This is a genomic window from Bosea sp. F3-2 (assembly GCF_008253865.1).
Classification (GTDB): domain Bacteria; phylum Pseudomonadota; class Alphaproteobacteria; order Rhizobiales; family Beijerinckiaceae; genus Allobosea.
The window spans coordinates 1,747,371-1,805,041 of the sequence record NZ_CP042331.1; the positions used below are offsets into that span (position 1 = coordinate 1,747,371).

General features: G+C 64.1%; 50 protein-coding genes and 1 tRNA gene (2 of these 51 cut by a window edge). 16 read left to right on the top strand and 35 right to left on the bottom strand.

The features are described 5' to 3' along the window. The 11 genes from rfbG to FQV39_RS08150 form a co-directional block, all read right to left on the bottom strand. On the bottom strand, positions 1-546 hold the start of the coding sequence (gene rfbG / locus FQV39_RS08100) for a CDP-glucose 4,6-dehydratase (RefSeq protein WP_149133732.1). 609 nt of this gene lie to the left of the window's left edge; the window shows 546 of its 1,155 coding nt (coding positions 1-546); its start codon is at positions 544-546; its stop codon lies off the left edge, out of view. A 387-nt stretch (positions 547-933) separates the two neighbouring features. Further along, positions 934-1,503, bottom strand: coding sequence for a dTDP-4-dehydrorhamnose 3,5-epimerase (gene rfbC / locus FQV39_RS08105; protein WP_149129822.1), 570 nt, complete (start codon positions 1,501-1,503; stop codon positions 934-936). 184 nt (positions 1,504-1,687) lie between these two features. Beyond that, positions 1,688-3,142, bottom strand: coding sequence for a lipopolysaccharide biosynthesis protein (locus FQV39_RS08110; RefSeq protein ID WP_149129823.1), 1,455 nt, complete (start codon positions 3,140-3,142; stop codon positions 1,688-1,690). A gap of 18 nt (positions 3,143-3,160) precedes the next feature. Continuing rightward, positions 3,161-3,898 (bottom strand): PIG-L deacetylase family protein, encoded by a 738-nt coding sequence (locus FQV39_RS08115; protein WP_349238584.1) that lies wholly within the window; start codon positions 3,896-3,898, stop codon positions 3,161-3,163. Then, on the bottom strand, positions 3,817-4,650 hold the full coding sequence (locus FQV39_RS08120; protein WP_149129824.1) for a sugar phosphate nucleotidyltransferase: 834 nt from the start codon (positions 4,648-4,650) through the stop codon (positions 3,817-3,819). The genes FQV39_RS08115 and FQV39_RS08120 overlap by 82 nt, the downstream gene beginning before the upstream one ends. Positions 4,651-4,700: 50 nt before the next feature. Continuing rightward, positions 4,701-6,272, bottom strand: coding sequence for a tyrosine-protein kinase domain-containing protein (locus FQV39_RS08125; RefSeq protein WP_149129825.1), 1,572 nt, complete (start codon positions 6,270-6,272; stop codon positions 4,701-4,703). A 398-nt stretch (positions 6,273-6,670) separates the two neighbouring features. Then, positions 6,671-7,425 (bottom strand): IS5 family transposase gene (locus FQV39_RS08130; RefSeq protein ID WP_149129826.1). Its coding sequence is split into 2 segments (ribosomal slippage): positions 6,671-7,092 and positions 7,092-7,425, totalling 756 coding nucleotides; the frame shifts between segments, so codons are not numbered across the junction. A 161-nt stretch (positions 7,426-7,586) separates the two neighbouring features. Next, positions 7,587-8,942: an O-antigen ligase family protein gene (locus FQV39_RS08135; protein WP_187640207.1), complete on the bottom strand. Its 1,356-nt coding sequence runs from the start codon at positions 8,940-8,942 to the stop codon at positions 7,587-7,589. Then, positions 8,939-9,952, bottom strand: coding sequence for a glycosyltransferase family 2 protein (locus FQV39_RS08140; protein ID WP_149129828.1), 1,014 nt, complete (start codon positions 9,950-9,952; stop codon positions 8,939-8,941). Before FQV39_RS08140 ends, FQV39_RS08135 begins: the two co-directional genes overlap by 4 nt. Before the next feature lie 42 nt (positions 9,953-9,994). After that, entirely contained in the window at positions 9,995-11,323 is a 1,329-nt protein-coding gene (locus tag FQV39_RS08145; RefSeq protein ID WP_248313290.1) for a glycosyltransferase, read from the bottom strand. Positions 11,324-11,359: 36 nt separating this feature from the next. Continuing rightward, a complete protein-coding gene (locus FQV39_RS08150) occupies positions 11,360-12,727 on the bottom strand; it encodes an exopolysaccharide biosynthesis polyprenyl glycosylphosphotransferase (protein ID WP_187640208.1) in 1,368 nt (455 codons plus the stop codon). A 450-nt stretch (positions 12,728-13,177) separates the two neighbouring features. On the opposite strand from FQV39_RS08150, the gene FQV39_RS08155 reads away from it, so the two are divergent. From FQV39_RS08155 to FQV39_RS08195, 7 genes are all read left to right on the top strand, one after another. After that, the gene (locus tag FQV39_RS08155; protein WP_149129831.1) at positions 13,178-14,008 is read left to right on the top strand and encodes a WecB/TagA/CpsF family glycosyltransferase; all 831 of its coding nucleotides are present in this window, start codon (positions 13,178-13,180) and stop codon (positions 14,006-14,008) included. 12 nt (positions 14,009-14,020) lie between these two features. Further along, on the top strand, positions 14,021-15,277 hold the full coding sequence (gene wecB, locus FQV39_RS08160; RefSeq protein ID WP_149129832.1) for a non-hydrolyzing UDP-N-acetylglucosamine 2-epimerase: 1,257 nt from the start codon (positions 14,021-14,023) through the stop codon (positions 15,275-15,277). A gap of 155 nt (positions 15,278-15,432) precedes the next feature. Beyond that, entirely contained in the window at positions 15,433-16,467 is a 1,035-nt protein-coding gene (locus FQV39_RS08165) for a glycosyltransferase family 2 protein (protein WP_187640209.1), read from the top strand. Positions 16,468-16,516: 49 nt separating this feature from the next. Next, positions 16,517-17,506 (top strand): hypothetical protein, encoded by a 990-nt coding sequence (locus FQV39_RS08170; protein WP_149129834.1) that lies wholly within the window; start codon positions 16,517-16,519, stop codon positions 17,504-17,506. A 438-nt stretch (positions 17,507-17,944) separates the two neighbouring features. Further along, a complete protein-coding gene (locus tag FQV39_RS33085) occupies positions 17,945-20,431 on the top strand; it encodes an autotransporter outer membrane beta-barrel domain-containing protein (RefSeq protein WP_187640210.1) in 2,487 nt (828 codons plus the stop codon). 265 nt (positions 20,432-20,696) lie between these two features. Continuing rightward, positions 20,697-22,913 carry a type I secretion system permease/ATPase gene (locus tag FQV39_RS08190; RefSeq protein ID WP_149129838.1) on the top strand — a complete coding sequence of 739 codons (2,217 nt, stop codon included), beginning with the start codon at positions 20,697-20,699 and terminating at the stop codon, positions 22,911-22,913. Next, a complete protein-coding gene (locus tag FQV39_RS08195; RefSeq protein ID WP_149129839.1) occupies positions 22,900-24,873 on the top strand; it encodes an HlyD family type I secretion periplasmic adaptor subunit in 1,974 nt (657 codons plus the stop codon). The genes FQV39_RS08190 and FQV39_RS08195 overlap by 14 nt, the downstream gene beginning before the upstream one ends. Positions 24,874-25,054: 181 nt before the next feature. Here the strand turns inward: FQV39_RS08195 and FQV39_RS08200 are convergent, their stop codons facing one another. From FQV39_RS08200 to recJ, 6 genes are all read right to left on the bottom strand, one after another. Then, positions 25,055-25,663, bottom strand: a complete 609-nt coding sequence (locus FQV39_RS08200; protein ID WP_149129840.1) for a sigma-70 family RNA polymerase sigma factor — start codon at positions 25,661-25,663, stop codon at positions 25,055-25,057. A gap of 98 nt (positions 25,664-25,761) precedes the next feature. After that, positions 25,762-27,006 (bottom strand): polysaccharide biosynthesis/export family protein, encoded by a 1,245-nt coding sequence (locus FQV39_RS08205; protein ID WP_187640211.1) that lies wholly within the window; start codon positions 27,004-27,006, stop codon positions 25,762-25,764. Positions 27,007-27,074: 68 nt separating this feature from the next. After that, positions 27,075-28,652 carry a Wzz/FepE/Etk N-terminal domain-containing protein gene (locus FQV39_RS08210; RefSeq protein ID WP_149129842.1) on the bottom strand — a complete coding sequence of 526 codons (1,578 nt, stop codon included), beginning with the start codon at positions 28,650-28,652 and terminating at the stop codon, positions 27,075-27,077. 131 nt (positions 28,653-28,783) lie between these two features. Beyond that, the gene (locus tag FQV39_RS08215; RefSeq protein ID WP_187640212.1) at positions 28,784-29,497 is read right to left on the bottom strand and encodes a DUF3102 domain-containing protein; all 714 of its coding nucleotides are present in this window, start codon (positions 29,495-29,497) and stop codon (positions 28,784-28,786) included. A 410-nt stretch (positions 29,498-29,907) separates the two neighbouring features. Beyond that, a tRNA-Glu gene (locus FQV39_RS08220) sits at positions 29,908-29,982 on the bottom strand. A 117-nt stretch (positions 29,983-30,099) separates the two neighbouring features. Next, the gene (gene recJ / locus FQV39_RS08225; RefSeq protein WP_248313291.1) at positions 30,100-31,896 is read right to left on the bottom strand and encodes a single-stranded-DNA-specific exonuclease RecJ; all 1,797 of its coding nucleotides are present in this window, start codon (positions 31,894-31,896) and stop codon (positions 30,100-30,102) included. 128 nt (positions 31,897-32,024) lie between these two features. Here recJ and FQV39_RS08230 point away from each other — a divergent pair, with 128 nt between their 5' ends. Further along, positions 32,025-33,680, top strand: coding sequence for an FAD-binding dehydrogenase (locus FQV39_RS08230; protein ID WP_149129845.1), 1,656 nt, complete (start codon positions 32,025-32,027; stop codon positions 33,678-33,680). 184 nt (positions 33,681-33,864) lie between these two features. Here FQV39_RS08230 and glpX read toward each other — a convergent pair whose 3' ends face one another. The 6 genes from glpX to FQV39_RS08260 all read right to left on the bottom strand — a co-directional run bounded on the left by glpX (position 33,865) and on the right by FQV39_RS08260 (position 39,686). Beyond that, complete coding sequence (glpX, locus tag FQV39_RS08235; protein ID WP_149129846.1) at positions 33,865-34,863, bottom strand: class II fructose-bisphosphatase; 999 nt, start codon at positions 34,861-34,863, stop codon at positions 33,865-33,867. Between the two features lie 49 nt (positions 34,864-34,912). Continuing rightward, complete coding sequence (locus FQV39_RS08240) at positions 34,913-36,259, bottom strand: homoserine dehydrogenase (protein WP_149129847.1); 1,347 nt, start codon at positions 36,257-36,259, stop codon at positions 34,913-34,915. Between the two features lie 75 nt (positions 36,260-36,334). Next, entirely contained in the window at positions 36,335-37,147 is an 813-nt protein-coding gene (locus tag FQV39_RS08245) for a class I SAM-dependent methyltransferase (protein ID WP_149129848.1), read from the bottom strand. Between the two features lie 135 nt (positions 37,148-37,282). Further along, positions 37,283-37,714, bottom strand: a complete 432-nt coding sequence (locus FQV39_RS08250; RefSeq protein WP_149129849.1) for a hypothetical protein — start codon at positions 37,712-37,714, stop codon at positions 37,283-37,285. A 111-nt stretch (positions 37,715-37,825) separates the two neighbouring features. Then, on the bottom strand, positions 37,826-39,046 hold the full coding sequence (locus FQV39_RS08255; protein WP_149129850.1) for an LL-diaminopimelate aminotransferase: 1,221 nt from the start codon (positions 39,044-39,046) through the stop codon (positions 37,826-37,828). Between the two features lie 184 nt (positions 39,047-39,230). Further along, entirely contained in the window at positions 39,231-39,686 is a 456-nt protein-coding gene (locus FQV39_RS08260) for a hypothetical protein (protein ID WP_149129851.1), read from the bottom strand. A gap of 116 nt (positions 39,687-39,802) precedes the next feature. On the opposite strand from FQV39_RS08260, the gene phaC reads away from it, so the two are divergent. Continuing rightward, positions 39,803-41,626, top strand: coding sequence for a class I poly(R)-hydroxyalkanoic acid synthase (gene phaC / locus FQV39_RS08265; protein ID WP_149129852.1), 1,824 nt, complete (start codon positions 39,803-39,805; stop codon positions 41,624-41,626). Between the two features lie 215 nt (positions 41,627-41,841). Here the strand turns inward: phaC and FQV39_RS08270 are convergent, their stop codons facing one another. Then, the gene (locus FQV39_RS08270; RefSeq protein WP_149129853.1) at positions 41,842-43,161 is read right to left on the bottom strand and encodes an OmpP1/FadL family transporter; all 1,320 of its coding nucleotides are present in this window, start codon (positions 43,159-43,161) and stop codon (positions 41,842-41,844) included. Positions 43,162-43,217: 56 nt separating this feature from the next. On the opposite strand from FQV39_RS08270, the gene FQV39_RS08275 reads away from it, so the two are divergent. Beyond that, a complete protein-coding gene (locus tag FQV39_RS08275; RefSeq protein ID WP_149129854.1) occupies positions 43,218-43,565 on the top strand; it encodes a hypothetical protein in 348 nt (115 codons plus the stop codon). Between the two features lie 24 nt (positions 43,566-43,589). Beyond that, positions 43,590-44,438, top strand: a complete 849-nt coding sequence (locus tag FQV39_RS08280) for a fumarylacetoacetate hydrolase family protein (protein ID WP_149129855.1) — start codon at positions 43,590-43,592, stop codon at positions 44,436-44,438. 144 nt (positions 44,439-44,582) lie between these two features. Here the strand turns inward: FQV39_RS08280 and FQV39_RS33090 are convergent, their stop codons facing one another. The 8 genes from FQV39_RS33090 to rplM all read right to left on the bottom strand — a co-directional run bounded on the left by FQV39_RS33090 (position 44,583) and on the right by rplM (position 50,563). Continuing rightward, on the bottom strand, positions 44,583-44,750 hold the full coding sequence (locus FQV39_RS33090) for a hypothetical protein (RefSeq protein ID WP_187640213.1): 168 nt from the start codon (positions 44,748-44,750) through the stop codon (positions 44,583-44,585). 82 nt (positions 44,751-44,832) lie between these two features. Beyond that, positions 44,833-45,933, bottom strand: coding sequence for a helix-turn-helix transcriptional regulator (locus tag FQV39_RS08285; protein WP_149129856.1), 1,101 nt, complete (start codon positions 45,931-45,933; stop codon positions 44,833-44,835). Positions 45,934-46,043: 110 nt separating this feature from the next. Further along, positions 46,044-46,979, bottom strand: coding sequence for an N-acetyl-gamma-glutamyl-phosphate reductase (argC, locus tag FQV39_RS08290; protein WP_149129857.1), 936 nt, complete (start codon positions 46,977-46,979; stop codon positions 46,044-46,046). Positions 46,980-47,326: 347 nt separating this feature from the next. Then, positions 47,327-48,283, bottom strand: coding sequence for an agmatinase (gene speB / locus FQV39_RS08295; protein WP_149129858.1), 957 nt, complete (start codon positions 48,281-48,283; stop codon positions 47,327-47,329). Between the two features lie 14 nt (positions 48,284-48,297). Next, the gene (locus FQV39_RS08300; protein WP_149129859.1) at positions 48,298-48,576 is read right to left on the bottom strand and encodes a hypothetical protein; all 279 of its coding nucleotides are present in this window, start codon (positions 48,574-48,576) and stop codon (positions 48,298-48,300) included. A 192-nt stretch (positions 48,577-48,768) separates the two neighbouring features. Then, complete coding sequence (locus FQV39_RS08305) at positions 48,769-49,521, bottom strand: SDR family oxidoreductase (RefSeq protein WP_149129860.1); 753 nt, start codon at positions 49,519-49,521, stop codon at positions 48,769-48,771. A gap of 98 nt (positions 49,522-49,619) precedes the next feature. Then, positions 49,620-50,099 (bottom strand): 30S ribosomal protein S9, encoded by a 480-nt coding sequence (rpsI, locus tag FQV39_RS08310; protein WP_149129861.1) that lies wholly within the window; start codon positions 50,097-50,099, stop codon positions 49,620-49,622. Positions 50,100-50,101: 2 nt separating this feature from the next. Continuing rightward, a complete protein-coding gene (rplM, locus tag FQV39_RS08315; protein ID WP_149129862.1) occupies positions 50,102-50,563 on the bottom strand; it encodes a 50S ribosomal protein L13 in 462 nt (153 codons plus the stop codon). A gap of 227 nt (positions 50,564-50,790) precedes the next feature. On the opposite strand from rplM, the gene FQV39_RS08320 reads away from it, so the two are divergent. Continuing rightward, positions 50,791-51,564: a substrate-binding domain-containing protein gene (locus tag FQV39_RS08320; protein ID WP_149129863.1), complete on the top strand. Its 774-nt coding sequence runs from the start codon at positions 50,791-50,793 to the stop codon at positions 51,562-51,564. A 63-nt stretch (positions 51,565-51,627) separates the two neighbouring features. Here the strand turns inward: FQV39_RS08320 and FQV39_RS08325 are convergent, their stop codons facing one another. Further along, positions 51,628-52,053, bottom strand: coding sequence for a PaaI family thioesterase (locus tag FQV39_RS08325; protein ID WP_248313292.1), 426 nt, complete (start codon positions 52,051-52,053; stop codon positions 51,628-51,630). A gap of 123 nt (positions 52,054-52,176) precedes the next feature. Here FQV39_RS08325 and FQV39_RS08330 point away from each other — a divergent pair, with 123 nt between their 5' ends. Next, positions 52,177-52,986 (top strand): enoyl-CoA hydratase, encoded by an 810-nt coding sequence (locus FQV39_RS08330; protein ID WP_149129864.1) that lies wholly within the window; start codon positions 52,177-52,179, stop codon positions 52,984-52,986. Positions 52,987-53,027: 41 nt separating this feature from the next. Here the strand turns inward: FQV39_RS08330 and FQV39_RS08335 are convergent, their stop codons facing one another. After that, on the bottom strand, positions 53,028-53,456 hold the full coding sequence (locus tag FQV39_RS08335; protein ID WP_149129865.1) for a hypothetical protein: 429 nt from the start codon (positions 53,454-53,456) through the stop codon (positions 53,028-53,030). Positions 53,457-53,603: 147 nt separating this feature from the next. On the opposite strand from FQV39_RS08335, the gene FQV39_RS08340 reads away from it, so the two are divergent. From FQV39_RS08340 to FQV39_RS08350, 3 genes are all read left to right on the top strand, one after another. Next, complete coding sequence (locus FQV39_RS08340) at positions 53,604-54,134, top strand: CoA-binding protein (protein WP_149129866.1); 531 nt, start codon at positions 53,604-53,606, stop codon at positions 54,132-54,134. 185 nt (positions 54,135-54,319) lie between these two features. Further along, complete coding sequence (locus FQV39_RS08345; protein WP_149129867.1) at positions 54,320-55,543, top strand: FAD-dependent oxidoreductase; 1,224 nt, start codon at positions 54,320-54,322, stop codon at positions 55,541-55,543. A 68-nt stretch (positions 55,544-55,611) separates the two neighbouring features. Next, complete coding sequence (locus FQV39_RS08350) at positions 55,612-56,889, top strand: O-acetylhomoserine aminocarboxypropyltransferase (protein WP_149129868.1); 1,278 nt, start codon at positions 55,612-55,614, stop codon at positions 56,887-56,889. A 158-nt stretch (positions 56,890-57,047) separates the two neighbouring features. Here FQV39_RS08350 and FQV39_RS08355 read toward each other — a convergent pair whose 3' ends face one another. Further along, positions 57,048-57,671: the 3' portion of a COX15/CtaA family protein gene (locus tag FQV39_RS08355; RefSeq protein WP_149129869.1), read on the bottom strand. 504 nt of this gene lie beyond the right edge of the window; 624 of the gene's 1,128 nt are visible here — the last part of the coding sequence; the start codon falls outside the window, past its right edge — the gene reads right to left on this strand; the stop codon is at positions 57,048-57,050.

Here is a 57,671-nt window from a genome sequence, read left to right on the forward strand (position 1 = left end):
GGACAGGGTATCCGGCGAGAAGTAGGAGTCGCGATAGGCGCTGTTCACCAGTTCCGCGCAGGCCCTGGAATTGGAATACGGGTCGTGACCACCCATCGGGTCACTCTCGCGATAACCCCAGACCCATTCCTGGTTCTCGTAGCACTTGTCGCTGGTGACATTGACCACGACACAGGGACGTTCGAGCTGGCGCACCGCCTCCAGCAAATGGACCGTGCCCATGACGTTCGTTGCATAGGTCTCGACCGGTTCTCCGTAGCCGTAGCGAACCACGGACTGGGCCGCCATGTGGATGACGACATCGGGTTTGCATTCGGCGAGCGCGGATTTGAGATGGTCGAAGTCCCGAACGTCGCCAGGGATCGAGCGCACGCAGTCGCCGACCCTCGCCTGCTCGAAGAGGCTCGGCTCGGACGGTGGCTCGAGCGCATAGCCCGTCACGTCGGCCCCCAGAGCATCCAGCCATAGCGAGAGCCAACTGCCCTTGAAGCCAGTGTGTCCGGTGACGAACACTTTGCGGCTCTGCCAAAAAGAACGCTTCAGCATGGCTGATCTAGCCCCGCACTGATGAAATGATCGGCTATCCAGGAGCGCATCCGGCGCCCAGACACGAACTCGATTGCGCAACAGTTCCTTGCGTTACGAGACCGCCTCGACGAGGACACGATGCGGCGAAGCTTCCACCGCCCGCATCGGCCTCGACCGTCCCGGGGACCTCGACGATGACGTCGATGGCCTTGCGCGCGGTCAGCGCGCTCGGATCGTCCGTCAGAACCGGCGTTCCGCCGGCGACGGCCCGTTCAGCTTCCAGCGCCGACGAGACCGCTCCGACCATTCCGACATGGATCGGATGCCTCGCAGCCTCGCGCTCCCGCAAAACGGCCTCGACAGCCACGGCCTTGGCTCCCCATCCGATCGCGCCAGCAAAAGCAATCACACAGCTAAATGCGGGGCAGACGCGACATGGCCGGGCACGCATGTTGCCGGCGGCCAGTTGCTGTCCTGCTCTGAAATTTCGGTCACGGCCAAAGGCCACACGATGCCGAAAGCCGGATCGTCGAAGCGTACGCCCCGGACGGTGGTCGGCGTGTAGAAGGCCGAGGTCATGTAGTGCATCTCGGTATCCGCCTCGAGCGTCTGGTACCCATGCGCGCAGCCCTCGGGCAAGTAGAGCATCCGTCCATTGTCGCCGCTCAGCACCACGCCGTGCCAAGCGCCATAGCTCGGCGACTCCAGCCGCAGATCCAGGACCACGTCGAACATCGCGCCTCGCGTGCAGCGCACCAGCTTCGCCTCGCTGGCAGGCGCTTCCTGGAAGTGCATGCCCCGGACCGTCCCGCGCCTCGTGCTGAGCCCCATATTCGCCTGGACAGGCTCGAACGCTATCCCCTGATCGGCGAATTCCTTGAGGCACCAGGCCCGCATGAAACGCCCGCGGGTATCGGCATGCGGAGCGGGGTCGATTACCATCGCCCCATCGACGCTCGTCTTCGCGAAGTGCATCCGCCACCTCTAGAATTCAGGCTCATATACCTGAACAATGCCGGCCATATTGCCGGAGTTCCGACGCAAGACTTTACGGGAACATGGATTTGCTTTGGAGGTCGGAGAATTCCGTGACCACGCCTGCCCGGCATGCCGGCCCCCGTCGTGACGGGCGGCGGGTCAGGCGAATTTCGCAGTCGCGTCAGATGGAGGACGCGGCTCTCACATCGCGAAAGAGATCAAGATACAGCGCCTTCTCGCCCGCGATGAGAAGCAGGGCCGCGACATAAGTTGCGCCAAACGCGCCGACATCCAGCATGAGACGCAACACCGGCGACAGCGCCGGCGCAGCGAGCGCATGCGCCCCATAAGCGATCGCTCCCGCGATCAAGCTCGCGGCCAGCGGGCTCGCCAGTGCCCCGAAAACCTCGCGGTATCGAACTCCGGTGCCGCGCAGCGCCCACATGGTGACCGGGATCACCTTGAGCACCATGACGGTGGAATAGGCCATTGCGACACCGCGCGGACCGTAAGGAAGTCCGATCAGCACGCCCGCGATCATGAGCGGGGCAGAGAACAACCCGATATACACACCGCGCCTGACCATGCCGAGCGCATTGAGCAGCCAGCCGAGCGGGCTGGAAATCGCGAACACCTGGAGCGTCGGAGCGAGAATCCGGAATATCTCAGCGGCACTTGTCCATTTCGGCCCGAGGACGACCATGATCAGATCATCGGCGAAGAGCGTGCAGACGACCGTCAGAGGCAACGTCAATGTCGCCACCAACGAATAGCCTTTCAGGAAGTAGCGCCGGAAGCGATCGAGATCGCCCTTGGTCCGCGACAGCGCCGCAAACGCGACCTCTCCGATGGTGGAGTTTAGATTCTCGGTCGGGAAATTGATCAGATAGGAGCTCCGGCTGTAGAGGCCGGTCGCCTCCGTGCCCCAGACGCGGCCGAGCAGAAGCTTGTCGATATTGTTCGTGACATAGGTAAGGAAGCCGATCAGCGTTGTGCCGACGCCGAACTGCAGCATGGAGCGGAGCCCGGCAGCAATCCGCGGCCGACCCGGGATCCAGCCGGTCGACAACCACAGGCCGGCTGTCGTAGCCAGCGGCAGGGTGATGGTCATCGACACGATCGCCCAATAGCCATAGCCCATCATCGCCATCCTGATCGACACAGCTGTTGCAATCAGGAGCGAGCAGATCTCGATCTTCGCCGAGGTGCCGAACGACATGCGCCGCTGAAGCAGCACGCCATGTTGAACGCCTGCCGCCGTAATGATGAAGGTGAAGGCAATCACGTCCATGATCGCCAGCAAGCGCGGCTCGCGATAAAACGCGCTGACCATGGGCGCAGCCACGATGGCCGTCAGCGTGAGCAATGCGCCGAATGTCAGGTTCAGCCAGAACAGCAATGATGACTCATCTTCGCTCAGCTTGTCGCGCTGGATGGCGGCCTGAAACAGACCGAAGCAGCCAAACATGTTCAGCACGCCCGTGAAGGCCGTCACCATCGTGACCAGCCCGTAATCTTCGGGAGTCAGCAATCGCCCGAGGACCATGAGCGCCGCGATCCGAACCGTGAAGCCAAGCCCGCGCGAGCCGACATTGATGATTCCGGCGCGAACGGTCTTGTTCTTCAAATCGTGCATAACGTTCTCGATTGCCGTTCAGAGCATCAGCTTCCGGGCATAGAATGCCTCGGCATATCCGCTGGGCGCGTTGCATTCCATTCCACGCAGCCGCATCAGTGCCATGAAGGTCGAGCGATCGAACCAATGCTTGTTGCTTTGGGACTTGAAGGTATTGAGGATCAGATCGACCTTCTTTTCGCAGACATCGTCTGAAAGAGCATTGAAGACGATCGGCTGCCCGAGATCTCCATCGTATTTCGGAATCTCGTATTCCAGGATCAGGTGGCTGCGAAACGTGTTCCACGTCAGTTCGGCGATCAGCCGGTGATCCTGATGTGAATCGTGACGACTATGGGTGAAGATGATGTCGGGCGACACCTCTCGCTTCAGCTCTTCGAAGACGTTCTTGATGTCGGCTCCGACGAAAGGCATGTAGCCATCCTGAAAATCCTTCAGGATGACCCGTTTCATGCGGGCGGGGTCGACGAACTGTCGCGCCCCGCTTTCCGCTTCCGACGCGCGAACCCCGTTCGCGCTGAAGACAACCCAATGGAACACCGCGTCCGGGCGCTCCGCTGCGAGCTGCAGCACCGTTCCGCCGCAACCGATCTCGATGTCGTCGGAGTGGCAGCCCAAGCACAGGATCTGCAGCGGAGACGCGCCGCCGCCATCGGGCTTCAGACGAAGCATGATCACGCCACCTGCGTGATCGAGGGAGCCACCGTCGTCATCGCAGGGTATGAGACGGTGGCGCAGTCCTTCCACACCTTCCACGGCGGATCGGTGTCGTTGAGTTCCTCGAGGCGCTGCTTGTCCTTGAACGTGTCCATGCACTGCCAGAAGCCGGTGCATTTATGCGCCAGCAAGGCCTGACGCTGGATCAGCCGCGCGAACGGCTCCCGCACCAGCTCGTCGCCGGGATTGATGTAGTCGAAGATCTCGTTTCGGAAGACGAAGAAGCCGCCATTGATCCAGATGTCCGACTGGCTCAAGGCCGCAACCTCGGCGATCTTGCCCTCGGGCGTCGTCCGGACGATGTCGAAGCTCGCCGTTGGCTGCACCAGAAGCAGCGAGGCGACGGCGTCGCTGTGCTGCAATTCCTCGATCATCGTCGGCAGATGCTGGTCGCTGAGACCATCGCCGTAATTCGCGAGGAAGTACTCCTCGCCGCGCAGATAGGGCTGCACGGCCTTCAGGCGTTCACCGATCGTCGCGTGCAGACCGGTTTCCACGAAGGTGATCGTCCAGTCATCGCTATCGCGGCTGATGAAGTCGATCTTCTGGCCGCCGCGTGACCAGACGAAGTCGTTCGAGATCGACTCGTCGTATTTCAGGAAATAGTCCTTGATGGCATAACCCTTGTGGCCCAGGCAGAGAATGAAGTCCTTGTGGCCGAAATGGGCATAGTACTTCATCAGATGCCAGAGAATCGGGCGCGAACCGATCTTCACCATTGGCTTCGGGACATCATCCACATAGCCCCGGAGCCGCATGCCGGCACCACCGCAAAAGAGTACGACCTTCATGATACTCTCCTTCCGCAAATGCCGCGGCCCAGCGCCGGCTTTCGTCTAACTCAGGAAGCGGTCACAAGCTTCATTTCTTCAGGACGCTTGTATCCATAACGTTTCATCATCGCTTCATCGGCCATGTTGAGCAGCGTGCCGACAAATTTAGGCCGGGCCTGACCGGCGGATTGAAAAGCCTGCCGGACAAGCTCGGACTCGGTCGCTCCCCATTTCACGACGAGCAGGAAGCCATCCAGTGACTGAGCAGCGGCCCGTACTTCGGGACCCGCCACGAGCGATGGCATGTCGACGATCACCAGGTCATAGGAGCCTTCCGCGGCTCGCAGGATTTCGTCCAGCAAGTCGCGCCGCATCGGATGGAGCCGTCCTTCTGGCCTTTCAGCCAGCGGGAGGACATGCAGCCCGGCCTGCGCCTTGACGATGCAGTCGCGCACCTCGATTTCCGGATCTGCGCCAGAACCGAGCGGAGAGCGCGAAAGGCTCGCAACCCAGCGCGAAATCGAGGGATTTTCCGGTACGGCATCGATCAGCAGGACATTTTTTCCTGAGGCCGCCGCCATCTTCGCCAGGCCGATGGCAAGCGTCGTCGCCCCCTCCCCCGGCAAGGTCGACGTCACGCCGATCGTCCGCAGTCCATGCAGGGAGGTGCCCTGCAATGTGGCGGCCACGCGTCGCAGCACCTGGGCTTCCGATACGAGCAGATGTCGGGCGGCGGTGTCCTCACCCGAAGAACCGATGCCCTGGAAGCGAGGCACGACGCCCAGGCACTCCAGGCCGAGGACGTATTCCATCTGCTGCGCGCTGCGGATCGTATCGTTGACAACGTCGAGCAGGATGGCGGCCGCGGCAGCAGCGCTCAGGCCAAACACCGCAGCGCCGAGGAGGATCAATATGGCCGGCGGTCCGTCTGCCTTGACCGGCGGCTCAGCTTCCGAAACCACCTGAGCGCTCGGGCCGAGACTTTGATAGAGCTCACGTAGCGTTGGCGCTTTCGACGAGGCCGCATCCGATGCCCGCCCGCGCTCCTGCAAATAGACACGGATCACGCTGTTGACGATGCGGGCGGCCTTCTCAGGATCCGAGGCCTTGAAACTCACCGTGATCATATGGCTCGTTCCGACCTGGCGAACGCTGAGCTTGCTGTTCATCGCTTTCAGCGCCGCACCATAACCGGAGATGTTCTGGCCGGCTTCCGAGGAAGACTGCGCGGTATCGCCCTTTTGCGGCTCGGACGGAGAGCGGCCAGCGCCGGCGAATTCAGGGTCCTTGCTCAGTTGCAGCGCGTCGATGACCTTGACCAGCACGTTGCCGGACCGAAGGAGTTCCATCTGGTTCTGCACCATCGGGAGATCGGCGCGGCCTGGCAGGACCGCCATGTCGGAGCCAGTCAGCACCTGCCTGATGTAAACAAGCACTTGACTGGAGGCGGTGTATGTCGTCGAGCGGAAGCCGACATAGAAGCCGGCGATCGCCAGACATAGGAAGGCACCGATACCCAGCAATCGTTTGCGGCTCCGGAGACTTCCCAGGCCAAACGACGGCCGCGGCCGCGTGTTGATCCGGTCGTCGGACGGCTCTGTGCTATGGATGACCGATGGATGGCTGCTCTTGTCCAGCATGGGGCTCAATCAAAAAGAGGGCCTCGGTTCCTACGCCGGTGCGGCTTGACAGACTTGCGGATGAGGAGAGGCATCCTGCCGGCGCGGTCGCGTCGTGATGAGACCGGAACTCTAGCCCCGCCCTTCCCCCCACCCGGCGCCTTCCGCCTGCAGTGGCATTCACAGAGCAAACGCTGGACGATCAGCCCCCGTTCCTGCGGCGCATACTTCAAAACCGCATTGAGATCGCCGGACGGACAGGCGGAGATGAGAGGAAGCTACCGGGCCAGTCGATCATGCTCGGGCGGGCTGGCGCGGCCAAGGCGAGATCATTCGGCGGTGAAATCGGCTGGCAGCTTTCGTCCGATCATCTTCGGCCGCAGCAGTGCTTTCCAGCCGCTAGGCTCAGGACTCGTTGATCAGAGCCAGAAGATGACGGTAGCGGCGATACAGATTGCCGAGAAGAAGGTGTGGGCGCATCGGTCGTAGCGTGTGGCGATGCGCCGCCAGTCTTTGAGCTTGGCGAAGAGGTTCTCGACCTTGTGGCGCTGGCGATAGAGCGTCTTGTCGTAGGGATAAGGGGTTTTCCGGCTTCTGCTCGATGGAATGCAGGGTTCGATGCCTTTGGCGACCAGCGCCTGGCGGAACGCGGCGCTGTCGTAGCCGCGATCGGCGATGAGGGTTTTGGCTGGCGGCAGGGCCACGAGCACGAGGCTTGCGCCCTTGTGGTCGCTCATCTGGCCTTCCGAGAGCAGCATGATGATCGGGCGGCCGGTATCGTCGCAGACGGTGTGGAGCTTGGAGTTCAGCCCGCCCTTGGTGCGCCCGATACGACGGGGAAGAGCCCCTTTTTGAGCAGGCTCGCCGCCGTGCGGTGCGCCTTCAGATGCGTCGCGTCGATCATGATCCGCTCCGGCTTCGGCCCTTCGCCGGCAAGACCGGCGAAGATGCGGTCGAAGACGCCGAGCCGGCTCCAGCGGATGAAGCGGTTATAGAGCGTCTTGTGCGGGCCATAGTTCTTGGGCGCGTCCTTCCACTGCAGGCCGTTGCGGATGACGTAGACGATGCCGCTCACCACGCGACGATCGTCGACCCGCGGCACGCCATGCGAGAGCGGAAAATGCGGCGATATCCTCGCCATCTGGCGCTCGCTCAGCAAAAACAAATCACCCATCACGGCATCCTCCCAGACACCGTGAATCACAGATCAAACCAATTTAATAGGTCCTGAGCCTAGAGCATTTCCGCGATTCTCCGAATCGCGAAAATGCTCCAAATCTTTGTTTTGTCGCACTTTCTTCACGCGAACCGGTATCCACTTCGCTCGAAAATGCTCTAGACGATCTTCCGGCGATTTCTATTGGGCGCCGAAAGAATGTCTTCGCGGCGGATCCACGCATAGATCGTGCCCATGACAAACCAGAAGTACCAATTGAATGACAGATAGAAGTGCATGTTGTCCGAATAGGACTCGAGCACATAGGTCATCAGAATACACAACATGACCAGAAGTCCGGGCGGATCGCGCGGCAGCCCCCTCACCATGCGATAGCCCACCCAACCAAGCAGCCAAGCGAACGCAAGAAGGCCAAGAAGCCCGATTTCGAAGCTCATCTGCAGATAGAAGTTATGGCCGTCGATGCCTTGGGGGCCGATCAGCGGAAAGAAGCTCGGTGTCGACGGCTTGAACGACTCCAGGCCATGGCCGAGGAGCGGACGCTCCATCGCCTGCGGAATGGCGGATTCCCACAGCGCCTGCCGCCAGACGTAGGAGTTCAGCCGGTTGCTGTCGTTGAGTTGCCTGAAGTTATCGACCTCTGTTGCTGCGATGACGTCCGTCAACCGATCCATCAGGCTCGGATTTGCAATGAACAGCACCGGCACCAGCAGAAAGCCTGCGAGAAACCGGCGGTCGATCTTGAGCGCATACACCAGAAACATGAGCCCGCACGCTGCCCAGGCGCTGCGCGTTTTGGTGAGCATCAGGAATGCGGTCAGGAGCGGGATGTAGAGCGCCATCAGCATATGGATTCGCGGCGTCACGCGAATGATCCGCGATGCTCTGACGTAAAGCGCCAGCCCCAGCACCAGCACGAGATAGAACGCATAAATGTTCGGATGCGAGAATGTGCTCTGCAAGCGGAATTCAGAGAAATCGGACAATCCGCGCGCGATGTCGACGAAGGCGTAAAGCGTAGGCGGAATGGACGATCCGATCATCACAAGGACGAACAGGGTGACATCGCGGGAAGACCGCAGGATGAAGAACGGAATCGCGAAGAACGCCCAATAGGATAGCAGAACGAAAGCAAGTCGCGCCGCGGCCGTGAAATCGGGCGCATAAAGTGTCGAACCAAAGGCGATCAGCAGGAACGGCCCCCATAGCGCCACGACAGGAAATGGCGCCCGCAACGGCTCCCGCGCGAGAAAGAGGAATGCAACCGCGATCACGAGCACGTTGAAAAGGGCCCCCACGCCCATTGACGAGGCGCCCGCGTCTCCTGCCAGCAGGTTGAAGACCGGGTCGGAAGACGCCCGAACCAGGAGAACGCCGAACACGACGGCACGCAGCAACCTCCAGATCGCCTCGCTATTGGCTGCTCGCACAGAAGTTGTCTGCCAGGCGCGCTCCGTGTCGCGCCGAAGCAGGCCGCTCTGAATGGCGTCGACCGGGCCGGATGCTGATTTCATGCTTCCCGCTCCCTGGCTCCGAGCCATGCTTGAGGGCGCTCCACGGATGCCTGGCTCGCATCACGGATCGGCCGCAGCCAGAGCTCGACCTCCTGACGCCACGGCGCGGGTACTGCAGCGGCGGCTCGAGCCTGTCCGACCCGATCCGTCATCTGCGGCGCGATCAGCGCGGCGGCGACGCGCGGCAGCTCCCGCCATCGGCCATGCCTGAACGCCAGCGCCATGAAAATGGACGCGGCCTGCCAGCGCGCGCCCCCGCGCAGGAGCTGCTTGGCGAGATAGCGCTCGTGCCCCGCCTCATCCGGCCTGACGCCGTAGGTCGCCGCCAGCGCCGCGTATCGATCGACGATGACCAGACGGCCCGCCCGCATGGGATTGACGTCCATCGAGAGAGACTGCCGGCCCAGACGATAAGCGATCAGAGGCCGGTCAACGGCCGCCAGCGGCGAATGCTGAGCTAACCTGATCCAGAGATCCCAATCCTCGGAGCCGCGCAGCGCGGTATCGAAGCCACCGACCTCCCGGACGAGATCGCGCTCGGCGATCACCGTCGAGCCCGTCGGGATCCGGTTGCTTTTGAGCAAGCCCGCCAGCACGTCTCCACCCTCGACGCGATGATGACCGATGACTTGCAGGTCTTCGTCGACAACCGCGACGCCCGTACACCCCCAACGCGCCGAACCGGCGCGCAATGCGGCAAGCTGCGTCGCCAGCTTGTCCGGCGCCCACAGATCGTCATCGTCGCAGAAGGCCACCCATCGTCCAGTGGCACGAGCAAGGCCGGCGTTCCGGGCGCCCGATATGAATTGCGGCTGAGCGTGGTGCACGACCGTGACGCGCGGATCCGTTGCGGCGAGGCGATCGAGCCACGGCCTCGTTTCGTCTGCCGAGCCATCATTGACCACGACGAGCTCGATCGAGACGCTGTGCTGACGCAGGATGGAATGGACCGCCTGAGGCAGGATCTGCCGGCGATTATGCGTCGGGACGATGACGGTGACGTCAACCACTCAGGCGCTCCTCGTCCGCTTCATGACACAGCACCGCTCGGGTCACCCGTTCGCCCAGACGGAATGTCCAGGCCGAAGCGTGACCACATTGTCCGCTCTCGCTCCGTGGCCATCGGCGACCGCTGCATCCAACGCGCCAGCGGGTTCCTCGATCGGCTCGATCCCGTCGGCGGGCGCTGGCTTCACAACGGCCTCTGCCCTGAACAAAGCGGCCAGCTTCCGGCATTCCTGGACGATATCGTGCTGCTCGAGCACGCGTTTGCGCCCCGAGGCACCCATGGTCTTTACGAGAGCGTCGGGCGCATCCAGGCATTGCCTGATGGCGCCCGCAAGCTGTTCGATGTTTCCGGCAGGAACGAGCCAGCCACAGGCCTGGTCCGTGACCAATTCCGGAATGCCTGCGACATAGGTCGTGATGACCGGACGGCCGAGCGCCAGCGCTTCCATCAGGACGATCGGCAACCCCTCGGCGAAACTCGGCAGAACCAGCGCCCGTGCCTCCCGTATCGCCGCGCGCACCTGGGCGTTGCTCATCCAGCCCGCCAGCACGACCTGCTGTTCCAGCCCAAGTTCCCGGATGCTCCGTTCCAGTTGCGGCCGCAGCGGACCGTCTCCGACCACGGTCAGCCTGAACGGCACGCCGTCGCGCGCGAGAACGGCAAGGGCATGGAGCAAAACCAGTTGCCCCTTCTGCTCGCTGAGCCGGCCAACGGTCACGAGCTGGGTTTTCGGAACGATCCTGGGTGGCTGCATGCTTAGGAAATCGGCGTCCAGCCCGCAACGCACCAGCTTGATCTTCGCCCACTCCTCCGGGGGGATCCAGCGGCAAAGCTGGCTTCCAGTAAATGAGCTCACGACACAGACGAACGCGGCATGCTTCACCTTGGCGGGCAAGCCAAGATACTCCGGCCTGTCGAACTCGTCCGGACCATGCACGGTGAAACTGTACGGCACGCCGGTGAGAATATGGCAGATCATGGCGACTTCCGCGCCATTCGTTCCAAAATGCGCGTGGACGTGCTGGATGTTCTCCTGCATCACCCACCGCGCAAGGACCAGCGCTTCGGCAAGATAGGCCAGGTGGAGTGGCGCCGGACGGCTTGAGCGCCGCATCATTTTCAATGCGGCCCAGGTGGCTTTCGCCAGGGCTTTGGGCTTTTGCACCAGGGCGTCGACAAAGGCCGTAGCAAACTTGGCAAGGTTGCCGTCGAAGATATAGCGGGTGCGGTCCTTCTCCCGGATATCGTCCGGATCGACCAGCTTGCGGCCGCCATTTCGAAGCGAAACACGGAGAACCGAAATCCCGTTCCGCTCGAGCTCGACGATCTCTCGCCGAATGAAAGTGTGCGAGACGGCGGGATATTCGGACACGAAGTAACAGATCCGCATCGACGCTGCCCTTGTCGCTCAATAGGCGTTGGTGTACGCGCGCTTCGAGATGATGGTCATGACCATGATCTTCAGATCGAAGAAGAATGACCAGTTATCGACGTAGTAGAGATCGTGTTCGATCCGCTTCTGCATCTTCTCGAACGTATCGGTTTCGCCCCGAAGGCCATTGACCTGGGCCCAGCCGGTTATCCCCGGCTTGACGTTATGGCGGCGGAACATCCTGCGGATCTGGTCCGCAAACATGTGATTATGGGCGATGGCGTGCGGCCGCGGCCCGACGATCGACATCTCGCCCCTGAGGACATTCAACAATTGCGGGAGCTCGTCGATGTTGGTCCGCCGCAGCACCCTTCCGATGCGGGTCACGCGCGGATCATTCCGGACGGCTTGACGAAACTCGTTGGTCGCGTCGTCCAAAGTCGTCATGCTGCGGAATTTCAAAACCCGAATTGGTTCGTTGTTGAAACCAAGACGTGTCTGACGAAAGAGCACCGGGCCTCGCGAGTCGAGCTTGATCAAGGCGGCTATGACAACGAACAGCGGCCACAGAAGCATCAGCGCCGACGTAGCGACGACGATATCGAACGTGCGCTTCAGCAGCCGGTCCTGCAGCGAACACGGCCCGCAGAACAGTTCGAGCACACGCTGGTCACCATAATGTCCGATGCGGCTGCGCCGCATGAGCTCGGCCAGCTCCACCGGCAAAAGCTGGATGCGGACAGGGAGCTCCGACAGCGCCCCAACGGCCCCCGCGACAACCTCCATATTGTCCGAGCCGAACAGAATGAGCACGGCATCGATAGGCAATGCCCGGCATTCGCGCCGGATCTCTGAAAGTTGTACCTCCAAGGAAGCACTCCCGCCGGCCGGTTCGGACGCTGACGGAAAGTTGTACCACCGTAGGATATGCTCGTGCCGTGCGGCCAGCCGCGCGCGAATATCGCCGACGCCCTGTGCGCCAGGCATGATCAGGACGACCATGCTTTCTCGGCGCCATTGCCCGCGCCAGCGCACATGATCGATGACTTGCCAGAGCACCGCCCTGATGGCGATCTGGCCCAGCAGCGCGGCCACCAGCTGCGCGAGGAACGTGCCGCGGGAATAGTCGTCGAGATTGTCGGTCACGTAGCCGATCGTCAGCAGGATGACGAATGAAAGACCGATAGCGGCACCGCCCCGCGAACGGCTGTGCTCGTTCCATTCCGGGCCAAGCAGATCGTACTGATTGTCGGCGATACACAGAGCGACGTACAGCGCTCCCGCCGCGATGGGAGCCAGAGCATACTCCATCCGGAAGAAGATCACGCCGTATACAGCCACCGAGTAGGCGACAAACGCACCGTATGCGCAGGCGACGATCACGATCATCTCGAGACCGGCCACCACCACGGTCCAAAACACCTGCGTCCTGTGTGTCAGCGCAGTTGCGGAATGATGTTGAGTTCCAGGAGAAACAACATTCGTTGACATTGGCTCGCTGAACGCTCCCGCAACATTTCAAAAACTCTCGACGCCCGCACAAACTCAATGCGGGCGACAGGCGCGGGTTCTTTACGTTCCGTGAAGTTTGGTTTTCGCACGAGATAGTGAGCGTAATCGGCACTCAAAAACGCAACGGGTTGCGCTTTTGATCGTCACCGCCCGATCTCTGACGCAACGTCATTGCGCCTCATTCCTGTTGACTGAGCAGATCATCCCCAAAATCGGCAAGTGTCTCACCGCGAACAAATCGTCTGCTTCGACAGTTAATTTTCAGACGGCGTGCAACGCGACGCGCGACGGCCTCCCGTCGCGAAGGCTGGCGATTCAGCCAGTGCCTTCGCTGGAGAACTTTTGCCTGAGGGGTTTTCCATGCCGTCAGACACAGCTCAGCCTCCCGCATCAGAAGCAACACGGCCCAGTCAGACCCAGATTCTGAATGGTCGCTTCGACAAGCTCTCGGCAGAGCAGACCGTGGAAGAGCTCATTCGAGCCATCCGCGCAGGTGAGCGCGGTGTCCTGTCGACGGTGAACGTCGCGATCCTGATGATGATGCGATCGAACGCACGACTGCAACGCTTCGTCGATTCGTCGCGCTGGACGGTCGCCGATGGGCAGCCGCTCGTCTGGGCATCGCATCTTTGGCAACAGCCCTTGCCTGAGCGCGTAGCCGGCATCGATCTGATCGATCAGCTATGCGCCCGCGCGGCGCAGGAGCGCATCGGCGTCTATTTTCTTGGCGCAGAGAGCGGCACGGTGCGTGCGACCGTCGACGTGCTCCGGAACCGACATCGCGGGCTTGATGTCCGCGGCTACGCCGATGGCTATTTCGGGCCCGAGCAGGCCGAGGCACGCGCGAAAGCCGTGGCGGACAGTGGAGCCGAGCTTCTCTTTGTCGCGATGGGCGTGCCGCGGCAGGAATATTTCATCGAGGAGCAGTGGGGCAATCTCGGCGCCCGGATCGTCATCGGCGTCGGCGGCAGCTTCGATGTCATCGCGGGACGGCGAAAACGGGCGCCCGCTTTCGTCCAGCACGCCGGGCTCGAGTGGGCCTATCGCCTCGCGCAGGAACCTCGCCGGCTGTTCAAGCGCTATCTGGTCACGAACTCCCAGTTCCTTGGCCTGATTTCCTGGAGCGCCATCGCCCAGGTTTCCCATTTCCGGCGCGTGACCCCGCGACCTTGAACGAGGGCTGAGATGGCTCCCCGCAAACGAATTCTTGTCGTGATGGGCACGCGGCCCGAGGCAATCAAGCTCGCCCCCCTCATTCTGAGGGCGAGAGCCGACGCCGAGCGCTTCGAGATGCTGGCAGTGCGCACCAGCCAGCACAAGGAAATGCTCGACCAGGTCGTGACCTATTTCGACCTGCCGATTCTCGCTGACCTCAACATCATGCGCAAAGATCAAAATCTGGCGCATATCACGATGGCGGCGCTGGAAGGGTTGCAACGGGTGATCTCGGAGGCCCGCCCCGATGTCGTCGTCGTGCAGGGCGACACGACAACGAGTTTCGTCGGCGCGCTGGCCGCATTCTATGAGAACGTCCCCGTCGCTCATGTCGAAGCCGGCCTGAGGACCTACGACAAGCGCGCTCCCTTTCCGGAGGAGGTCTATCGCCGTCTGACGAGCGTCATCGCGGACTATCATTTCGCTCCGACCGAAACGGCAAGGTACAACCTGCTGAAGGAGAACGTGCCGGCCGAAACGATATGGGTCACCGGAAACACCGCGATCGATGCGCTGCTTCTGACGCTCTCCAAGGCCGCCCCGACGATCACGCGCGCGTCCTCGCCGACCCTGCTTCTGACCACGCATCGCCGCGAAAACCACGGCGAGCCGATGCGGCGCATCTGCGACGCCGTGCTCGTCCTGCTGGAGCGCTTCCCGAATTTGCGCGTGGTCTGCCCCGTGCACCTCAGCCCGCGCGTGCGTCAGGTCGTCGAGCCGATGCTGGGCTCGCACCCACGGGTGTCGCTCATCGAGCCGCTTGCCTATGAGCAGTTCGTGCTGGCGATGAACAGCGCCCACATCATCCTTTCGGATTCCGGCGGCGTTCAGGAAGAGGCGCCCGCTCTCGGCAAGCCTGTTCTGGTCCTGCGAGATACCACCGAGCGTCCGGAAGCCGTCGAAGCCGGCACCGCGCGCCTCGTCGGCACGGAAGTGGACACAATCGTTTCGGCCTGCGAGGAACTGCTCACGGATCCCGAAGCGTATCGCGCCATGGCGCAGGCCAAAAACCCATTCGGCGACGGCCACGCCTCCGAACAGATCCTCGACATTCTGGCCAGATCGCTCGACAGCGCCCAACGCCGCGAAAAGGCCGATCCCACGAAGGCGCTCGAGACCTTTCCGCTCGCAGGCAGAGTGCCGGCCGAAACGATCCTCCAGGCGGCGATCGCCGCAGAGGCCAAGGTGCGGATGCCGACGAATGTTCAAGGGCCAGGATCATCATGACAGCCGTGATCGGCACAGGCAGCTTCGCACTGGTGATGCTGGGTCTCCTGGCCGCGATCCCGGTCGCCTTCCTCGCAGTGCAGATCGGCGCGTCACTCCTGCCGGCGAGACGGCGGTCCGCATCAACCGCGTCCGGGCTCTGTCCGCGCTTCGCGGTGATCATGCCCGCCTATAATGAAGAAGCGATCATCGCACACTCGATTGCTTCGATCATGGCTCAACTGCCCCCGGTCGGGCGCCTGCTGGTGGTGGCCGACAATTGCTCCGATGGCACCGCGCAGACGGCGGCAAGCGCGGGGGCGGATGTGACCATCCGCCGGGACACGACACGGATCGGAAAAGGCTATGCGCTGGATCACGGGGTCCGGTCGCTCGGCTCCGATCCGCCGCAGGTCATCATCATCATCGACGCCGATTGCGAGGTGATGCCCGGCGCGCTCGAAACCCTGGCAAAACAATGCGCCGCGACGGGACGTCCTGCCCAGGCGCGATATTCGATGCTGGCGCCTCCATCGCCGAGCCCGGCGGACAAGGTTTCGCGGCTGGCCTGGACGATCAAGACCTTCGTGCGGCCGCTGGGCTCGGCGCATCTGGGATGGCCCTGCCAGTTGATGGGCTCCGGGATGGCCCTGCCCTTTTCCCTCGCCTGTCGTCTCGACCTCGCGACCGGGCATCTCGCGGAAGATCAGAAATTCGGTGCCGAGCTTGCGATCGCTGGAAAAGCAGCGTTCTTCTGCCCCGACGCGGAGATCGTCAGCCAGCTTCCCCAGGGCGAAACGGGCAAGCGTCAGCAACGCACGCGATGGGAGCACGGACATCTTGCGATCATCGGCGAGTTCTTCCTTCCGCTGATCAAGCACGCGGTCTCGAAGCGCAGCCTGCATCTCTTCGCGTTCACGCTCGACCTCTGCATTCCGCCGCTGACCCTGCTGGCGATGTCAATCTTATTGCTGTCGGGCCTGAGCCTCTCATGGTTCGTCATGACGAGTGCCGCGAGCCCGCTTGTCGTTTCTGCGACCGTGCTGGCCTGCTTCGCGGGCGCTATCGGCGTCGCGTGGTGGCGTTTCGCCCGGGAGATTATTTCCTGGCGCGAGCTGGCGGCAGGTCCAGCCTATTGCCTGCTCAAGATTCCGTCGTTCATCCGCTTCTTCGTCAACCGCCAGATCGATTGGGTCCGGACGGAGCGATGAGGCGCGGCGGAGCAGGCTTCGACTCCATCCCCTTTGGACAGTCGGTCGGATGAAATCGCATCGCGCACTGCCAAGCCTTCGGGCCCCGTCCATTCCGGCTCGGGCCCGGCTCGCCTGCCTGCTTGCGATCGTCGCGGCCATTGGATGCTACTCAGCCGCTTCGGCGAATGACGCGCGGAATGCTGTCGACGATACACCGAACGGTCAGTTCACCCTTGGCGAGCGGCCGTTCACGGCCAGCTCGTCCTGGAATACGCCGATCGCTTCGAACGCAACCTTCGAAAAGATCGGCTGGCCTGCGGGCGCCCGCTTCGGCGTGGCCTGGAGCAGCTATTCTCCCGCCATTCACGTGAGCTCGGCTTCGGATCCCGCCGTTTCCGTCGAGCACCCGGCAAGCTGGGGGCGCCCCGCCGGCACCCTCAAGATCCGCATCCCTGCCAGCGCCAACGGCGCGACGGGGACCGACGGAGAATTGCTGGTGATCGACGGCGACACCGTTCACAACTTCTGGCAGTTCAAGCGGTTGAGCACCGAGACCGCCACGGCGCAATCCTATGCCGCAACCAACCTCGTCACCGGCGACGGCTGGGGGCGCAGATCGCCCTTTCTCGGCGCCGGCATCGTGGCGGCCGGATCGAGCCAGCTTGCCGGCTTGCTGGTCGAGGCGGAAACCGACCGCGGTGACATAGCGCACGCGTTGCAGATCGCGATCGACGCCGCCTACGCGAAGCCGGGCCGCGTCGGCGAGGCGATCAATGGCGACGGCAGGAAGCCGGACGGGCTGGTCCAGGAAGGCGAACGCCTGGCCATTCCAGCCAGCGTGACGATGCCGCGAGGGCTGTCGCCTCTCGGCCAAAAAGTCTTTCGCGCCTATCAGGTGTACGGCGCTTTTGTGATCGATGTGGCTGGAGGCGTCACCAATTTGCGCGCCCAAGCGAATGCCTACGACCAGATGACGATCATGGCGCTACAACGCGACCTTGCCCGAATCTCCCCGCTGCTTCAGCGCGTGGGGCAGCAGAACGACGCAAATCCTTGACCATCTCGGGAGGGCGCGCAGGCAAGAGCCTGCTCGAAGCGCTCGTTGGCAGGCCGTTGCTTTCGACGCATGGCTGGCACCCACCCGGCTCGGCGGGCGGCCCTTGCGCATCACGGCCTCACTTCAAGTATCGAACGAATCAGTAATTTTATAAGATGTTTAGCCAAAGTCATATATCATATAGTTAATATATCCACAGAATTTTGTGCCCAAACATTTTCATTTTGGCATCACATTCCAAACACGATATCTGGCCACGTTCGCTCGTGGATGGGCCTTTGATTCGCCGCCTGATATGGCGATGACCCGTCATCCGACCGCTAATCGCGCGGCGTGCCTGTCTATTCGCTGCGTTTCCACGGAACGGCGAGGACTACCCGGCTGGCCTACCAATCCCGCTCCCGTTTCCTTCTATATAAAATCAAGGAAAATAGGCTTATGAGCACACTCGACACTCGGCCATTCACCGCGTCTTCGAGTTGGAATACAGAAGTAGCTAACGACGCAACCTTCACAAAACTTAATTGGCCCACATCGACCGGCTACAACTACAGCGTCGCGTGGAACAGTTATTCCCCTTCAGTTTACGTTGCTTCTTCTTCAGATCCACTTGTACAGGTCACCTACCCCCCGGGATGGGGCTATCCTGGCGGCACCATCAGCGTTCACATGCCGGCCGCCGCGGACGGCGCCGCGGGTACTGATGGCGAACTGATCGTCATCGATGGCGACGTCGCCTACAACTTCTGGCAGTTCAACAGAACGAGTGCCACGACCGGTTCGGCCGCTTCGTTCGCGTCCGAGAACATCGTCACAGGCGACGGCTGGGGCAGCAAGTCGCCCTTCCTCGCCGCGGGCATCACGGCTGCCGGCGCAAGTCAGCTCGGCGGTCTGCTCGTCAAGGCAGAAACAGACGACGGGGTGATCGATCACGCGCTGCAGCTCGCGGTCGACTTCTCGCTCGCTAAGCCCGGCGCTGTCGGCCAGGCCATCAACAGCGACGGCAGCAGCGCGTCGGGCATCGTCCAAGAAGGGCAACACCTCGCGATTCCGCCGGGTACGCCGATGCCAGCCGGCCTCTCCCCGCTTGGCCAGCAAGTCTTCAAGGCCATGCAGCAGTATGGCGCCTATGTCATCGATGTGGCCGGCGGCACGACCAACATTCGTGCACAGGCCAACGCCTACGATGACGCGACGATGACGGCGTTGTGGCACGACATGGGGAACATCACGCCATTGCTGCAAGGCGTGAGTGGCGGCACGTCGGGTTCCGGAAGCACGGGCACCAGCCCGACCAATCCGACAACCCCGACCGACCCGACAACCCCGACGGACCCGACAACCCCCACGGCCCCGACCGCGCCCGCAGCCGACACGACTGCACCGTCGGTGCAGTGGGTCGCGGCCAACGGGCCGGGTGTCACGAATGGCACCGGTACGGTCAAAGCCGGCGACACCGTGCACCTGACGCTGAAGCTCAGCGAGGTGGTGAACGTCAGCGGCACGCCGACTCTGTCGCTCAACAGCAACGGCACCGCCACGTATGTGAGTGGCTCCGGCAGCGACACCTTGCAGTTCGACTACAAGGTTGCCGCAGGTGAGAACGCCGCCGATCTCGAGATCAGCGGGTACAACCTGTCCGGGGTGAAGGACCAGGCGGGCAACGCCATCAATGTTTCCGGCGCCCCGCATCAGCCCGGCGGAACGCTGGTCATCAATACCCAGGCGTCGGTCGACCCCACTGCTCCGGTCACCCCCACGACCCCGGTAAACCCGACGACCCCGGTCGCCCCCACCACCCCGGTCGCCCCCACGACCCCGGCCGATACAACAGCGCCGAAGGTCCAGTGGATCGCGGCCAACGCCGCCGGTCTCAGCAACGGAAACGGCACCGTTCGCGCCGGCGACACCGTGCATTTGTCGGTCAACTTCAACGAGGCGATGACCGTCAACGGCTCGCCGACCTTGTCGCTGAACAGCAGCGGCACGGCCAAGTATGTGGGTGGGTCCGGCACCAACACCTTGCAGTTCGACTACACGGTGGGTGCCGGCCAGAAGGCCTCGGACCTCGCGGTCACCGGCTACAATCTGGGTGGTGTAACGGATAAGGCGGGCAATGCCGTCAATCTTACCGGCGCGCCGCTTCAGCCCGCCGGAACGCTGGTCGTCAGCGCGACGTCGTCGGCCGATACCACGAAGCCCAAGGTCCAGTGGATCGCGGCCAACGCCGATGGTCTCAGCAACGGAAACGGCACCGTTCGCGCCGGCGACACCGTGCATTTGTCGGTCAACTTCAACGAGGCGATGACCGTCAACGGCTCGCCGACCTTGTCGCTGAACAGCAACGGCACGGCCAAGTATGTCGGTGGGTCCGGCACCAACACCTTGCAGTTCGACTATACGGTGGGTGCCGGCCAGAACGCCTCGGACCTCGCGGTCACCCGCTACAATCTGGGTGGTGTCACGGATAAGGCGGGTAATACCGTCAATCTCTCCGGCGCGCCGCTCCAGCCCGCCGGAACGCTTGCCGTCAGCGCGACGTCGTTCAGTCCACAGACCGCAACGCTCACCTCGTCGGCGACCGATCTTGCGGCTCCTGCGACGGTGGCGCCCGCGGCGGACACGTCCGTGAGCAGCTTGTCCTCGGCTTCACCGACGACATCGGACACCTCGCTTGTCACCGGCAGCCAGGCCAACAGTCTGACGGATCTGGCGTTCGGTAGCCGCAAGACGGTTGGCTTCCCCGGCTTCCAGGATACCGGTGCAAGTGCTGCACCGTCCGACAGCTCGGTGACGCCAAAGCTTGCCCTGTTGAGTCAGTACTCGGCCTCGAGCTTCGCCACGCCTGCGGCGACCTCCACCGCTGGTCAGACGCAGGGATGGTGGGGCAACGCCGCCCAGACCCTCGCGAAGCCACACGCGTAATGCATCGGCCCGAAAGGTGGGATCCCACCTTTCGGGCACCTGATGCGTCAACAATGACGCCGTGCGTCCGCAAGGACGCACGGCGATCCAAGACGACGATCCAAGTCAGCGAAACACCGAATTCTGGCGTCTTCGTATCAACGCGGCATCAGAGCGCTTGACGCTCGTCGTGGTGTGCATGTGGGGCAACGCCCCGCGCGCATGCGTCAAACGATATATACGCGGGACAAAAAGTTTGAAAAAGCCCGATAACGATACCCTTCCGATGCCTGATGGCGGTCTGGCCGCGCTTATGTTCATCCTGAGCAGTCAGGGCGTGAGCGTAACCCCGGAACAGATCCAGCATCAGTTTCCCGGTCGCCGCATCGGCGTCGTGGAGATGATCCGCTGCGCCAAGAGTCTGGGTCTCAAAGCCCGCTCTGTGACGACGAACTGGGAGCGGCTGGCGCATACGCCGCTGCCCGTGATCGCCGCCATGCGCGACGGAAGCTTCCTGCTGCTGGGACGATGCGGCGAGGACAGCATCCTCGTCCAGGCACCGAACGCCCCACGGCCGAGCATGATGTCGCGGGCCGAGCTGGAAGCGGCCTGGGACGGCCGGCTCGTGCTGATGACGAAGCGGGCTACGTTGACTGATCTTGCCCGACGTTTCGACATCACCTGGTTCATGGGCGCTATCCATAAGTACCGATGGCTCCTGGGCGAAGTTCTGGTGGCGTCCTTCTTCCTCCAGCTCTTCGGCCTGATCTCGCCGCTGTTCTTCCAGGTCGTCATCGACAAGGTTCTCGTGCATCGAAGCATGAGCACGCTGGACGTGCTTGCTTTCGGCCTTGTGGCGATCGCCGTGTTCGAAGTCGTCCTCGGCGCCTTGCGAACTTACCTGTTCTCGCACACCACAAACCGGATCGACGTCGAGCTTGGCGCGCGCCTGTTTCGTCATCTGCTGGCCCTGCCGATCGGCTACTTCCAGGCGAGACGCGTCGGCGATTCCGTCGCCCGCGTGCGCGAGCTCGAGAACATCCGCAACTTCCTCACCAGCTCGGGGCTGACGCTCGTCATCGACCTGTTCTTCACGGTCGTCTTCGTCGCCGCGCTGTTCTTCTATTCCCCGCAGCTGACCTGGATCGTCCTCGCGTCGCTGCCGGTCTATGTCGCTATATCCGCCGGCGTGACGCCGCTCTTTCGCCGCTACCTCGACGAGAAATTCGCCCGCGGCGCGGAGAACCAGGCCTTTCTGGTCGAGAGCGTGACGGCGGTCGAAACGCTCAAGGCCATGGCCATCGAACCCCAGATGCAGCAGCGCTGGGAGGAGCAGCTGGCGGCCTATGTCGCAGCGAGCTTCCGGGTGCTGACCCTGGGCAACGTCGCCAGTGAGACTGTTCAGCTCGTCAGCAAGCTGGTGACCGCCTCGATCCTCTATGTCGGCGCGAAGCTGGTCATCGGCGGCAGCCTTTCGGTCGGCGAGCTCATCGCGTTCAACCTGCTCGCCGGGCGCGTCAGCGGCCCCGTCCTGCGGCTGGCGCAAATCTGGCAGGAATTCCACCAGACCCGGCTCTCGATCGCGCGCCTCGGCGACATTCTCAACACCACGCCCGAGCCGGCCTACAACCCCAGCCGCACGGCCCTCCCGTCGGTTCGTGGCGACATCTCCTTCGAGCACGTCACCTTCCGTTACCGGATCGACGGGCCGGAGATTCTGCGCGACGTCAGCCTGAATATTCCGGCCGGGCAAATGATCGGCATCGTGGGCCCGTCCGGGTCCGGCAAAAGCACCTTGGCCAAGCTCGCCCAGCGGCTCTACGTGCCGGAGAGCGGCCGGGTTCTGGTCGACGGGGTCGATGTCGCCCAGATCGACCCATCCTGGCTGCGCCGTCAGATCGGCATCGTTCTGCAGGACAATATCCTGTTCAACCGCTCGATCCGCGACAACATCGCCTTGGCCGATCCCGCTCTTCCGGCGGAAAAGGTGATCGAAGCCGCGACACTGGCAGGTGCGCACGAGTTCATTCTCAAATTGCCCGAGGGCTACGACACGATCGTCGGCGAGCGTGGCGGCAGCCTGTCCGGCGGGCAGCGCCAGCGCATCGCCATCGCTCGCGCCCTGGCAACCAATCCGCGCATCCTGATCTTCGATGAGGCAACGAGCGCCCTCGACTACGAGAGCGAGCACATCATCCAGCAGAACATGGCGCAGATCGCGCGTTCCCGGACAGTGCTCGTCATCGCACATCGCCTTTCCACCCTGCGGATGGCCGATCGCATCGTGACGATCGAAGGCGGCCGCCTGATCGAGGATGGCACGCACGAAACACTGATGCGGACGGGTGGCCGGTACGCCACGTTGCATCGCCTCCAGTCCGGTTTGCCGGATGTCGGAGGCAAGCCGGCGGTTGCAAGTCACGGGGCTGCTCGATCCGCGACCCCGAACACCATCGAGACGACCGCTCTTTCCATAGCCCAGGGGACCCATGCGGCGCGCTGATTTCCCAGAGGGAACCAGTCGCGGCGAGATAAACGCCATGCACGCGCTCACAAACGATCAGTCTGGCCTTCTTGCTCTGGAGATGCTGCTGCGGCTGCGCGGCGTCGCTGCCACGGTAGAAGAGCTTCGCCGCCATATCGGCAACGGCGCCGTCGGCATCGCCGAGATGCTGCGAGGTGCCCGGGCATACGGCTTCGCGGGGCGGTCTCAGTCCGTCACCTGGGACAAGCTTGTCGATCTTCCGCTGCCCTGCATCGCGGAGCTTCGCAACGGGGGCTTCCTGCTGCTCGGCAAAGTGAGCGAGGAAAAGGCGGTCGTCGTGGCCTCGAACATCACGCAGCCGACCTTGCTGACGCGGGCCGAATTCGAGGCCCAATGGGCCGGGCGCCTCGTCTTGCTGAAACAGGCCGAGGCAGTCGCGCGCTTCGACAAGGCTGTGGCGATCCGGGCACGCCAGGCTCTGACGACAACGGCACAATGGGGCGAGCGCAATACCCGCGCCGCCGTGACGGGCCTTGCGACCCGCTCGCAAGCCCTTCAGAAGGCAATCATCGCACGATCTATGAATGAAAACCGTATGAGATCCCAGGAACTCGCGTTCCTGCCGGCTGCGCTCGAAATCGTGGAAACCCCGCCCTCACCTGTGGGGCGCACCATCGGCCTGAGCATCATCGCCATCTTCGCCGTCGCGCTGGTCTGGGCGTGCATCGGTACCGTTGACATTGTTGCAGTTGCCCCCGGAAAAATCATTCCCAGCGGCCGGACCAAAACGATCCAGCCGTTCGAAACGGGCGTCGTGCGCGCGATCCAGGTCCATGACGGCCAGGCCGTCAAGGCGGGCGACGTGCTGGTGGAGCTCGATACGACCGCCGCCGATGCCGAGCTCGGACATCTGCAGAACGACCTGATGGCCGCGCGTCTCGACATCGCGAGGCTTCAGGCGGCGATCACCAACAAGGACGATCCCCTTTCGGCATTCATCCCGCCCGAGGATGCCCCGGCCGACCTGCTCCGGATGTACCGTGGCTTCCTCATCAGCCAAAACGGCGAGCAAAAGGCCAAACTCGCCGCCATTGATGGTCAGCTCGCGCAAAAGGGCGCAGAACGCGACACGATTCAGGCCTCCGTCGACAAGCTGAAGTCCACGATCGTCCCGCTCCAGCAGCGGGTCGAAATTCGCGAGCATCTTTTCCAGAAGGAACTCGGCTCCAAGGTGACTTATCTCACCGAACTGCAGGATCTCGTCGGCCAGCGTCAGGACATCCTCGTTCAGGAGAAGCGCGGCAGCGAAACGAATGCCGCGGTTACCGCGCTGATGGAGACGCGCACCAAAACCGTGGCCGAGTACGAACGGACCCTTTTCGACGAGCTGACCAAAGCCCAGCAGAAGGCGGCAGGCCTCAAGCGGGATATCGTGAAGGCCGAGCAGCGCAGAAACCTGCAAAGGCTGACGGCGCCGGTCGATGGCATCGTGCAGCAGCTCGCGATTCACACGATCGGCGGCGTCGTGACGCCGGCGCAGTCGCTGATGAACGTCGTTCCTGCGGAAAGCCGGCTGGAAATCGAGGCGATGATCTCGAACCGGGACATCGGCTTCGTAAGCGCCGGCCAGGAGGCCGCGATCAAGATCGATACCTTCAACTTCACACGCTACGGTCTGCTTCGCGGAACCATCCTCAGCATTTCGCAGGATGCGATCACGCGCGACAAGATTCCCGACAGTTCAGGCGAGAAGACGTCGGGCGCGAACAGCGACAGCAGCGAGCCGCGCGGCCAGGAATTGCTCTATTCCGCACGCGTTTCCTTGGATCGCACGCAATTGGCGATCGAGGACAAGCAGGTCAATCTGTCGCCCGGCATGGCTGTGACGGCGGAGATCAAGACTGGAAGGCGGCGGATCATCAGCTATCTGCTCTCGCCGCTCGCTCGCTATCAGCACGACAGCTTGCGCGAACGGTAAGCGCGGCTGTCCCGCTATAGCATCGGACCGAAAAGCGGAATCCACTTTTCGGAACAATCCGCTGCGATTACAATGACTTGGATCGCCGCACGTCCGATAGGACGCGCGGCGATCTAGAGTTCCGGGCAAGAACCTGCCGCGAGCTGGAGACCTGATCGCCGGAGCTTACCAGCTACGGCGGTCAAAAGAACCAGCGTGTGGAATTGGCACCGTGTTGGCCGACCATGACCGCTCGTGTCTGATTGTCGGAACCGATCTCGTTGACGCTCTCGATCGCAAGCAGCGCCGCGAGTCGCGAGCGGGCCCGGTTGATCCTGCTCTTGATCGTTCCAGTCGTGGTTCGGCAAAGCGTGGCCGTATCTTCGTAGGATAGTCCGGCCGCGCCGACCAGCAGGAGAGCCTCGCGCTGATCGAACGGGATTTCCCTCAGAGCCGCGCAGAATTCCTGATACTCCAGCTGACCTTCCTGCTCCGGCGCCGCGCGCAACGCCTCTGAATAGCAGCCGTCCGCGTCCTCCACCTCATGGCGGCGCCTCCGAAGATCGGAGAGGTAGCAGTTTCGCAGGATCGTCGTCAGCCAGGCGCCAAGGTTCGTGCCTGGCCGAAAGGTGTCGATTTTGCTGATGGCGCGCAGCAGCGTTTCCTGCACCAGGTCGTCGGACCTGTCTGCGCTTCGGCTGATGGACATGGCGTAGGCACGCAACTGCGGCTCAAGAGCCAGCATCTGCTGCTGAATGGAGAGCCCGCCAGCTTCCTTCGTCTTTCCAGAACCATTGTCTCCGAAGGCCATCGTCGATCTCCCACTCACATCCACGGGACGCAACAATCCATCACTCGCAAGCGAAACGGGGCCGGGCTCGTGGCTGCGCAGATCGCGCAGCCACGCTGTCACTGCTTAACTCGGGCAGGCATCATCAGATTGGTCTGCTGCTCGAGTGGAGCGGGGGTCAGCGCTCCCGGAAGGATGCTCCTCTGAACCCTGAGCACGTCGCCGGGCAGGAGCTCGGTGTGCTCCTGCGCCTCGATCGTCAGCGCCTTTCCGTCGTCCATGCGGACGACCGTCAGACTGCGGGCTTCGACGGGACCGTCGGAGTTTCCGACCAGGGTCGGAACCGTCATCTTGGCCTCGACGAGGAGATTCCGGTTGGTCTCGAACCTGACGCTGACGTCGTCGAGATCCATCCGAACCTTCTGCACCTCGGCGGTCAGGGACGCATTCCTCTCGCTCTTCAGGTCGAATATCCTCTGGTCGGCCTGCGTGATGTTCTGGCGCGAGCGCAAGATCAGCGTCTGGAAGCCCTGCTCGTTCATTTCGAGCTGCGCCTGCATGCGCTCGAGATTCGCCAGGCGGCTGATGGTGGTTAAGCCGCGCTTGACCAAGCCCCGAACCTCGACGAGCTCCTGTTCGACGCTGGCGATCTGGCGCTTGTTGGCCTGAATCTGGCGCATGATCGCCTCGATCTCGCGCTCGTACAGGCTTCGGTTCTGCTGCAGGCTGTCGATCTGGGTCTTCAGCGCGTCGACGTGAATGCTCAGAAGCGAACGTTCTTCGTCGATCAGCTGCCTCAGCCCGGTGTCGTTTTGCGATCGCATGACGAGTTCCTGCGGGAACTGGGCCTCCGTCCTCATCACGATCTCCGCGTTCAGCCGCGCCCGGCGCGCCGTCAGCTCGTAGTATCGCCGGGTGAGATTCCGCATCTCGCCGGTTATGTTGATACTGTCGCGATCAAGCCGCATCAGGCCGGGATCGTTGAACCGCAGCCATCCACCGGCCAGGCTGACGACCTGCAGAACGGTCATTCCCGGACGGAACTGATACTCGCCGGGCTTCTGGACATCACCCAGGACATAGACTGGCCGCGTCTCGAGAATTTCGACCGACGTGCCGGGCTTGTCGGAAATGCCCGCGCGGACGAAGCGATCGGAAATCTGGTTCGCGATCTCCTTGGCCGAAAGGCCGTCGACCGGAATATCTCCAACCGGTGCGATGGAAATCGTTCCGTTCGCGCGAACGGTGTATTCGCCACTCAGCTCAGGATACTGGAAGATCTTGATCTTGAGCTTGTCGTTGGCGCGAACACTGTAATCGGACGTCGCGCGGACTGCATTTCCGCTAAGAACGCACAGAACCAAAGAAATTGATCCGGCGACAGTTATCCATGAACGGTTCTGCTTCATCGTAGCACCTTTCCGATTCATGATTATCCGGCGGCGGGCTCGGCTGGCATCGCCAGTCCGAACGGACGCCGTCGGGTAGTCGTTGCTGCTTCCGCCTCCCAGAGCTTGTCTCCGAACTGTCCGATCATCCGATCGTCCATCATGTTCAGGACCGCTCCGATGAAGTCCGATGGCATGGCGCCCGATACTGCGAAGGCGCGCTCGACCCGTTCCATCTCGGTGTCACCCCACTTGATGACCAGCAGGATTCCGTCGAGATTCTGCGCGGCCATTCGAAATTCGGCGCCGCGTTCAAGCGGCGGCAGGCTGACGACAATAAGGTCATAATCGACCGAGAGCCTTTGATTGGAGTGCATCCACCAGTTTGCGGCGCTGTCGATATTGTCCGAGACCGCAGTCACAAGAATATCGGGGCCATTTCCACGGTTATTCCGAATGTTTCCGTCGAACGAACGCAGATGCGTATCGGAAAAATCTACGCCCCCAGGCGGCACCTCTTGCGTGAGCGGGCGCGAGGTCTCGTTCCGGCCGACCTCCACAAGCAACACTCTTCTCTGGCTGCGCGCAGCCATGTGTGCGAGTTGCCTCGCAACGGTCGTCGCCCCCTCTCCCTCTATCGAAGAAGCAATGCCCACGACGCGCGCCTTCGAGGCTTCAATCGCCACGGTCATCCGGAGAAGCGTCTGGTTCAGCAACGGAGCGGGCAGAAGTTGATCTTCCTTGGCCGACTCTCTCGTTGAATGAAGCGACCTCGAAGCCGTGCGGCCACCGCTTTTGAGCAAGGGGATCGCGCCGATGCATTCCAGGCCGAAATGTTCAACCTGCGCGGCAGTGCGGATCGTCTTGTCCCTGAAGTCCAGCAGCAGAGCCAGCACCGATCCGGCGGCAAATCCGGCAAAGACGGCTCCCAGAATGACGAGAAGCTTCCGTGGTCCGCTCGGCTTGTCCGGAGCAAAGGCCCGCGTCATCACATAGGCACTGGGGCCCAATCCCTGCAGCCGCTCCCGCAGCAGCGTCGACCTGCTGCCGTCCTGATCTGCGCTGACTCGCGCCTGAAGCATGACCTGGCTGATGCCGTTTGCGATCCGCTCGGACTTCTCCGGATCGGAGGTCGTGACGTCGATGAGGATGGTGTGGCTCGTTCCAACCCGCTTCACTGCGATGCGCTTGGCGAGCGTATCGACAGCGAGCTCCTGTCGGCGGCGAATTTCATCGGACGTCGCCAGCGGCACGCCAAAAAGCCACTGCGCGATGCTCTCAAACGGCGTCGCTGCCGGAACGAATTCGGGATCCTCAGACAATTTCAGCGATTGCACGACTTTGGCCAGCGTGCCGCGCGAGCGGATAATCTCGATCTCGTTCTCGACCTGCGTGAGATCGGCGCGCCCCAGAAAAATGACGAGATCCGGCCCCGGCTGAACTTCCTTCACATAGATCAGGAGTTGCGTCGACGCGGTATAGTTCGCCGGCTTGAGCAGAGCGACGAACAAGCCGAGCATCATGGACAATACGACGCACGCACCAATGAGCTTCCAGCGGCGACGGAGGCTGCTAAAGCCAAACGGTGTTAAAGATTGGCGTTCTCCAACATAAAATGACATTGGACTTCCGATCTTTATCTACCCGCTATCCAATGTCTGCGCGGCGATGTCGTCTCTTTAAAAGACTGCATTAACGCCCTCACTCGACTTCGGCACGGCAGACAACAAAGAAAAGACAACCGCAACAATTGTCACTGCAACTTGGCTGGCAACGCCTCGAAGGTCTGGGGGGGATGAGCATTGGATAAAGTGAGCTCTACCCGTTCAGAATCCACGATCTGCGCGGCCCTCATCCAGACGAAAGCCCGATTCCAAACCTCCCAACTCATTCCTTCCATGATGGTCTCGTAGTCTTGCGGGCTGAGACGACGAAGGATCAATTCAGCCACCATCCGCGCCCGGTCGCCGCCCGCGTTGCTTCGCTTCTCATCAGTCGTCCTCAGACGTTCGGGCTTGGAGAAGAATGACGAGGACATCTCTTCGCGCACCGGGTGATCCCCCGCGTCCGCCTTTGCTTTCGTCCTTGAACCCGAAACCTGAGAATAAATATCGCTGCGCGAAACGCGCTCGCCGTTCTCAAGCCGCTTCAGAATAGTGTTACGAACTTCAGGTGGAATTTTCTTGGAGAGATAGACTCGAAGCGTCGATGGAACCATCAGCGCGACAAGTTTCGTATCGGACTCCGCCTCGCGCGCAAGCTTCATCAAGTCCTGTGCGGTCCTGATCTTGAACTCGCACGCCTTTTCAACCCATTTAACGAAAACGCCATGTGGCAGCTTTTCTTTCACGCGGAGCAGTTCACGCCCGATTTCCACAGCGTGTTCGGTCGCAGCCCTTCGAAGTGCCTTGATCCTCTGCGCGGCATCATGCAATTCCGTCGCGGAGATTTCTGCGTTCGGGACCACGATTACATCCTCACTACTCAACCCACGAGAGTAGTGAGCTTACGCTTCGAGCAGTGCACAACGAAGCGAGCAAAGGGATTCCCGCTCGCACAAATGAGGTAACTCTTTCGGATTACCTCAAAATTCGCCCGGATATTCTGAAGCGCAGGTGAGCGCCGGATGAGGGCCTCGGCACCCTGATAGAGGAAGGAAACGACCGTAACGATCGCAATCTCGGCATCACCCTAGGGCCGCCCGGCTCCGTTGATCCAGACAAAAAAGCGTTCGATGGTCCCTGAGCTAGATGACGAAATCGGGCCCATCGAGCTTGGCTTTTTCAGCCTGGTCGTTCGCACCTTCAAATCCGGGATGCAGCGAGAGGCACTCCCAAGCTTCCCTATAATATTACTTTTACGCCAATCACGGAGCAGTGGCGCGGTCTACGGGAATCGAACCCGTCTTCCCAGCGTGAAAGGCTGGTGTCCTAACCGATAGACGAAGACCGCTTTGTCTCGAACCGTGCAGGTCCGTGCCGAAGCGGGGCGAGGTATAGTGGCAGGCCTGCTGCTCTGCAAGCACCCGTTCACAAGAAATGTGGATGACGCCCCTTGGAAGGTGCGCGTCTAGACCGGGCGAGCCAGATCGAGGATGCGCAGTTCCGCCGTCTCGTTGCCGCCCCAGCGGTTTAGCGAGAGCGTCGCGGCCAGATGCACGGTCTCGCCACGTGCCGCGAGCAGGGCCTGCCCCAATGGCTCCTGCGCCGCGCGGAAGGCGATGCCGCCAATGCTGGCGCCATCGCCGGAGCGCAGCTTGATGCGGACATGGCCGCCGCTGCCGATCTCGATGGCGTCCGTCAGGCGGTGCGCCGGAAAGACGAAGACCGGCTCCGGGCTGCCCGAGCCGAACGGCCCTGCCTTCTCAATCTCGGCGATCAGGCGCGGGCTCGCACCGCCGGCGCTGAGCGCGGCATCGATGAGGAGCGCCTCGGCCTCACCCGCAGCCCCGACCTCGCGGGCGAGATAGTCGCTGAGGAAGGCGTGAAACGGCGCGGCCTGCCCGCCCGCCAGCGTGACGCCAGCCGCCATGGCATGGCCGCCGCCCTTGACCGCAAGCCCTGCCTCGACGGCGGCACGCACGGCTCGGCCGAGATCGACGCCAGCGACCGATCTGCCGGAGCCGGTCGCCCCGCCTTCCCCGTTCAGCGCGAGCGCGAAGGCCGGGCGGCGGAAGCGCTCCTTCAGCCGCGCCGCGACCAGGCCGACGATGCCGGGGTGCCAGTCGGCGCTGCCGGCGAGCAGCACCGGCAGATCGGCCATGCCGGCGAGCTCATGCTCGGCCTGCGACACCGCCTCCAGCACGGCGAGCCGCTCGATCTCCTGCCGTTCCTGGTTGAGGCGGTTGAGCTCGGCAGCGATGCCGCGTGCCTCGACCTCGTCGTCGCTCAGGAGCAGGCGCGCACCGAGCGCGGCCTCGCCGATGCGTCCGCCCGCATTGATGCGCGGCCCGAGCAGGAAGCCGAGATGCCAGGGCTGGATCGGGCCGTCGAGGCCCGAGACATCCATCAGCGCCGCGAGGCCCGGCCGGGCGCGGCTGCGCATCATCGCCAGCCCCTGCCGCACGAAAGCGCGGTTGAGTCCCTGCAGCGGCACGACGTCGGCGACCGTTGCCAAGGCGACGAGATCGAGCGCCGCCAACAGGTCGGGCTCGCCGCCGCGCGCCGCCCAATGGCCCTGTCGGCGCAGCACCCGGCTGGCGGCGACCAGGGCGAGGAAGACCACGCCGGCGGCGCAGAGATGGCCAAGCCCGGAGAGATCGTCCTGCCGGTTCGGGTTGACCAGCGCCTCGACCGCGGGCAGCCGCTCCGGCGCCTGGTGATGGTCGAGCACCACGACATCGAGGCCGAGCCGGCGCGCCTCAGCCAAAGGCTCCTCGCTGGTGGTGCCGCAATCGACCGTGACGAGCAGGGTCGCGCCCTCGCCCGCCAGCATGCGGATCGCCTCGCTGTTGGGGCCGTAGCCCTCGATCAGCCGATCGGGGATATGGATGCGCGGGCGTGCTCCGCCCTGCGTCAGGAAGCTCGCGAGCAGAGCCGAGGAGCAGGCGCCGTCGACATCGTAGTCGCCGAAGATCGCGACGCGCTCGCCGCGCATCGCCGCCTGGGCCAACCGCGCCGCAGCGGGCTCCATGTCGGTGAGGACGGTTGGGTCCGGCAGCAGGTCGCGCAGCTTCGGCTCAAGGAAGCGCGTGGCATCGGCTGGCTCGACGCCACGCGAGGCGAGCAGGCGCGCCAGGATATCGGAGAGCCCCTCGCGCTGGGACAGCGCCTCCGCTCGGCCGAGCCCTGCGGTATCGAGCCGGTCGCGCCAGGGCCGGCCAAGCACCGAACGGGTCACACCAAGGAAAACGCGGGACTGCTGCATCAGACTCATTGTCCTAACGGCGTCGCGCAAGCCGGGCGCAAGGTCAACCGGCCTCGAACTTGGCCCGGCTCTTCTCCGCCGCCATACTGCATCCAAGCCACCGGCAGAGGTGGCGCCCTGGGGGGATCATGCAGCACGAAACCGATGTCGCGATCGTCGGCGCGGGGCTTTCGGGCCTCGTCGCGGCCTGCGAGATCGCGGAAGCCGGGCGCAGAGTCGTGTTGCTCGATCAGGAGCCTGAACAATCGCTCGGCGGGCAGGCCTTCTGGTCGCTGGGCGGCCTGTTCTTCATCGACAGCCCCGAGCAGCGACGGCTGCGCATCCGCGATTCCCGCGAACTGGCGCGGGAGGACTGGTTCGGCTCGGCTGGCTTCGACCGCCCGGAGGATGAATGGCCGCGGCGCTGGGCCGAGGCATATCTTGATTTCGCCGGCGGCGAGAAGCGCCGCTGGCTGCATGCGATGGGCATGCGCTGGTTCCCGGTCGTCGGCTGGGCCGAGCGCGGCGGCAATCTGGCGACCGGCCATGGCAATTCGGTGCCGCGCTTCCATGTGACCTGGGGCACGGGTCCGGGCGTGCTGGAGCCCTTCCTGCGTCGGGCGAAGGAAGCGCAGGCCAAAGGGTTGCTGTCCTTCCGCTTCCGGCATCGCATCACCGCGATCACGCGCAGGGGCGGCGCGATCGATGGCGTCGAGGGCGAGGTGCTGGAGCCGAGCGATGTCGCCCGCGGCGAGAAGAGCGGGCGCGGCGTCACCGGCTCCTTCCAGCTGAAGGCGCAGGCCGTGATCGTCACCTCCGGCGGCATCGGCGGCAATCACGAACTCGTCCGTGCGCAGTGGCCAGAACGGCTCGGCAAGCCCCCTGCCCGGCTGCTCTCCGGCGTGCCGGATCATGTCGACGGCGCGATGCTCGCCGTGGCGCAGGCTGCCGGCGGGCGGCTGATCAACGGCGACCGGATGTGGCACTATGTCGAGGGCATCGCCAACTGGGCGCCGATCTGGCCGCGCCATGGCATCCGCATCCTGCCCGGCCCCTCCTCGCTCTGGTTCGATGCACGCGGCAACCGTCTTCCAGTTCCGCTCTTCCCCGGCTTCGACACGCTCGCCACGCTCGAGCACATCACGAAGTCCGGCTACGACTATTCCTGGTTCGTGCTGAACCGCAGCATCATCGCCAAGGAGTTCGCGCTGTCGGGCTCGGAGCAGAACCCGGACCTGACGGGCAAGAGCTGGCGACAGGTGCTCGGCCGCGCCGGCGGCGGCGTGCCCGGCCCGGTGCAGGCCTTCATGGACAAGGGTGAGGATTTCATCGTCGAGAGCGATCTCAGCCGCCTCGTCGCCCGCATGAATGCGCTAACCGGCGAAACGCTGATCGATGAAGCGCATCTGCGCGGACAGATCGAGGCGCGCGACCGGGCACTCGCCAACCCCTTCGGCAAGGACCTGCAGGTGACGGCGCTGCGCGGGGCACGCAACTATCTCGGCGACAAGCTGATCCGCACAGCCAAACCCCATCGCATTCTCGATCCCGCCCATGGGCCGCTGATCGCGGTCCGGCTCAACATCCTGACGCGGAAATCGCTTGGCGGGCTGATGACGGATCTGTCGTCGCGGGTGCTGGACGCGGCGGGTGCGCCGGTTCCGGGGCTCTACGCCGCAGGCGAAGCGGCCGGTTTCGGCGGCGGCGGCGTGCATGGCTACCGGGCGCTCGAAGGCACCTTCCTCGGCGGCTGCATCTTTTCGGGCCGCGCTGCGGGGCGGGCGGCAGCAGGGGCTGTCGGGTAGAGCCTCGGACGTCACGAGGCGGCTCGTCATGCTCGGGCTTGACCCGAGCATCTCGTGAAGAAGGAGGCTCCCGAGCCTCCTTCGGCCGGAGATTCTCGGGGCAAGCCCGAGAATGACGCTTCGTCGCGCTCAGGAGCTCCGGGCTCAGGCCTTCGGCCTGCCCCGGAATGACGATGGCAGAAGCTCAGTCCAGCTGGAACTTCGAGAATTCGCGGTGCTCGCCATAGATGCGGCGCACCGTGCCGGTGATCGAGCGATAGACCAGCGTCTCGGTCTCGATCACGTCCTTGCCGAACTTCACGCCCGAGAGCAGGCCGCCATCGGTCACACCGGTGGCGCAGACGATGACGTCGCCCGAGGCCATCTCCGACATGTCATATTTCTTGTTCGGGTCCTTGACGCCCATGCCGAAGGCCCGCTGGCGCTTCTCCTCGGTGTCGAGGATGAGCCTGCCCTGCATCTGGCCGCCGACGCAGCGCAGCGCGGCTGCCGCCAGCACGCCCTCGGGCGCGCCGCCGATGCCGAGATAGAGGTCGATGCCGGTCTTCTCCGGCTGGGTGCAGAAGATCACGCCGGCGACGTCGCCGTCGGTGATGAGGCGGATCGAGCAGCCGGTCTTGCGGACCTCCTCGATCAGCTTGGCATGGCGCGGACGGTCCATGATCAGCGTCGAGATCTCATGCGGCTTGACGCCCTTGGCCTTGGCCAGCGCGTTGATGTTGTCGGCCGGCGAGGCGTCGAGGTCGATCACGCCCTTGGGATAGCCCGGGCCACACGCGATCTTGTCCATGTAGACGTCGGGGGCGTAGAGCAGGCTGCCGGCGCCGGCCATCGCCATCACGGCGATCGAGCCCGGCATGTCCTTGGCGCAGAGCGTGGTGCCTTCGAGCGGGTCGACCGCGATATGCACCTTCGGGCCGTGCTTGTTGCCGACCTTCTCGCCGATGAAGAGCATCGGCGCCTCGTCGCGCTCGCCCTCGCCGATGACGATCTCGCCGTCGATGGGGAGGCGGTTCAGCTCACGACGCATCGCGTCGACGGCCGCCTGGTCGGCGGCCTTCTCATTGCCGTGGCCACGCAGGCGGGCGGCGGAGACGGCGGCGCGCTCGGTGACGCGGACGAGTTCCATCGAGAGATAGCGCTCGATGATCTGATCGGGGGAGATCTGGAGATCGACGGACATGAAATGGTTTCCCCTTGCAATGCGGCGGGTGGAATCGAGACCGTGAGGTCTATTCCCGCTCTATGCGGATAACTTGCGGCGGTTCCGCGACATGGCCATCCGCGGTGACCTTTTCGAGCGCGGCGCGGATAGCCGACTCGCTGGTGGCATAGGTGATCAGCACGACCGGAACCGGCGCGCCGGAACGGCCTCCCGGATCGCGGTTGGCGGCTTCGGGCGAACGACGCTGGACGATGCTCTCCAACGAGATGTCGGCCTCGGCCATACGGGTCGCGATCGCGGCCGCCGCGCCTGGCCGGTCCGCGACGGCGAGGCGGACATAGTAGCCGCCCTCGTGACGCTGCATCGGCGCGCGCTTGGCCTCCTCCAGACGGGCAACCGGCAAGCCGAACGGCAGGCCGGCCGTGCCGCGGGCGACATCGGCGATGTCGGCGACCACCGCCGAAGCGGTCGGATCGCCGCCGGCGCCCGGGCCGACCAGCGTGATCTCGCGAACCGCATCGGCATCGACGCTGACAGCGTTGAGCACGCCCATCACCTGCGCGATCGCGGAGGATTTCGGCACCATTGTCGGATGCACGCGCTGCTCGATGCCGGTCTTGGTACGTTCGGCGACGCCGAGCAGCTTGATGCGGTAGCCGAGCTCATCGGCCATCTTCAGGTCGAGCGGCGTGATCGCGGAGATGCCTTCGACATGAATCGCTTCGGCGTCGATCTTCGTGCCGAAGGCGAGGCTGGTCAGGATGGCGAGCTTGTGAGCGGTGTCGAAGCCCTCGACGTCGAAGGTCGGGTCGGACTCGGCGTAGCCGAGACGCTGGGCGTCCCTCAGGCAGGCCTCGAAGGTCAGCCCTTCTTCTTCCATGCGGGAGAGGATGTAATTGCAGGTGCCGTTGAGGATGCCGGAGATGCGGCTGACATTGTTGCCGGCAAGCGCCTCGCGCAGCGTCTTCACCACCGGGATGCCGCCAGCCGACGAGGCCTCGAAGGCGAGCGCCGCGCCCTTGCTTTCAGCCAGCTCCGCCAGCGCGACGCCATGGGCCGCGAGCAGGGCCTTGTTGGCGGTGACGACATGCTTGCCGGCCGAGAGCGCGGCTTCGACCGTCGCCTTGGCCGGACCGTCCGAGCCGCCCATCAGCTCGACCACGCAATCGACGTCGTCGGATTTCGCCAGCGCGACCGGATCGTCGAACCAAGCGAGGCCGCCGAGATCGACGCCGCGGTCGCGCTTGCGGTCGCGGGCCGAGACGGCAACGACCCGGATCGCCCGGCCGCAGCGGGCCGCCAGCGCATTCTCCTGCCGTTGCAGGATCTTCAGCACCGAGGCGCCGACCGTGCCGAGGCCGGCGAGGCCGATGCGCAGAGGCTGGGAGGCGTTCGAAAGGGCAGCGCTGGTCATGGGCGCGGGGTCGCATGCGGCGCGGTGCGAGTCAACGGAGAGCGACGCTCCAACGCCCGTGAAATGTCATCGACGCTACTCGCGCTGGGCCGAAACGACGTATGCGGCAATGCCTCCTTCGATCGGGCCGGAGCCGAACCGGTGCTCCAGCGCCTTCGCCACGGCCTCGGTCGCGGCCATGAGCCCCGGCGCGCCCCGCGCCTCGATCTCGCCGCGGATCGGCGTGCCCTGGCAGAAGCCCGTCGCGACATCGACCGCGGAATCGGCGCGGGCGCGCTTCTCGATACGCTCGATCATCGGTCTTGCGAAGCCGCCGGCCATGAGATCGAGCTCTATCGTCCCGACATCATGATAGCCATGCGGCGTGCGCTCGATGAAGCGAGGAGGATCGGCTGGGAATGCTTCCGCCAACGCATCCAGCAGCACCGCAGTGAAGTCGTTGCTGGCAACCGCGTCCCAGACATTGAACAGATAGCGCCCGCCCGGCCGCAGGACACGCCGCACCTCGCGATGGCTTTTCGGCTTGTCAGGGAAGAACATTACCCCGAACTGGCAGGCGGCGGCATCGAAGCTCTCGTCAGCGAACGGCAGATCGAGCGCGTCCGCCTGCTGCCAGACAACCCTGTCATTACCCGGTAGCTGCGCAGCGGCAAGGTCGAGCATCGGCTGGTTCAGATCGGTCGCGACGATGCTCGCACCGTCGAGACGCGCCGCCATCGCGCGCGTCAGCGCGCCCGTTCCGGCCGCAAGCTCAAGAATGCGCGACGGCCGTGAGGCCATGACGCGGTCGGCCAGATCCTCGGCATAAGGTCGAAAGATCAAAGGTACGAGCAGCCGATCGTAGATCTGCGGAATGGGACCGGCAAAAACCTTGTCCGTCGCTTCCATGGCAGCACCTGTCGCAGCACACCTCGTACAAGATATCCCGACTATCGACGCGGCGAAATCGCATTATTCAGACTTGCGTGGCCGCGAAGCACCAGCCCGAGAGAGGTGGCGTTTCAGAGGTTCCCGCAGCCTGCCTCAGCCGAAATGGCAGACCACCTCCGCAGCGACGCGCTTCACCTTGCCGTCCTCGAAGCCGAGATAGATGCGCAGCAGGTTGCTGCCGAAGGCCGTCGCCTTGATGGTGTGCAGCGCTTCGATGGAGTTGCCTTCGGAAACTGTGCTGTTCTCGACCGCCGGGGTCCAGAACCAGGGTTTTGGCGGATCGATCGTGATCTCGGTGAGCTTGCGCTCGGCCTCGGCCCGCTCCGTCCCGACGGGGATGAAACGGGAGACGATCTCGGTCGCGTCGCGGGCGCATTCACGCCCGTTGGTGACCGACAGCACTTCGGAAACCAGCGCCGAACGGGTCTGCGGGATACGCCCCTTCGAGTAATCATAGGTCGCAACGAGACAGACCAGGGCGAAGACGGCGAAAGCGACGCCGAGCAGGCGGCCTTTTCGGAGCATGGAGACGGGCCTCGGACGCGGTGCGGAGCAGGCTGTCCGCACCGCATCGGTTCCCATGTTTTGCGCCTCCGAGTCCAGAGGCCGCGGCACCACACCGGGCGGAGAACCGCCCTAGCCCGCCTTCGGCATCTGGATGACGTTGTGCAGCGTCGCGTCGGCGCCCTTCAGGAATCGGCCGATATTGCGCGCTGCCTGGCGGATGCGCTGCTCATTCTCGACGATGGCGATGCGGACATAGTCGTCGCCATGCTCGCCGAAACCGATACCCGGCGCCACCGCGACCTCGGCCTTCTCGATCAGAAGCTTCGAGAACTCCAGGGAACCGAGATGACGGAATTTTTCCGGGATCGCGACCCAGGCGAACATCGACGCCTCCGGCGCCGGAAACTCCCAACCGGCCTTGCCGAAGCTTTCGACCAGCGCGTCGCGGCGCTTGCGATAGGTCTCGCGCATCTCGCGGATGCAGTCGTCGGGTCCATTGAGCGCCGCTGCCGCAGCGACCTGGATCGGCGTATAGGCGCCGTAGTCCAGATAGGACTTCACCCGCGCCAGCGCCGCCAGCAGGCGCTCATTGCCAACAGCGAAACCCATGCGCCAGCCGGCCATGGAAAAGGTCTTCGACATCGAGGTGAACTCGACCGCGACATCGATCGCGCCCGGCACCTGCAGCATCGAAGGCGGCGGGTTGTTGTCGTCGAAATAGACCTCGGCATAGGCGAGGTCCGACAGCAGGATGATCTCGTGCTTCTTCGCGAAGGCGACAAGGTCACGGTAGAAGTCGAGCGTCGCGACATAGGCCGTCGGGTTCGCGGGATAGCAGGTTACGAGCGCGATCGGCTTCGGCACCGAATGCATCATCGCCCGCTCCAGCGCCGGAAACATCGCTGGCGTCGGCTCGGCGGGAACCGAACGAATCACGCCGCCCGCCATCAGGAAGCCGAAGGCGTGGATCGGGTAGCTCGGGTTGGGAACGAGCACGACGTCGCCCGGGCCGGTGATGGCCTGCGCCATATTGGCGAAGCCCTCCTTGGAACCAAGCGTCGCGACGACTTGCGTCTCGGGGTTGAGCTTCACGCCGAAGCGACGCTCGTAATAGTTCGCCTGGGCGCGGCGCAGGCCGACAATACCCTTCGAGGCGGAATAGCGGTCGGTGCGCGGCTTGCCGGCGGTCTCGACCAGCTTCTCGATGACATGCTTCGGCGCCGGCAGGTCGGGATTGCCCATGCCGAGATCGATGATGTCGACGCCCTTGGCGCGCTCGGCTGCCTTGATCTTGTTGACCTGTTCGAAAACGTAGGGCGGCAGGCGCTTGATACGATGGAAATCGGTCATTTCGAACAGGTCCTCGGCCGGGGGCGCCGGCAGTGTCTTCTCAGGCGCATGTCACTTCTTTGCGCCGAAGGTGCTTACCATCGCATCTTTCGTCCGCACAGAACAAAAAACGCAATATTTTGCGACTGCGACGAAATGGCGACACGAGCGCTGAACCCCACCCGCTCTCAGCGACGGCCGAAAATCAGTTCTGGGGAATCTTCGCAGGCTGAGGAGGCGGCGTCGTGCCCAGCGACTTCGCCTGATTGCCGGCGCTCTCATTAGCCTGGCGCTTGGCCTCGAGCTGAGACTCGATCTTCTCGAAATCCGAGCGCTTCTTGCACGGATCATTGGGACCGCGGGCGGGCTTGGGCGCCGCGAAGCGGGCCGCCTGGCCAGTGGGCGTATAAGCCGGCGGCGGCTTCGGCCCCGGACACAGCTGATCGACCGGGATCGTGCTGCCGACCGGGATATATTGCATATCGGCGGGGCGCGTCTCCCTGACGAAGCTCTTCGCTTCCTGCGGCGTCGTCGCCATGCCGGCCGCTTCCGCCACGCCCTTGACCCCTTCGTCCCCGGCGCAGCCCGCCAGGGCGATGCCGGCAGCGGTCAGCACCACCGCAATCCGAAGCGGTTTCCTCGCAGGCATCTCGATCGGCATGGGTTCTTCCAGCAGGTTTGTCGAATGTGCTTGGTAAAGCACAGCAGTTGCGTCCTTAATAGGACCAAAATGGGAAGCCATGCGCTATCCTAGGACGACAAGGGGGAAGACGACTCATGAACCGCCATGTCGACGACCGAGCCAAGGACCACAAGGGCTCCGCCGAGTCCGCTGTCCCCGACTTCGACCAGTTCGCGCAGAACATGGGACGGCTCGTCGAGGAATACGGCAAGGTCACCGCCGCCTATCTGAAGCCGCTCGAACGTGGCGTGGCCAAAACTGGCCAGGCCGACGAGGCGAGCGATATGGTCAGGACGCTCGGCCGCGTCGCCGAGCAGTGGGTCAACGATCCCGCGAAGATCATCGAGGCGCAGGCTTCGCTGACCCGCGACTTCATGAATCTGTGGAGCGCGGCGCTGAAGCGCGCCGGTGGCGAGGAGGTCGCCCCGGTTGCCGAACCCGACAAGCGCGACAATCGCTTCAAGGATCCGGACTGGACGAACCACCCAACCTTCGACTTCATCAAGCAGGCCTATCTCATCGGCTCGCGCTGGGCCGAGACCATGGTCGACAAGGCCGACGACCTCGACCCGCACACCCGCAACAAGGCGCGCTTCTACATCAAGCAGATCGCCGGAGCGCTCTCGCCGACCAATTTCGTCGCGACCAACCCCGAACTGCTGCGCGAGACCCTGCAGCAGAACGGCGAGAATCTGGTGCGCGGCATGAAGATGCTCGCGGAGGACGTCGAAGCCGGCGGCGGCGAGCTCAAGATTCGCCAATCCGACGCCAGCGCCTTCGAGGTCGGCGTCAACATCGCCATGACGCCCGGCAAGGTGATCTTCCGCAATGAGATCATGGAGCTGATCCAGTACGCGCCGTCGACGCCGCAGGTGCTCAAGCGACCGCTGCTGATCGTGCCGCCCTGGATCAACAAGTTCTATATCCTCGACCTCAATCCGGAGAAGAGCTTCATCCGCTGGTGCGTCGAGCAGGGGCTGACGGTGTTCTGCATCTCCTGGGTCAACCCCGACGCCCGGCACGCCACCAAGGATTTCGAAGCCTATATGCACGAGGGCATCTTCGCCGCCCTCGAGACCATCGAGCGTGTCACGGGCGAGAAGCGCGTTTCGGCCATCGGGTACTGTGTCGGCGGCACGCTGCTCGGCGTGACCCTGGCCTATATGGCCGCGATCGGCGACAAGCGGATCGACAGCGCCACCTTCTTCACCACGCAGGTCGACTTCTCGCAGGCAGGCGAACTTTCGGTCTTCGTGGACGAAGAACAGATACGTGCCATCGAAGAGCAGATGGCCAAGACCGGCTACCTAGACGGCTCACGCATGTCGGGCGCCTTCAACATGCTGAGGCCCAACGACCTGATCTGGTCCTATGCGGTCAACAATTACCTGAAGGGCAAGACGCCCGCTGCTTTCGACCTGCTCTACTGGAACTCGGATTCGACCCGGATGCCGGCGGCGAACCATTCCTTCTATCTGCGTAACTGCTATCTCGACAACAAACTCGCCCGGGGCGAGATGACGATCGACGGGGAGAGGCTCGATCTGCGGCGCGTGACGATGCCGGTCTATAATCTCGCCACGCGGGAGGATCACATCGCCCCGGCACAATCCGTCTTCAACGGCTCGCAATGTTTCGGCGGCCCGGTGGAGCATGTCGTGGCGGGCTCCGGCCATATCGCGGGCGTCGTCAACCCGCCGAACAAGGTGAAGTATCAGTACTGGACGGGCGGGCCGGCCAAGGGAAGCTTTGCCGACTGGCTGACGAAGGCCGAGGAACACCCGGGTTCGTGGTGGCCGCATTGGTTCGCCTGGCTCGAAGCGCAGGCACCGAAGAAGGTGGCGGCGCGCGAACCGGGGGGCGGCAAGCTGCCGGCGCTCGCCGATGCGCCCGGCACCTACGTCAAGGTCAGGGTCTGAGACGATCGGAGATGCGCGATCGCGGTAAGAAATACGACTGAGCTTCGCCTGTGCCGGCGGTCCTTTCTCGCCGGAGCAGGCCTCCTCGTCGGGAGCTCTGCCTTCGCCTGCGGCCTGAGGCCTTCGGGGCGGATCACCGCCAACGTCCCTGCCAGCATCGGAAACAGAAAAGCCGGCCCTAGGGCCGGCTTTGCCGAGCGCGTCCTGCGCCGAAGTCAGTACTTGCGAACCACCGGGTGAACCGGGACGGTTTGGGTCGGGTCGTCCCAGCGATAGGTGATGCCGACCGAGGCGATATGGATATAGGGCTTCGCTTCGGCGGTGTAGAACACGGCGCCCTGCTGCGGATGCGCGCCGTCGTAGTTCACCTTGGCCTTCTTCACGTCGATATAGGTGTAGCCGAGGTCGAGCTTGATCTTGTCGGTGAGCTGGTAGCTCGCACCGGCCGAGAGCCAGAGACGATCGTTGTCGGAGATGAAGATCGTGCGGTTGCGGTCGTTGACGGCCGAGAGTTCATAGCCGACACCGGCGCGCAGGGTCAGCGCGTTGCTGTACTTGTATTCCGCGCCGAGCGAGAAAAACCAGGCGTCGTCATACTGGAAGTTCAGGCTCGTCGCCGGACGGCCGTTGAGCTGGCTGACGACCGGAATGTTGCGGAAGCGGCTCCAGTTCGTCCATTCGACGCCGGCATGCACCTGCCACTGGTCGTTGATGACCTGCGAAACGCCGAACACCACCGAATCCGGCAGGTTGAGATTGGCCTTGACGGGAATGACCGCAAGCGGAGTGCGCAGGGTGCCGTCCAGCGTCTGGCGCACTTCCGAGCGATAGGCCAAACCGATGCTGGTGCCCTGGAACGGCGTCAGCGTGAAGCCGAAGCGGTAGCCGAAATCGATCGTATCGCCTTCGATAATGACCGGCGCCGCCGTCGGGCCGATGCCGGCGGCCTGCTTCAGCGAGGCGTTGAGCCACTGGACCTGCAGCGCCGCACCGACCGAGAGCCAATCGTTGACCTGATAACCGATGGTCGGCGAGACGTTGATCGTGGCGACCTTGGCGGAACGGCCATAGATCTGAGCGGCATGCACCTGATTGTCGGGCTTCGAACGCAGGCCGTAGGGCGCCCCGGTATGCATACCGATCCAGAGGCGATCCGTGAGCTGCCAGGCCGAATAGGATGCCGGGATGAAGCCGCCGTCGCCGCCGATATTGCCCGTGCCGTTCTGGATCGGGCTGGCCGGGCCGAAGGGCGAGCCGAGGCGCGTGACCGACGTCGGATCGTAGCTGGCATTGGCGTTGAGGTAGGTGAAGTTCCAGTTGCTGTTGCGGCCAGGGAACATCGTGATGGTCGCCGGGTTCCAGGCCATCGAACCCATGCCGATGCCGCCCGACGCCGCGCCGGCAAAGGCCATGCCAAGGCCTTCGGCGCTCTGGCCGCTGCGGATCGCGAAAGAGCTGGCCGAAGCAGCACCGGCAGCGAGGAGAGCAGCAAGCGAGACAGTGGCGGCAGCAGCAGTACGGACAAGGCCCTTCATCGAATCCATCCCGGTTAAGCTTTTCCGAGGCGCAGGGACCTCGGTTGATTCGGAGCATGACGCGAGCCGTTTCCTGCCGCAATCCCGCCTGCATCGCCCAAAATCAGCCTCCGGACCTCCTTATTCGCGGGCGCAAGAGGCAAAAAACGGCCAAAAACCGCCATTTCTGCAATGTCGGTCGCCCGATCGTTCAGAAAAGGATGGTTCACATACGAACTATTGCCGATTTTACGCCGACGGCATTCCATCCGGCCAGCCGCGCACTCATCGTTGAAAAAGTCGCTTTGGAACGCGTCGTTGCATTCGGGCAACATCTTCGGCACCTTGCTGCCGCGGACGAGCCATGCACAGAGACGGACTTGTGTTTCGCCGCCGCATCCGGTCAGAGTCTGAAACCCATTTAGATCGTTTGAAACGGGGGAAACACCTTGAAACTGCTCCGCTACGGCGCGCTTGGCCAGGAAAAGCCGGCTCTTCTCGATGCCCAGGGCAAGCTGCGCGACCTGTCCGGCGTCATCCCCGATCTTGCCGGCAAGACGCTGACCTCGGCGTCGCTCGCCAAGATCAAGGCGCTCTCGCCGGAATCGCTGCCGCTGGTTTCGGGGTCGCCGCGCATCGGCGCCTGCGTCGGCGATGTGCACAACTTCATCGCCGTCGGACTGAACTTCGCCGATCACGCGGCCGAGACGGGAGCGGCGATCCCCAAAGAGCCGATCCTGTTCAACAAGGCGCCGAACTGCATCGTCGGCCCCAATGACGACGTCATCATCCCGAAGGGCTCGAAGAAGACGGACTGGGAAGTCGAGCTCGCGATCGTGATCGGCGACGGCGGCTCCTACATCGAGGAGAAGGACGCGATGGCCGCGATCGCTGGCTTCTGCGTCTGCAACGACGTCTCCGAGCGCGAGTTCCAGGCCGAACGCGGCGGACAATGGGCCAAGGGCAAGGGCTGCCCGACCTTCGGCCCGCTCGGCCCCTGGCTGGTGACCCCCGACGAGATCAAGGACATCCAGAACCTCGGCATGTGGCTCGAGGTCGATGGCGAGCGTGTCCAGAACGGCTCGACCAAGACGATGATCTTCGGCGCCGCCTATCTCGTCCACTATATCAGCCAGTTCATGCGCCTCGACCCAGGCGATGTGATCACCACCGGTACGCCCCCCGGCGTCGGACTCGGCTTCAAGCCGCCGCGCTTCCTGAAAGGCGGCGAAGTGGTGACGCTCGGCATCGAGGGTCTCGGCGAGCAGAAGCAGAACTTCGTCGTCTACAAGGGCTGAGTTCTCTCGCAAGGCGGGCCAATCGCCCGATCCCCACTAGATCGCCGCGCGCCCTATCGGGCACGAAATGGCGATCTAGCCCTTTGTTTTAGCATCGGATTTCTCCGAAAAGTGGATCCCACTTTTCGGTCCGATGCTCTAGCATCAGACGCCGGCCATCGCCGGCGTCTTTCTTTTTTGATCGATGGAAACGCCGCAAGCCATCTGCCGCAGGTTCTGCAGGGCGCGATCGATGACCAACGAATAAAAGGCGCCGCCAAAGCCGCTTGACCCGGCTTTGGCGGCGGCAAAGTTACGTTCGCTGACGGCCACGCCGTCTCTGCCCCGCCACCCTCACCCGTTTTCGACGGGCTGACATCCCCCAAATGGGGGGCCCAATTGGGATGTGTCGGGCTCAACGCGGCGGCGCGGCACTCTTGAGCAGTCCGACGAGATCCGCCTGACGGCGCGAGCCCGTTTTTGCCAGAATGCGCTTCAGCGTCGTGCGAGCTGTCGCCTCGGTCACGCCGAGGCGCTGCGCCGCTTCACGGGGCGTATGCCCGCCTGCGATCGCGGCCGCCAGGCGCGCTTCCGCCGGCGTCAGATCGAAGAGCCCGCCGATCAGGCCGGCCTCAAGCCCGCCCCCCGCCGTTACCGGCGTCGCGACCACGATCGCGCTGGCGAAAGAAAAGACGTCGCGTGCCTGTCCGCGTACCGGCGAGAGATGCAGCACCATCGGCACCCCGCCACGTCGCGCCGGTATCGGCAGGGACCGCACCGGCTGGGGCTGATCAGGCCGCGACAGCGCCGCGATGGCGGCGGCCAGCAGGTCGTCTGCGGGAGCATGTGCGACGGCAAGGCGTGCCGCGCGGTCCTGGAAAACGCCCGGCATCAGATCCTGAAACAAAGCGTTGGCATCGATTACCTGCCCCCGCAACCCAAGGACGGCGGCGGGGAGCCCCATCATTTCAAGGGCCTGCGAAGCGGCTCGCGCCCGCTCCATCGCCAGCCGGCGCCCCAGCAAACCGGCGCGCGCAAAATGCGACCGCAGGCTGTCCAAGGCGGAGACGCCTCTGGCGTCGACATAGCCTTCGGACAAGGACCGCTCGCAATGAACGATCGTCATGTCGCCGGACGGCGCGGCAATAGCAGTGGCGACAGCGGAACCGTAACCGGCCGGAATCAGGATGTCCTGATAGAGCGGCGTGCTCGCGATCTCGTCCTGGCTGAAAACATCCTTGTCCGTGATGAAGCCATGCCGGCCATGGACGAGCAGACGCTGTGCTCGCTCGTTGACGCCGAAGGGAATGCGCCGCAGCACTTCCTCATAAGCCTCGCCGAACTCGGGAGAGGACGCGATCAAGCGCGCGTCGTTATCAAGAACCGTGCCGAGCAGCGCTTCCTTGCAGCCGGCGAACCGGGCCGTATCCCGCAAGACGCGAGACCAGCCCTCAGGCACGATCGCGGCTTCATAGATGCCGTCGATCAGCGTGTTTTCGAACTCACTGCCCGCCACGATTTCCCCTCTGACCGGCAGCGTAACCGTGCCACGACAAGCTGGCCTCCCCCAATTGGAGGAGGCCAACTAAGCCTTTAGACGAAATCAGCGAGAGGCTCGCCGCGATCTCAGCCTTCCGGCAGGCCGAGCATCAGGCGGATGTTCTGGACGGCCGCGCCCGAGGCACCCTTGCCGAGATTGTCGAGGCGGGCGACGAGCACGGCCTGACCGAGATCGTCCTGCCCGAAGACACGCAGCTCGAGCTTGTTGGTGTCGTTCAGTGCCTCCGGCTCGATCTTGCCGCCCATGCCCTCCTGGGAGTGGACGCTGACATAGGTCGAGCCCGCATAGCGCTCGGCCAGCGTATGGTGGAGATCGCCGACGCTCGGCCGTCCCGGCAGCGTATCGAGATGCAGCGGAATCGAGACCAGCATGCCCTGCCGGAAATTGCCGACGGAGGGCACGAAGATCGGCCGCCGGGTCAGCCGCGCATAGGCCTGCAGCTCCGGCAGGTGCTTGTGGCGCAGGCCGAGCCCGTAGAGCTCGAAAGCGGGCGCCACGCCGGTCTCGAACTCCTCGATCATCGACTTGCCGCCGCCGGAATAGCCGGAGACTGCGTTGACCGTGACGGGGTGATCATGCGCCATCAGCCCGGCATCGACGAGCGGGCGCAGCAGCGCGATGGCGCCGGTGGGGTAGCACCCCGGATTGGCGACACGATCCGCCTTCGCGATCTTCTCGGCGTGGCCCGGCGCAAGCTCGGCGAAGCCGTAGACCCAGCCCGGTGCGACACGATGCGCGGTGGCGGCATCGACGATCTTGGGCGCGTCCGTGCCGAGCTCATCAGCGAGCATGACGGATTCCTTGGCGGCATCGTCCGGCAGGCAGAGCACGACGAGATCGACGCTCGCCATCATGTCTTTCCGGGCGGCCGGGTCCTTGCGCTTGTCCGGGTCGATGCTCTTGACCGCGACCTCCGGCACCGCCGCCAGCCTTTCGCGGATGCCGAGACCCGTGGTGCCGGCTTCGCCGTCGATGAAGATGGTTTTCAGGTTCTGGCTCATCAGGACCCCCGATCGCTGGGCAGGCACGTCAATGGATGGGCTTCAGGCATAAAAAAACCGCGCTTCACGGCGCGGTCGCGGGCGTTCGGTCACAGGCCGAGCGTCATCGCGGGCGCGCCGGAGCGGCCGGAAACGGGCGACGTCGTGACAGGTTGCTGACCATGGATTCGATATGAGGGAGCCACCGCCCCCTGTCAATAACGACACGGCACGGCTTGAAGCATAACCGCACCGCGCCACGCTCTTGCCGACTCGGCTGGCCGAAGCCAGCGCTCCTCTTTCCCGAGTCACTGCAACGGCTTGCAGGCAGCGGCTCGGATTCCGAATCCACCGCTTCGCAAACTGATTCAACCCGGCTTCTTCAATGCCAGAGCCTGGACATGGTGCTGCACGATGGTCGAGGCCGCGATCGCGGTGATGTCGGCATGGTCATAGGGCGGCGAGACCTCGACGACATCCATGCCGCGGATGTCGAGATCGCGGATCGCCCAGAGGATGCGCAATACCTGATCCGCGCTGAAGCCACCCGAGACCGGCGTGCCCGTGCCCGGCGCGAAGGCCGGATCGAGCGTATCGATGTCGAACGTCAGATAAGCCGCCCCTTGCCCCACCCGCTCCCGGATGCGCCGCGCCGTCCCGGCGACGCCGAGTTCATGCGCCTCATAGGCATCGAGCATGGCGATGCCGCAATCGCGCGGCGCGACGGTGCGGATACCGATCTGGATCGAGCGCTCGGCATCGATCAGCCCTTCGCGGACCGCTTCCAGAACAAAGCTGCCATGGCCAATGCCGCCGGGTCCGTCATCCCAGGTATCCTGATGGGCGTCGAACTGAATCAGCGCCAGCTTGCCATGGCGGGCAACATGGGCGCGCAGCAGCGGCAGGGTGACGAAATGGTCCCCGCCGAGCGTGACGAGATGCGCGCCGGCGGCGAGGATGCTGCTCGCCTGCGTCTCGATCGCCCTGGCACAGCCCGGCAGATCGCCGCGCGGCAAGGCGCAGTCGCCATAGTCGACAGCTGAAAGCCGCGCGAAGGGGTCGATGCCGGAGGGATATTGCGGATCGCCGTCGAAGATCGCGCTGGCGCGCCTGATCGCCTGCGGGCCGAAACGTGCGCCCGGGCGGTTGGTGACGGCGAGATCGAAGGGCACGCCCCAGATCACGAGATCACAGCCCGCAACGTCCTTGCCGTAAGGGCGGCGCATGAAGGAGAGCGCACCGGCATAAGTCGGATCGGCTGCGCCGCCGCGCCTGTCGCCGGTAAAGGCATGGTCGATCGGCGGCTTGTCGCTGGCCTCGGTCATGATCGTCCTTCGCATCAGCGGCGTGCGTTGAACCATACGAAGAGGCACCAGGGCAGGATCAGCGCCAGCGCCGTCAGCACGAGCCGCAGCATCGTCCAGGCATTGGGGTTGTTGAGCGCACGGCCGTCCAGCTCCGGCACGCCATGAATGAAGCCGAGCGCCACCGCCGGAGCGAGGAAGATGGCCAGCGCCCGGCCGATACGCCGGCCGCGCGGCAGTTCCTCACGCGCCAGCATGAGCAGAGCCGGCACCGCGATCATGCCGAAGGCGATCAGGATGAGGACGACGCGCATGGGGTTCCGGGCGAGTTATCAGCTGGACGACTATATGTCCTGTCCCAGCCGCTCCGTCATCCCGGGCGCAGCGAAGCGGAGACCCGGGATCCATGCTTGGCCCCGACCGGGTAGGCTCGAGCATGGATCCCGGATCGGCGCCGCTGACGCGGCTTGTCCGGGATGACCCGCGCTTGAATGGGAAAGCCGAGCCTACCGCCCGCCCGATACCTTGAGGATGATGCCGGTCGTGTAGCTCGATGCCTCCGAGAGCAGGAATAGCACCGCCTCGGCGATCTCGTCGGCGGTGGCGGCGCGCTTCAGCGGGATCAGCGGCGCGATGCGCGCGACGCGGCCGGCCTCCCCGGTCGAAAGCGCATGGATATCCGTCTCAGTGATGCCGGGGGCCACCGCGTTCACCCGTATGCCGTGGCCCGCCAGTTCCTTGGCGAGGCCGATGGTGAGGGAATCGACCGCGCCCTTCGAGGCCGCGTACCAGACATATTCGCCGGGCGAGCCGAGCTCGGCCGCGACCGAGGAGATATTCACGATCGCCCTCCCCGGCGCCGCCTCATGGGCGATCAGAGCGCGGGCCGCCTCGCGTGCAACCAGAATTGCGCCGGTGACGTTGACGTCGATACATTCCCGAATGACGGCGGTGTCCGCATCGACCAGGGGGCTCGACTTGCCGGTAATGCCGGCATTGTTGACGACATGGGTGAGCGGGCCGAGCGCCGCCTTGGCTTCCGCGAAGACGCGGATGATGTCGGTGACATCAGCCATGTCGCCCTGCAGCGCGACGGCCTTCGCGCCAGCAGCCTCGCAGGCCTTCACGACCTCGGCCGCAGCCTCGGCGTTGCTCTGGTAGTTCACCGCGACATCGAAGCCGCGCTGGGCCGCCATGATGCTGGTCGCGGCGCCAATGCCCCGGCTGCCGCCGGTGACGAGAAGGACGGGGCGAGACATCGCAGGCTCCTGCTGATCTGACGAAGAGGCGCCAGACAATACGAAAAAGGGCGGCTCTTGCGAGCCGCCCTTCCGCATACCGGATGATCCGGAAACGATCAGCGCTTCGAGAACTGGAAGCTGCGGCGGGCCTTGGCCTTGCCGAACTTCTTACGCTCGACGACACGCGAGTCGCGGGTCAGGAAGCCTTCCTTCTTGAGCGGGCTGCGCAGCTCCGGCTCGTAGAAGGTCAGGGCCTTGGAGATGCCGTGACGCACCGCGCCGGCCTGGCCGGAGAGACCGCCGCCCTTGACCGAGACGATGACGTCGTACTGCGTCAGGCGATCAACGAGCTGCAGCGGCTGCTTGAGGACAAGACGGAGCACCGGACGAGCGAAATAGATCTCCTGATCGCGGCCATTGACCGTGACCTTGCCGGAGCCGGGCTTGATCCAGACGCGCGCGATGGCGTTCTTGCGCTTGCCAGTGGCATAGGCACGACCCTGCGCATCGACCTTCTTGACGTGGACCGGAGCTTCCGGCTGAGCGGGCTTGGCGACGTCGCCAAGCTGGGAGAGAGACTGAAGAACCTCGGCCATGGTCAGACCCTCTTGTTCTTGCTGTTGAGCGCGGCGACGTCGAGCGCCTCCGGCGACTGGGCGGCGTGCGGATGCTCCGAGCCCTTGTAGACGCGCAGATTGCCAAGGATCTGGCGGAAGAGCGGGCCACGCGGCAGCATGCGCTCGACGGCCTTCTCGACGACGCGCTCGGGGAAGCGGCCTTCCAGGATGAACTTGGCCGAACGCTCCTTGATGCCGCCCGGGAAGCCAGTGTGGTGGTAATACACCTTCTGGTCACGCTTGCGGCCGGTCAGGGAGACCTTCTCGGCGTTGATGACGATGACATTGTCGCCGCAGTCGACATGGGGGGTGTAGGCGGCCTTGTGCTTGCCGCGCAGACGCATCGCCACAACGGAGGCGAGACGGCCGACGACGAGCCCGGAGGCGTCGATCACAACCCACTTCTTTTCGACATCGGCGGGCTTGAGCGAGACGGTCTTCATCGCGGCACCCTTCGGTTGCGTAAAAAAGGACAAGCCGCCGGGGCTCCGGCGGCGGTGTGGCGTGGCAATAGGAGGCGTGGAGCCGGCTGTCAAGCCACTTCTACGCCGCGCCTTTCCGGAAAAACGCAATTTTCTCATAGCGATGAGAATAGAGGTATCATGATACCGCAATCGGCACTTGCGCCCCTGCGCGTTGCCGTGCTCAGCATCTCGACAGGAGGAACGCCATGACGGAAAAACGCACTGCCCTGCTCATCGCCGCCACGCTCTTTGGCGCTATGCCGGCCTTCGCCGAGGTCAACGTCATCAGCTCGGGCGGCTTCACTGCAGCCTACAGGGAACTCGTCCCGGCCTGCGAAGCGAAGATCGGCCACAAGGTGGTCAGCGCCTATGGCGCCTCGATGGGCGCTGCGCCGGACGCGATTCCCAATCGCCTCGCGCGGGGTGAGCCGGCCGACGTGGTGATTCTGGCGGGTGATGCCTTCGACAAGCTGGTGCAGGACGGCAAGGGCATGGCCGGCACTCGCACCGACCTCGCCCGCTCGGCCATCGGCCTCTCAGTCAAGGCGGGCACGCCAAAGCCCGACATCTCGACGGTCGAGGCGCTGAAGAAGACGCTGATGGAGGCGAAATCGATCGCCTATTCGGCGAGCGCCAGCGGCACCTATCTTTCCGAGGAGCTCTTCCCGAAGCTCGATCCGAGCGGCCAGGTCATGGCCAAGTCGAAGAAGATCTTCAGCGAGCGCGTCGGTACCGTCGTGGCGCGCGGCGATGCCGAGCTCGGCTTCCAGCAGGTCAGCGAGCTCATCCCGATCCAGGGGCTGGAGTTCGTCGGCACGCTGCCGGAGGAGGTCCAGAAGGTCACGATCTTCTCGGCCGGGCTCGCCGCCGGCGCCAAGGAGCCCGACGCGGCAAAGGCGCTGATCGCCTGCCTTGGCGGCACGGATGCGGCGCCGACGATCCGCAAGACCGGCCTCGATCCGATTCCGGCCAAGAAATAGGTCCGTTCCGCGAGGCAGGGGCCTGCTCCGCCCTGCCCGCTCCACCGCCTGCCGCTTACAGGATCAGCGCGCGGGGATCGAATAGGTCCCTGTCGCGTGGCAGACCATCTCAGTCTCGCCCTGCGAATAGAGGCAGACCTCGCCGACGGCGAGTCGCTTGCCGAGCTTGAGCAGCTTCGCCTCCCCGATCAGGGCCGCCTGCCCCGGCTTGCGCAGGAAATTGAAGTTGAGGCTCGTCGTCACCGCGAGGCCGACCGGGCCGATCTGGGCGAGGATCGCCGCATAGAGCGCGAGATCGGCAAGCGCCATCATCGTCGGCCCTGAAACGGTCCCGCCCGGGCGCAGATGGCGCTCATGGTAGTCGCAGCGCATGCGGGCCGTCATCGGCCCGACCTCCTCAATGAAATAGGTGCGCCCGCCATGGTGGAGCTGCGGGAAGACCTCGTCGAGATAGCGCTCGATCTCGGCGGCGCTCATGCGGATCGTCATGCGAAAAACCGAAGGCTGAGGCGGACGTTCTCCCCTTGCAGCATGGCCAACCGCCCCCGACAATAGGGCAAAATGCGGAAGCGGCGCGCGCAAATGCGACAGCGCAAGCCGGGAAGGATCGTCATGAACGCGCATCACCAACCGGAGACTGCCATCCTCCTGCGCCAGGATGCCGAGGGCATCGCGACCTTGACGCTGAACCGCCCGCAGGCTCGCAATCCTCTGAGCGAAGCCATGCTGGCCGCGTTGAGCGAGGCCTTCACCGCGATCGCCGCGGACCGTTCGGTGCGCGCCGTCATCCTCGCCGCCGCCGGGCCGGTCTTCAGCGCCGGGCATGATCTGAAGGAAATGACCGCCCATCGCGCCGATGCGGATCGTGGCCGCGCCTATTTCGTCGACATCCTCGGGCGCTGCTCGGCGATGATGCAGCAGATCACCGCCCTGCCCCAGCCGGTCATCGCGGCCGTCGAAGGCACCGCCACCGCCGCAGGATGCCAGCTCGTCGCGAGTTGCGACCTCGCTGTCGCCGGCATGGACGCCCGCTTCTGCACGCCGGGCGTCCATATCGGCCTGTTCTGCTCGACGCCGATGGTGGCGCTCTCGCGCAACCTCTCAGCCAAGCACGCGATGGAGATGCTGCTGCTCGGCGAGATGGTACCCGCCGAGGAAGCACTGCGGATGGGCCTCGTCAATCGCGCCGTACCCGCGGGACAGGCGCTGGCCGAGGCGGGTCGGCTCGCCACGGCCATCGCAGCGAAGTCGCGCGCGACAGTCAGGACCGGCAAGCGCGCCTTCTACGAGCAGCGTGAGATGGGGCTGAAGGCGGCATACGACCACGCTTCCGCGGTCATGGTCGAGAACATGCTCGCGCGCGACGCAGAGGAAGGGATCGGCGCGTTCATGGAAAAGCGCGCGCCGATCTGGGAGTCATAGAGGCCCGGCGCCTCGACGGCCGGGCTTATCCTGCAGCGTATTCAGACGATTTCCCGATAGCGGTGTTCCACGACCGGTGCGGGTGTGGCGGCCTCGCCTTCACGAGCCGGCTCGGCCGGCAACTGCAGGACCGTGGCGCGCTGGCCCTCCACCAGGCTCGTCACCATCACCAAGCGGCCGTCCGGCAGCTCAAGCGCATCGTGATGGACATAGGGCTTGTCGAGGTCGACCTGACGGAAACGTGCGACCCGCGCACGATATTTCCGGTTCGGCAATAGCCCCATGCCACGATCACACTCGATATCGGCCGCGAAGGCCAGCTCCGTGCCGGGCATGACGCAGACGGCCACATCCGGCCGGCCGACCGCGCAGAAGCCGCGGGTGCTCGCTTGCGAAAAGCGGGTCGAGACCAATTCGTCGCCGACCTTGGCTGGAGTGGACATCACATTGTGCAGGCTATAGTCGCACATGGCAGGCCCTCCTTTTCACCGATGGCAAGTCGGGGCCATCCCCGAAGTGCCAGTAAAGCACAAAAGCATGGCGGGCCTATGTTGAGCGTGCGTTGACATGCCGTGGGGGCGTTTTGATACCCTTCACTTTTCTGCGAGTGCCCGCAATTGAGCCACGATGCCTATGACGATGCGCTGATCCGTCGCATCCTGCGCGAAACGAAGCGGATCGCCCTGGTCGGCGCCTCCGCGAACGAGGCGCGCCCGAGCTGGATCGTGACGAAATACCTGCTCGACCGCGGTTACGACGTGGTTCCGGTCAATCCCGGCCTCGCCGGGCAGATCATATTGGGCAAGACGGTCTACGCCGCGCTCAAGGACATTCCCGGCCCGATCGACATGGTCGAGATCTTCCGCAACTCGCAAGCCGCCGGGCCGATCACAGACGAGGCACTGGCGCTCGATCCTCTGCCCAAGGTGATCTGGATGCAGCTTTCGGTGCGCAACGACGAAGCGGCCGCGCGGGCCGAGGCGAAGGGCGTCACCGTCATCATGAACCGCTGCCCGAAGATCGAATATGGCCGGCTGTCCGGCGAAATCGGCTGGCAAGGCATCAATTCGCGCATTCTCTCCGCCAAGAAACCTGCGCTCGCCGGCAAAGGCTTCCAGAAGCTGACGATCAACCGGCCGGGCACGTGAGGTCGCCGCGCAATCGGCGTGACGAAAAGGTCCTTCCAAAGCCTTCATCCTGAGGAGCAAGCCAACGGCTTGCGTCTCGAAGGATGCTCCAGCAGACTCCGGAGCCATCTGGAGCATCCTTCGAGACGCCGCTTCGCGGCTCCTCAGGATGAAGGCTTGGAAACGGCCCGGTCGGAAGCAGGACCATGCGCGAACTCGCCACGACCTGCTGCATCGCCGGCGGCGGACCGGCGGGGATGATGCTGGGCTTCCTGCTGGCGCGGACCGGCGTCGATGTGACCGTGCTGGAGAAGCACGCTGACTTCCTGCGGGATTTCCGCGGCGACACCATCCATCCCTCGACGATGCAGCTGATGCAGGAACTCGGCCTGCTCGACGATTTCCTGGAGCTGCCGCACACTAAGGAACGGCGCATCGTCGCCCGCTTCGGCGGCGAGGACGTGCCGATCGCGGATTTCAGCCATCTGCCGGTCGCGGCGCCCTACATCGCCTTCATGCCGCAATGGGATTTCCTGGATTTCCTCGCCGATCGCGGCCGGGAGCTGCCGCGCTTCAACCTGCTGATGCGGGCCAGGGCGATTGGACTTATCCGCGAGGACGGGCGCGTCGCCGGCATCACCGCCGAGATGGAGGACGGTGAGACGACGATCACCGCCGATCTCGTCGTCGCGGCTGACGGGCGCCATTCCGATTTGCGGCAAGCTGGTCACTTCACGGTCCACGAGATCGGCGCGCCGATGGACGTGCTCTGGTTCCGCCTGTCCCGGCGCGAGAGCGATGCGGCGCAGACCTTCGGGCAGGTCGCGCGTGGGCGCTTCGCGGTGATGCTGAATCGCGGCGACCACTGGCAATGCGCCTATGTGATCCCGAAAGGCACGCTGGAAAAGCTTCAGGCCGCGGGTCTCGATGCCTTCAGGGCGAGCCTGGCCCAACTGCTGCCGATCCTGGCCGATCGCACCGACGAGATCGCGAGCTGGGACGATCTCAAGCTGCTCTCGGTCGCCGTCGACCGGCTGGAGCGCTGGTGGCAGCCGGGGCTCATCTGCATCGGCGATGCGGCGCATGCGATGTCACCGATCGGCGGCGTCGGCGTGAACCTGGCGATCCAGGATGCCGTCGCGGCCGCCAACCGGCTGGCGGCACCGTTGCGTGAGAAACGCGTTTCCGACACAGACCTCGCCGCCGTGCAGGAGCGCCGGACCTTCCCCACCAAGGCGACGCAAGCCTTGCAGATCGCGATCCAGAACCACGTGATCACCCCGATCCTCGCCGGCAGCGGACCGGTGCGGCCGCCGTTCCCGCTCAAGCTCCTGCAATGGTTCCCGATGCTGCGCCGCATCCCGGCGCGGCTCGTCGGCATGGGCTTCAGGCCGGAGCATATCGGGCCGGCGCTGGCGCCGCGGCCCTGAATTGACGCTGCCAGCCGCGTTCGTTAAATCGAACGAACGGTTTCGTCAGAAGTGTCAGGGAGAACGCCATGTCCGATCGCGCACCGGGTTTCAGCACACTCGCCATCCATGCCGGAGCGGCTCCCGATGCGGCGACGGGCGCGCGCGCCACGCCGATCTACCAGACGACCTCCTTCGTCTTCGACGATGTCGACCACGCCGCCTCGCTGTTCGGCCTGCAGGCCTTCGGCAACATCTACACCCGCATCGGCAACCCGACCAACGCGGTGCTGGAGGAGCGCGTCGCGGCGCTCGAAGGCGGCACGGCGGCGCTCGCCGTGGCCTCGGGCCATGCGGCCGAGTTCCTGAGCTTCCATGCGCTGCTGCAGCCCGGCGACGAGTTCGTCGCGGCCCGCAAGCTCTATGGCGGCTCGATCAACCAGTTCAACCACTCCTATAAGAGCTTCGGCTGGAACGTGATCTGGGCCGATCCGGACGACATCGAGGGCTTCGCGGCAGCAGTGACGCCGAAGACCAAGGCGATCTTCATCGAATCCGTCGCCAATCCCGGCGGCGTCATCGTCGACATCGCGGCGATCAGCGCCATCGCCAAGAAGCACAACATCCCGCTGATCGTGGACAACACGATGGCGACGCCCTACCTGCTGCGCCCCTTCGAGTACGGCGCCGACATCGTCGTGCATTCGGCCACCAAGTTCCTCGGCGGCCACGGCAATTCGATCGGCGGGCTGATCGTCGATGGCGGCTCGTTCAACTGGGTCGGCGACGATCGCTACCCGATGCTCTCCAAGCCGCGGCCGGAATATAACGGCATGGTGCTGGGCGAGACCTTCGGCAACTTCGCCTTCGCGATCGCGACCCGCGTGCTCGGCCTGCGCGACCTTGGCCCGGCGCTCTCCCCCTTCAACGCCTTCATGCTGCTGACCGGCATCGAGACCCTGCCGCTGCGCATGCAGAGGCACTGCGACAGCGCGCTCAAGGTCGCCGAGCATCTCGCCAAGCACCCGGCGGTGGAGTGGGTGAGCTATCCCGGCCTGCCCGGCGACAAGTACCATGAGCTCGCCAACCGCTATGTCCCGAAGGGCGCGGGCTCGGTCTTCACCTTCGGTCTCAAGGGCGGCTACGACGCCGGCGTCAAGCTGGTCTCGAACCTCAAGCTGTTCTCGCACCTCGCCAATATCGGCGACACGCGCTCGCTGGTGATCCACCCGGCCTCGACCACCCACCGCCAGCTCACCGATGAGCAGAAGGCGGCGTCCGGCGCCGGCCCGCAGGTCGTCCGCCTCTCGATCGGCCTCGAGGATGTCGAGGATCTGGTCGCGGATCTGGATCAGGCGCTGGCCTAGCCGTCATTCCGGGGCACGCCAAAGGCGTGAACCCGGAACCCACGACTGGACGAGCCCTTTAGAGAGCGACGATCGGAAACCGCTGCGACCCGGTCGTGGATTCCGGGTCCGCTGCTCCGCAGCGTCCCGGAATGACAGGGTGGAGCGCCCTTACCGCCTTACACCCGCGCCGCCTGCTCTGTCCGGGTAACGTGGACCACGCCCATCGCCAGCACGGCGAAGCCGAGCGCCTGATGGGCGAGCCCGGCCCAAAGCGGCACGACCAGCAGCAACGTCGCCACACCGAGCGCCGATTGGGCCAGCACCAGTCCGGCGACGGCCGTCGCACGCTTGGCGCTGCCCGATCCCGGCGCGGCGCGGCGCAGCCGCAGGACGTTCCAGAGCGCGACGGCGAAAAGCACATAGGCGCCGAGGCGGTGGTTGAACTGCACCAGCGCGACATTGTCGACGAAGTTCTCCCAAAACGGCGTCTGGGCGAAGAGCAGCGAGCCGGGCGGGACGAGCGTGCCGTCCATCAGTGGCCAGGTGTTGAAGGTGAAGCCCGCCTTGGAACCGGCGACGAGGCCGCCGAGGGCGACCTGCACGAAGAGCAGCAGCAACAGCAGCCATGCGGTCGTGCGACCGCGCGCCGGCTCGACGCGGCGCAACGGCGTCAGCGTGGTGGCGAAGGCTGCGACCGCGGCGAAGAACAGCCCGGCGAAGGTGAGGTGCAGCGTCAGCTTCACCGGCGCAACGGCGACCATGCCGGGCTGCAGGCCCGAGGCCACCATGATCCAGCCGAT

Bases quoted from the DNA above. Each gene is read 5' to 3' on its own strand.
- rfbC (WP_149129822.1), bottom strand. From the start codon at position 1,503: ATGCACTTCGCGAAGACGAGCGTCGATGGGGCGATGGTAATCGACCCC.
- FQV39_RS08110 (WP_149129823.1), bottom strand. From the start codon at position 3,142: ATGCACGATTTGAAGAACAAGACCGTTCGCGCCGGAATCATCAATGTC.
- FQV39_RS08120 (WP_149129824.1), bottom strand. From the start codon at position 4,650: ATGAAGGTCGTACTCTTTTGCGGTGGTGCCGGCATGCGGCTCCGGGGC.
- FQV39_RS08125 (WP_149129825.1), bottom strand. From the start codon at position 6,272: ATGCTGGACAAGAGCAGCCATCCATCGGTCATCCATAGCACAGAGCCG.
- FQV39_RS08135 (WP_187640207.1), bottom strand. From the start codon at position 8,942: ATGAAATCAGCATCCGGCCCGGTCGACGCCATTCAGAGCGGCCTGCTT.
- wecB (WP_149129832.1), top strand. From the start codon at position 14,021: ATGGCTCCCCGCAAACGAATTCTTGTCGTGATGGGCACGCGGCCCGAG.
- FQV39_RS08170 (WP_149129834.1), top strand. From the start codon at position 16,517: ATGAAATCGCATCGCGCACTGCCAAGCCTTCGGGCCCCGTCCATTCCG.
- FQV39_RS33085 (WP_187640210.1), top strand. From the start codon at position 17,945: ATGAGCACACTCGACACTCGGCCATTCACCGCGTCTTCGAGTTGGAAT.
- FQV39_RS08190 (WP_149129838.1), top strand. From the start codon at position 20,697: ATGCCTGATGGCGGTCTGGCCGCGCTTATGTTCATCCTGAGCAGTCAG.
- FQV39_RS08195 (WP_149129839.1), top strand. From the start codon at position 22,900: ATGCGGCGCGCTGATTTCCCAGAGGGAACCAGTCGCGGCGAGATAAAC.
- FQV39_RS08200 (WP_149129840.1), bottom strand. From the start codon at position 25,663: ATGGCCTTCGGAGACAATGGTTCTGGAAAGACGAAGGAAGCTGGCGGG.
- FQV39_RS08210 (WP_149129842.1), bottom strand. From the start codon at position 28,652: ATGTCATTTTATGTTGGAGAACGCCAATCTTTAACACCGTTTGGCTTT.
- recJ (WP_248313291.1), bottom strand. From the start codon at position 31,896: ATGCAGCAGTCCCGCGTTTTCCTTGGTGTGACCCGTTCGGTGCTTGGC.
- FQV39_RS08230 (WP_149129845.1), top strand. From the start codon at position 32,025: ATGCAGCACGAAACCGATGTCGCGATCGTCGGCGCGGGGCTTTCGGGC.
- glpX (WP_149129846.1), bottom strand. From the start codon at position 34,863: ATGTCCGTCGATCTCCAGATCTCCCCCGATCAGATCATCGAGCGCTAT.
- FQV39_RS08240 (WP_149129847.1), bottom strand. From the start codon at position 36,259: ATGACCAGCGCTGCCCTTTCGAACGCCTCCCAGCCTCTGCGCATCGGC.
- FQV39_RS08245 (WP_149129848.1), bottom strand. From the start codon at position 37,147: ATGGAAGCGACGGACAAGGTTTTTGCCGGTCCCATTCCGCAGATCTAC.
- FQV39_RS08250 (WP_149129849.1), bottom strand. From the start codon at position 37,714: ATGCTCCGAAAAGGCCGCCTGCTCGGCGTCGCTTTCGCCGTCTTCGCC.
- FQV39_RS08255 (WP_149129850.1), bottom strand. From the start codon at position 39,046: ATGACCGATTTCCATCGTATCAAGCGCCTGCCGCCCTACGTTTTCGAA.
- FQV39_RS08260 (WP_149129851.1), bottom strand. From the start codon at position 39,686: ATGCCGATCGAGATGCCTGCGAGGAAACCGCTTCGGATTGCGGTGGTG.
- phaC (WP_149129852.1), top strand. From the start codon at position 39,803: ATGAACCGCCATGTCGACGACCGAGCCAAGGACCACAAGGGCTCCGCC.
- FQV39_RS08270 (WP_149129853.1), bottom strand. From the start codon at position 43,161: ATGAAGGGCCTTGTCCGTACTGCTGCTGCCGCCACTGTCTCGCTTGCT.
- FQV39_RS08275 (WP_149129854.1), top strand. From the start codon at position 43,218: ATGACGCGAGCCGTTTCCTGCCGCAATCCCGCCTGCATCGCCCAAAAT.
- argC (WP_149129857.1), bottom strand. From the start codon at position 46,979: ATGAGCCAGAACCTGAAAACCATCTTCATCGACGGCGAAGCCGGCACC.
- speB (WP_149129858.1), bottom strand. From the start codon at position 48,283: ATGACCGAGGCCAGCGACAAGCCGCCGATCGACCATGCCTTTACCGGC.
- FQV39_RS08300 (WP_149129859.1), bottom strand. From the start codon at position 48,576: ATGCGCGTCGTCCTCATCCTGATCGCCTTCGGCATGATCGCGGTGCCG.
- FQV39_RS08305 (WP_149129860.1), bottom strand. From the start codon at position 49,521: ATGTCTCGCCCCGTCCTTCTCGTCACCGGCGGCAGCCGGGGCATTGGC.
- rpsI (WP_149129861.1), bottom strand. From the start codon at position 50,099: ATGGCCGAGGTTCTTCAGTCTCTCTCCCAGCTTGGCGACGTCGCCAAG.
- rplM (WP_149129862.1), bottom strand. From the start codon at position 50,563: ATGAAGACCGTCTCGCTCAAGCCCGCCGATGTCGAAAAGAAGTGGGTT.
- FQV39_RS08320 (WP_149129863.1), top strand. From the start codon at position 50,791: ATGACGGAAAAACGCACTGCCCTGCTCATCGCCGCCACGCTCTTTGGC.
- FQV39_RS08325 (WP_248313292.1), bottom strand. From the start codon at position 52,053: ATGACGATCCGCATGAGCGCCGCCGAGATCGAGCGCTATCTCGACGAG.
- FQV39_RS08330 (WP_149129864.1), top strand. From the start codon at position 52,177: ATGAACGCGCATCACCAACCGGAGACTGCCATCCTCCTGCGCCAGGAT.
- FQV39_RS08335 (WP_149129865.1), bottom strand. From the start codon at position 53,456: ATGTGCGACTATAGCCTGCACAATGTGATGTCCACTCCAGCCAAGGTC.
- FQV39_RS08345 (WP_149129867.1), top strand. From the start codon at position 54,320: ATGCGCGAACTCGCCACGACCTGCTGCATCGCCGGCGGCGGACCGGCG.
- FQV39_RS08350 (WP_149129868.1), top strand. From the start codon at position 55,612: ATGTCCGATCGCGCACCGGGTTTCAGCACACTCGCCATCCATGCCGGA.